The organism is Roseateles oligotrophus (genome assembly GCF_025717515.1).
GTDB classification, from domain to species: domain Bacteria; phylum Pseudomonadota; class Gammaproteobacteria; order Burkholderiales; family Burkholderiaceae_C; genus Paucibacter_A; species Paucibacter_A oligotrophus.
This window is the reverse complement of the sequence record NZ_JAJIRN010000011.1, coordinates 171,256-228,462: the sequence shown is the minus strand read 5'-3', so window position 1 is coordinate 228,462 and position 57,207 is coordinate 171,256. Positions and strand designations below refer to the sequence as shown.

The 57,207-nt window shown below is 62.6% G+C and carries 49 protein-coding genes (2 of these 49 cut by a window edge); 24 read left to right on the top strand and 25 right to left on the bottom strand.

Annotated features, from left to right (window positions below; genetic code table 11):
- The 3 genes from carB to LNV07_RS23115 all read right to left on the bottom strand — a co-directional run.
- A protein-coding gene (carB, locus tag LNV07_RS23125; RefSeq protein WP_263573559.1) for a carbamoyl-phosphate synthase large subunit crosses the window boundary here: on the bottom strand, window positions 1-2,973 show its 5' portion. The gene continues 294 nt to the left of window position 1, outside the view; 2,973 of the gene's 3,267 nt are visible here — the first part of the coding sequence; it begins with the start codon at window positions 2,971-2,973; its stop codon lies beyond the left edge, outside the window.
- Window positions 2,974-3,006: 33 nt separating this feature from the next.
- Complete coding sequence (gene carA, locus LNV07_RS23120; protein ID WP_263573558.1) at window positions 3,007-4,167, bottom strand: glutamine-hydrolyzing carbamoyl-phosphate synthase small subunit; 1,161 nt, start codon at window positions 4,165-4,167, stop codon at window positions 3,007-3,009.
- Window positions 4,168-4,409: 242 nt separating this feature from the next.
- The gene (locus LNV07_RS23115) at window positions 4,410-4,814 is read right to left on the bottom strand and encodes a GlcG/HbpS family heme-binding protein (protein ID WP_263573557.1); all 405 of its coding nucleotides are present in this window, start codon (window positions 4,812-4,814) and stop codon (window positions 4,410-4,412) included.
- 179 nt (window positions 4,815-4,993) lie between these two features.
- On the opposite strand from LNV07_RS23115, the gene LNV07_RS23110 reads away from it, so the two are divergent.
- Window positions 4,994-5,689, top strand: coding sequence for a Bax inhibitor-1/YccA family protein (locus LNV07_RS23110; RefSeq protein ID WP_263573556.1), 696 nt, complete (start codon window positions 4,994-4,996; stop codon window positions 5,687-5,689).
- A gap of 130 nt (window positions 5,690-5,819) precedes the next feature.
- Here LNV07_RS23110 and rlmD read toward each other — a convergent pair whose 3' ends face one another.
- From rlmD to LNV07_RS23060, 10 genes are all read right to left on the bottom strand, one after another.
- Window positions 5,820-7,187: a 23S rRNA (uracil(1939)-C(5))-methyltransferase RlmD gene (gene rlmD, locus LNV07_RS23105; RefSeq protein WP_263573555.1), complete on the bottom strand. Its 1,368-nt coding sequence runs from the start codon at window positions 7,185-7,187 to the stop codon at window positions 5,820-5,822.
- A 58-nt stretch (window positions 7,188-7,245) separates the two neighbouring features.
- A complete protein-coding gene (locus tag LNV07_RS23100; RefSeq protein WP_397545594.1) occupies window positions 7,246-8,250 on the bottom strand; it encodes a sigma-70 family RNA polymerase sigma factor in 1,005 nt (334 codons plus the stop codon).
- A gap of 29 nt (window positions 8,251-8,279) precedes the next feature.
- The gene (locus LNV07_RS23095) at window positions 8,280-9,179 is read right to left on the bottom strand and encodes a peptidoglycan DD-metalloendopeptidase family protein (RefSeq protein ID WP_397545593.1); all 900 of its coding nucleotides are present in this window, start codon (window positions 9,177-9,179) and stop codon (window positions 8,280-8,282) included.
- A gap of 93 nt (window positions 9,180-9,272) precedes the next feature.
- A complete protein-coding gene (locus tag LNV07_RS23090) occupies window positions 9,273-10,106 on the bottom strand; it encodes a protein-L-isoaspartate(D-aspartate) O-methyltransferase (protein WP_263573553.1) in 834 nt (277 codons plus the stop codon).
- Window positions 10,103-10,852 (bottom strand): 5'/3'-nucleotidase SurE, encoded by a 750-nt coding sequence (surE, locus tag LNV07_RS23085; protein ID WP_263573552.1) that lies wholly within the window; start codon window positions 10,850-10,852, stop codon window positions 10,103-10,105. Before surE ends, LNV07_RS23090 begins: the two co-directional genes overlap by 4 nt.
- 73 nt (window positions 10,853-10,925) lie before the next feature.
- Entirely contained in the window at window positions 10,926-11,813 is an 888-nt protein-coding gene (bla, locus tag LNV07_RS23080) for a class A beta-lactamase (protein ID WP_263573551.1), read from the bottom strand.
- Window positions 11,814-11,818: 5 nt separating this feature from the next.
- Entirely contained in the window at window positions 11,819-14,146 is a 2,328-nt protein-coding gene (gene parC, locus LNV07_RS23075) for a DNA topoisomerase IV subunit A (protein WP_263573550.1), read from the bottom strand.
- Window positions 14,143-14,829: a lytic transglycosylase domain-containing protein gene (locus tag LNV07_RS23070; RefSeq protein WP_263573549.1), complete on the bottom strand. Its 687-nt coding sequence runs from the start codon at window positions 14,827-14,829 to the stop codon at window positions 14,143-14,145. Before LNV07_RS23070 ends, parC begins: the two co-directional genes overlap by 4 nt.
- The gene (locus LNV07_RS23065; RefSeq protein ID WP_263573548.1) at window positions 14,829-15,362 is read right to left on the bottom strand and encodes a GNAT family N-acetyltransferase; all 534 of its coding nucleotides are present in this window, start codon (window positions 15,360-15,362) and stop codon (window positions 14,829-14,831) included. Before LNV07_RS23065 ends, LNV07_RS23070 begins: the two co-directional genes overlap by 1 nt.
- A 1-nt stretch (window position 15,363) precedes the next feature.
- Complete coding sequence (locus tag LNV07_RS23060) at window positions 15,364-17,367, bottom strand: DNA topoisomerase IV subunit B (RefSeq protein WP_263573547.1); 2,004 nt, start codon at window positions 17,365-17,367, stop codon at window positions 15,364-15,366.
- Window positions 17,368-17,441: 74 nt separating this feature from the next.
- On the opposite strand from LNV07_RS23060, the gene LNV07_RS23055 reads away from it, so the two are divergent.
- The 6 genes from LNV07_RS23055 (at window position 17,442) to LNV07_RS23030 (ending at window position 23,846) form a co-directional block, all read left to right on the top strand.
- Window positions 17,442-18,737 carry an amidohydrolase family protein gene (locus LNV07_RS23055; RefSeq protein WP_263573546.1) on the top strand — a complete coding sequence of 432 codons (1,296 nt, stop codon included), beginning with the start codon at window positions 17,442-17,444 and terminating at the stop codon, window positions 18,735-18,737.
- A gap of 37 nt (window positions 18,738-18,774) precedes the next feature.
- Window positions 18,775-20,007: an MFS transporter gene (locus LNV07_RS23050; RefSeq protein ID WP_263573545.1), complete on the top strand. Its 1,233-nt coding sequence runs from the start codon at window positions 18,775-18,777 to the stop codon at window positions 20,005-20,007.
- A 121-nt stretch (window positions 20,008-20,128) separates the two neighbouring features.
- Window positions 20,129-20,695, top strand: coding sequence for a class I SAM-dependent methyltransferase (locus LNV07_RS23045; protein WP_263573544.1), 567 nt, complete (start codon window positions 20,129-20,131; stop codon window positions 20,693-20,695).
- A 55-nt stretch (window positions 20,696-20,750) separates the two neighbouring features.
- A complete protein-coding gene (dapA, locus tag LNV07_RS23040) occupies window positions 20,751-21,632 on the top strand; it encodes a 4-hydroxy-tetrahydrodipicolinate synthase (protein ID WP_263573543.1) in 882 nt (293 codons plus the stop codon).
- A 123-nt stretch (window positions 21,633-21,755) separates the two neighbouring features.
- Entirely contained in the window at window positions 21,756-22,973 is a 1,218-nt protein-coding gene (bamC, locus tag LNV07_RS23035) for an outer membrane protein assembly factor BamC (protein ID WP_263573542.1), read from the top strand.
- Window positions 22,974-23,057: 84 nt separating this feature from the next.
- Window positions 23,058-23,846, top strand: a complete 789-nt coding sequence (locus tag LNV07_RS23030; RefSeq protein ID WP_263573541.1) for an MBL fold metallo-hydrolase — start codon at window positions 23,058-23,060, stop codon at window positions 23,844-23,846.
- A gap of 77 nt (window positions 23,847-23,923) precedes the next feature.
- Here LNV07_RS23030 and LNV07_RS23025 read toward each other — a convergent pair whose 3' ends face one another.
- The 3 genes from LNV07_RS23025 to LNV07_RS23015 form a co-directional block, all read right to left on the bottom strand.
- Window positions 23,924-24,172, bottom strand: coding sequence for a hypothetical protein (locus tag LNV07_RS23025; protein ID WP_263573540.1), 249 nt, complete (start codon window positions 24,170-24,172; stop codon window positions 23,924-23,926).
- Between the two features lie 177 nt (window positions 24,173-24,349).
- Window positions 24,350-24,865 carry a hypothetical protein gene (locus LNV07_RS23020; RefSeq protein ID WP_263573539.1) on the bottom strand — a complete coding sequence of 172 codons (516 nt, stop codon included), beginning with the start codon at window positions 24,863-24,865 and terminating at the stop codon, window positions 24,350-24,352.
- Entirely contained in the window at window positions 24,865-26,001 is a 1,137-nt protein-coding gene (locus tag LNV07_RS23015; protein ID WP_263573538.1) for a JmjC domain-containing protein, read from the bottom strand. Before LNV07_RS23015 ends, LNV07_RS23020 begins: the two co-directional genes overlap by 1 nt.
- Before the next feature lie 194 nt (window positions 26,002-26,195).
- Here LNV07_RS23015 and LNV07_RS23010 point away from each other — a divergent pair, with 194 nt between their 5' ends.
- From LNV07_RS23010 to LNV07_RS22965, 10 genes are all read left to right on the top strand, one after another.
- The gene (locus LNV07_RS23010; RefSeq protein ID WP_263573537.1) at window positions 26,196-27,470 is read left to right on the top strand and encodes an efflux RND transporter periplasmic adaptor subunit; all 1,275 of its coding nucleotides are present in this window, start codon (window positions 26,196-26,198) and stop codon (window positions 27,468-27,470) included.
- Window positions 27,471-27,506: 36 nt separating this feature from the next.
- Window positions 27,507-28,274 (top strand): ABC transporter ATP-binding protein, encoded by a 768-nt coding sequence (locus LNV07_RS23005; protein ID WP_263573536.1) that lies wholly within the window; start codon window positions 27,507-27,509, stop codon window positions 28,272-28,274.
- The gene (locus tag LNV07_RS23000) at window positions 28,274-30,733 is read left to right on the top strand and encodes an ABC transporter permease (RefSeq protein WP_263573535.1); all 2,460 of its coding nucleotides are present in this window, start codon (window positions 28,274-28,276) and stop codon (window positions 30,731-30,733) included. The genes LNV07_RS23005 and LNV07_RS23000 overlap by 1 nt, the downstream gene beginning before the upstream one ends.
- 64 nt (window positions 30,734-30,797) lie before the next feature.
- Window positions 30,798-32,183: a sigma-54-dependent transcriptional regulator gene (locus LNV07_RS22995; RefSeq protein ID WP_263573534.1), complete on the top strand. Its 1,386-nt coding sequence runs from the start codon at window positions 30,798-30,800 to the stop codon at window positions 32,181-32,183.
- Window positions 32,180-33,538, top strand: coding sequence for a sensor histidine kinase (locus tag LNV07_RS22990; protein ID WP_263573533.1), 1,359 nt, complete (start codon window positions 32,180-32,182; stop codon window positions 33,536-33,538). The genes LNV07_RS22995 and LNV07_RS22990 overlap by 4 nt, the downstream gene beginning before the upstream one ends.
- Window positions 33,539-33,630: 92 nt before the next feature.
- Window positions 33,631-34,962, top strand: a complete 1,332-nt coding sequence (locus LNV07_RS22985) for a glycosyltransferase (protein WP_263573532.1) — start codon at window positions 33,631-33,633, stop codon at window positions 34,960-34,962.
- A complete protein-coding gene (locus LNV07_RS22980; protein WP_263573531.1) occupies window positions 34,959-35,615 on the top strand; it encodes a TetR/AcrR family transcriptional regulator in 657 nt (218 codons plus the stop codon). The genes LNV07_RS22985 and LNV07_RS22980 overlap by 4 nt, the downstream gene beginning before the upstream one ends.
- Complete coding sequence (locus LNV07_RS22975) at window positions 35,612-36,511, top strand: alpha/beta fold hydrolase (RefSeq protein ID WP_263573530.1); 900 nt, start codon at window positions 35,612-35,614, stop codon at window positions 36,509-36,511. The genes LNV07_RS22980 and LNV07_RS22975 overlap by 4 nt, the downstream gene beginning before the upstream one ends.
- A gap of 52 nt (window positions 36,512-36,563) precedes the next feature.
- Window positions 36,564-37,082: an FKBP-type peptidyl-prolyl cis-trans isomerase gene (locus LNV07_RS22970; protein ID WP_263573529.1), complete on the top strand. Its 519-nt coding sequence runs from the start codon at window positions 36,564-36,566 to the stop codon at window positions 37,080-37,082.
- An 18-nt stretch (window positions 37,083-37,100) separates the two neighbouring features.
- The gene (locus tag LNV07_RS22965; RefSeq protein ID WP_263573528.1) at window positions 37,101-39,347 is read left to right on the top strand and encodes a sensor domain-containing protein; all 2,247 of its coding nucleotides are present in this window, start codon (window positions 37,101-37,103) and stop codon (window positions 39,345-39,347) included.
- Window positions 39,348-39,435: 88 nt separating this feature from the next.
- Here LNV07_RS22965 and LNV07_RS22960 read toward each other — a convergent pair whose 3' ends face one another.
- Window positions 39,436-41,067: a S8 family serine peptidase gene (locus LNV07_RS22960; RefSeq protein ID WP_263573527.1), complete on the bottom strand. Its 1,632-nt coding sequence runs from the start codon at window positions 41,065-41,067 to the stop codon at window positions 39,436-39,438.
- A 514-nt stretch (window positions 41,068-41,581) separates the two neighbouring features.
- Here LNV07_RS22960 and LNV07_RS25595 point away from each other — a divergent pair.
- The gene (locus LNV07_RS25595) at window positions 41,582-41,764 is read left to right on the top strand and encodes a nickel-binding protein (protein WP_397545595.1); all 183 of its coding nucleotides are present in this window, start codon (window positions 41,582-41,584) and stop codon (window positions 41,762-41,764) included.
- A gap of 308 nt (window positions 41,765-42,072) precedes the next feature.
- Here the strand turns inward: LNV07_RS25595 and torT are convergent, their stop codons facing one another.
- The 3 genes from torT to coaBC all read right to left on the bottom strand — a co-directional run bounded on the left by torT (window position 42,073) and on the right by coaBC (window position 45,177).
- Window positions 42,073-43,149: a TMAO reductase system periplasmic protein TorT gene (torT, locus tag LNV07_RS22955; RefSeq protein ID WP_263573526.1), complete on the bottom strand. Its 1,077-nt coding sequence runs from the start codon at window positions 43,147-43,149 to the stop codon at window positions 42,073-42,075.
- A gap of 349 nt (window positions 43,150-43,498) precedes the next feature.
- On the bottom strand, window positions 43,499-43,951 hold the full coding sequence (dut, locus tag LNV07_RS22950; protein WP_263573525.1) for a dUTP diphosphatase: 453 nt from the start codon (window positions 43,949-43,951) through the stop codon (window positions 43,499-43,501).
- Entirely contained in the window at window positions 43,948-45,177 is a 1,230-nt protein-coding gene (gene coaBC / locus LNV07_RS22945) for a bifunctional phosphopantothenoylcysteine decarboxylase/phosphopantothenate--cysteine ligase CoaBC (RefSeq protein ID WP_263573524.1), read from the bottom strand. Before coaBC ends, dut begins: the two co-directional genes overlap by 4 nt.
- Before the next feature lie 217 nt (window positions 45,178-45,394).
- Here coaBC and LNV07_RS22940 point away from each other — a divergent pair, with 217 nt between their 5' ends.
- Window positions 45,395-46,654, top strand: coding sequence for a bactofilin family protein (locus LNV07_RS22940; protein WP_263573523.1), 1,260 nt, complete (start codon window positions 45,395-45,397; stop codon window positions 46,652-46,654).
- An 89-nt stretch (window positions 46,655-46,743) separates the two neighbouring features.
- A complete protein-coding gene (locus LNV07_RS22935) occupies window positions 46,744-47,439 on the top strand; it encodes a lipid-binding SYLF domain-containing protein (protein WP_263573522.1) in 696 nt (231 codons plus the stop codon).
- A 49-nt stretch (window positions 47,440-47,488) separates the two neighbouring features.
- Here LNV07_RS22935 and ftsH read toward each other — a convergent pair whose 3' ends face one another.
- Window positions 47,489-49,465 carry an ATP-dependent zinc metalloprotease FtsH gene (gene ftsH, locus LNV07_RS22930; protein ID WP_263573521.1) on the bottom strand — a complete coding sequence of 659 codons (1,977 nt, stop codon included), beginning with the start codon at window positions 49,463-49,465 and terminating at the stop codon, window positions 47,489-47,491.
- Between the two features lie 393 nt (window positions 49,466-49,858).
- Here ftsH and LNV07_RS22925 point away from each other — a divergent pair, with 393 nt between their 5' ends.
- From LNV07_RS22925 to LNV07_RS22910, 4 genes are read left to right on the top strand one after another with little or no spacing between them, the layout of a single operon-like run.
- Window positions 49,859-50,206: a hypothetical protein gene (locus LNV07_RS22925; protein WP_263573520.1), complete on the top strand. Its 348-nt coding sequence runs from the start codon at window positions 49,859-49,861 to the stop codon at window positions 50,204-50,206.
- Entirely contained in the window at window positions 50,175-51,350 is a 1,176-nt protein-coding gene (locus tag LNV07_RS22920; RefSeq protein ID WP_263573519.1) for a hypothetical protein, read from the top strand. Before LNV07_RS22925 ends, LNV07_RS22920 begins: the two co-directional genes overlap by 32 nt.
- A gap of 17 nt (window positions 51,351-51,367) precedes the next feature.
- The gene (locus tag LNV07_RS22915; RefSeq protein ID WP_263573518.1) at window positions 51,368-53,296 is read left to right on the top strand and encodes a dockerin type I repeat-containing protein; all 1,929 of its coding nucleotides are present in this window, start codon (window positions 51,368-51,370) and stop codon (window positions 53,294-53,296) included.
- 35 nt (window positions 53,297-53,331) lie between these two features.
- Complete coding sequence (locus tag LNV07_RS22910; protein ID WP_263573517.1) at window positions 53,332-53,892, top strand: cohesin domain-containing protein; 561 nt, start codon at window positions 53,332-53,334, stop codon at window positions 53,890-53,892.
- A gap of 52 nt (window positions 53,893-53,944) precedes the next feature.
- On the opposite strand, the gene trmB is transcribed toward LNV07_RS22910, so the two are convergent.
- The 4 genes in view from trmB to LNV07_RS22890 are tightly spaced (at most 54 nt apart) and all read right to left on the bottom strand, a layout consistent with a single transcriptional unit that may run on beyond the window.
- Window positions 53,945-54,673 carry a tRNA (guanosine(46)-N7)-methyltransferase TrmB gene (trmB, locus tag LNV07_RS22905; RefSeq protein ID WP_263573516.1) on the bottom strand — a complete coding sequence of 243 codons (729 nt, stop codon included), beginning with the start codon at window positions 54,671-54,673 and terminating at the stop codon, window positions 53,945-53,947.
- Window positions 54,674-54,727: 54 nt separating this feature from the next.
- Window positions 54,728-56,047, bottom strand: coding sequence for a thymidine phosphorylase (gene deoA / locus LNV07_RS22900; protein WP_263573515.1), 1,320 nt, complete (start codon window positions 56,045-56,047; stop codon window positions 54,728-54,730).
- A gap of 10 nt (window positions 56,048-56,057) precedes the next feature.
- On the bottom strand, window positions 56,058-56,828 hold the full coding sequence (gene deoC, locus LNV07_RS22895; protein WP_263573514.1) for a deoxyribose-phosphate aldolase: 771 nt from the start codon (window positions 56,826-56,828) through the stop codon (window positions 56,058-56,060).
- Window positions 56,825-57,207, bottom strand: the 3' end of a protein-coding gene (locus LNV07_RS22890) for a purine-nucleoside phosphorylase (protein WP_263573513.1). Its footprint extends 472 nt past the window's final position; 383 of the gene's 855 nt are visible here — the last part of the coding sequence; its start codon lies beyond the right edge, outside the window — the gene reads right to left on this strand; it ends in the stop codon at window positions 56,825-56,827. Before LNV07_RS22890 ends, deoC begins: the two co-directional genes overlap by 4 nt.

Sequence of the window (57,207 nt, the reverse complement as noted above, 5' to 3'; positions counted from 1 at the left end):
CGTGCCCTTGGTCGCCACCACACCGAAGCCCAAGGCATGCAGGTCGCGAGCAACGACCAAGGCGCGCGCCTTGTCGCCGTTTTTCACCGTGATCAAGACATTGCCCTGGCGCGGCAGGCGCGAACCCGCACCCAACTGACTCTTCAGCATCGCTTCACCGAAGGTGCGCGCCGCACCCATCACCTCGCCGGTCGAGCGCATCTCTGGGCTCAGAATCGGGTCAACGCCGGGGAACTTATTGAAGGGGAAAACCGCCTCCTTGACGCTGAAGTAAGGCGGTATGACCTCGGCGGGCACGCGACCATTGCGATCCTTTTGATCCTTCAGCTTTTGCCCAGCCATGCAACGAGCCGCAATCTTGGCCAATTGCTGACCGGTCGCCTTGGAAACAAAAGGCACCGTGCGCGAGGCGCGCGGGTTAACTTCCAGCACATAGACCGTGGCACCGTCCAGGCCGCCGGTTACGTCGCCTTGAATGGCAAATTGCACATTCATCAGGCCCACCACCTTGAGGCCGCGCGCCATGGCCGCGGTTTGCTTGCGCAACTCGTCTTGCAAGGCCTTGGACAAGGTGTAAGGCGGCAACGAACAAGCCGAGTCACCGGAGTGAATACCGGCCGCCTCAACATGCTCCATGATGCCGCCAATCATCACGTCGACGCCGTCACTGATGCAGTCGACATCGACCTCGACGGCGTCTTGCAGGAAGCGATCCAGCAAGACCGGCGATTTGTCGGACACCCGCACCGCTTCGCGCATATAGCGCTCCAGGTCCTTGTCGCCATGGACGATTTCCATCGCGCGGCCGCCCAAGACATAGCTTGGACGCACGACCAGCGGGTAGCCGATCTCGTTCGCCAGCGCCACGGCCTGCTCTTCGGTGCGCGCGGTGCGGTTCGGCGGCTGCTTCAGACCCAGCTCATGCAGCAGTTTCTGGAAGCGCTCGCGGTCCTCGGCGATGTCGATGCTCTCGGGCGTGGTGCCGATGATGGGCACGCCATTGGCCTCAAGATCAAGCGCCAACTTCAGCGGTGTTTGACCACCGTACTGGACGATCACGCCGACCGGATTTTCTTTCGCCACGATCTCCAGCACGTCTTCAAGCGTCACCGGCTCGAAGTACAAACGATCCGAGGTGTCGTAGTCGGTCGACACGGTCTCGGGATTGCAGTTGACCATGATGGTCTCGTAGCCATCCTCGCGCAGCGCCATCGCCGCATGCACGCAGCAATAGTCGAACTCGATGCCCTGGCCAATGCGGTTGGGCCCGCCGCCCAAGACCATGATCTTCTTCTTGTTGGTCGGCTCGGCTTCGCATTCTTCCTCATAGGTCGAATACAGATAGGCTGTTTCGGTGCCGAACTCGGCCGCGCAGGTATCCACCCGCTTGTAGACCGGGCGCACGCCTTGAGCATGACGAGCGCGGCGCACATCATGCTGATTGCTGGCCAGCAGCTTGCCCAGGCGCTTGTCCGAGAAGCCCTTCTTCTTCAGCAGGCGCAACTCGTCGGTGCTCAGAGACTCCAAGGCACGGCCAGCCAAGGACAACTCGATCTTCACGAGTTGCTCGATCTGCGCCAGGAACCAAGGGTCGATCGCCGTCTCTTCGAACACCTCCTGCATGCTCATGCCGATGCGAAAGGCATCCGCCACATAAAGCACACGTTCAGGACCGGGCTCACCGATTTCCTGGATGATTTCTTCCCGATCATTGGATCGCTCGGTCAGACCGTCAATGCCGGTTTCCAAGCCGCGCAAGGCCTTCTGGAAACTTTCCTGGAAGGTCCGGCCCATCGCCATCACCTCGCCGACCGACTTCATCTGCGTCGTCAAACGCGAATCGGCCATCGGGAATTTCTCAAACGCGAAACGCGGAATCTTGGTGACCACGTAATCGATGCTGGGCTCAAACGCCGCCGGTGTGGCGCCCCCGGTGATGTCGTTGCGCAACTCGTCCAGCGTGTAGCCGACCGCCAGCTTGGCGGCGATCTTGGCGATCGGGAAACCGGTCGCCTTGGACGCCAGCGCGGATGAACGCGACACGCGCGGATTCATCTCGATCACCGTCATGCGGCCGTTCTCGGGGTTGATCGAGAACTGCACATTCGAGCCGCCGGTGTCGACACCGATCTCGCGCAGGATCGCGATCGAGGCATTGCGCAGCAGTTGGTATTCTTTGTCGGTCAGGGTCTGGGCAGGGGCCACCGTGATCGAGTCGCCGGTGTGCACGCCCATTGGGTCCAGGTTCTCGATCGAGCAGACGATGATGCAGTTGTCCTTGCTGTCACGCACGACCTCCATCTCGTACTCCTTCCAGCCGATCAAGGATTCCTCGATCAGCAACTCGCTGGTCGGCGACAGATCCAGGCCGCGCTTGCAGATTTCCTCGAATTCTTCCGGGTTGTAGGCAATCCCGCCGCCGCTGCCGCCGAGCGTGAAGCTGGGGCGAATCACCATCGGGAAGCCATTGCTGCCGACCTCGGCCGCGATGCGCTTTTGTACCTGCAGCGCCTCTTCCATGCTGTGCGCAATGCCGGAGCGGGCCGAGTCCAGGCCGATCTTTGTCATCGCGTCCTTGAACTTCAGGCGGTCTTCGGCCTTTTCGATCGCCTTCTCGTTGGCGCCGATCATCTCGACCTTGTACTTCTCCAGCACGCCATGCTTGTGCAGGTCGAGCGCGCAGTTCAAGGCGGTCTGGCCACCCATCGTCGGCAGCACCGCGTCGGGCCGCTCTTTGGCGATGATCTTCTCGACCACCTGCCAGGTGATAGGCTCGATATAGGTGACGTCGGCCGTGTCCGGGTCGGTCATGATGGTGGCCGGGTTGCTATTCACCAGGATGACCTTGTAGCCCTCCTCGCGCAGCGCCTTGCAAGCCTGGGCACCCGAATAGTCGAATTCGCAGGCCTGACCGATGATGATGGGGCCGGCCCCGATGATCAAAATGCTTTTGATGTCTGTACGTTTTGGCATGTCTTTACTCCGTCCGCTTCTACTGTTGTGCGCTCAGGACTTGGCCATCAGGCCAATGAAACGGTCAAACAGGTAGGCGATGTCGTGTGGGCCTGGGCTGGCTTCAGGGTGACCCTGGAAGCAGAAGGCCGGCTTGTCGGTGCGGGCCAGGCCTTGCAGCGTGCCGTCGAACAGGCTGATGTGGGTGGCGCGCAAATTGGCCGGCAGGCTGTCGGCATCGACCGCAAAGCCATGGTTCTGGCTGGTGATGCTGACGCGACCGCTGTCCAGGTCCTTGACCGGATGATTGGCACCGTGATGGCCGAACTTCATCTTGAAGGTCTTGGCGCCAGAGGCCAGCGCCATGATCTGGTGGCCCAGGCAAATGCCGAAGGTCGGAATGCCTGCGTCGATCAACTGTGCCGCCGCCTTGATCGCGTAATCGCAGGGCTGCGGATCACCTGGGCCATTCGACAAAAATACGCCGTCCGGCTCCAGATCAAACACCGCAGATGCGGGCGTTTGCGCCGGCACCACAGTGATCTTGCAGCCGCGCGAAGCCAGCATGCGCAAGATATTGCTCTTCACGCCAAAGTCATAGGCGACCACGTGAAAGCGCGGATGGGTCTGCTGGCCGTAGCCCTTGCCCAGCGTCCACTCGGTCTCGGTCCAGCTGTGCTTGGCCTCGGTGCTGACCACCTTGGCCAGATCCAGGCCGTTGATGCTGGGCGCGCCTTGCGCCAGCGCAATTGCTTGTGCAATCAATTCATCCGTGATGGCTTGGCCCGCGGCCAAGGCCATGATGCAACCGCTTTGTGCGCCGGTGGTGCGCAGCACACGGGTAAGACGGCGGGTGTCAATGTCGGCAATCGCCACCGTGCCTTCGTCTTGCAGGTATTGCACCAGCGTGCGGGTCTTGCGGAAGTTGGAATCAAGAATCGGCGGTTCCTTGATGATCAGGCCAGCGGCATGGATCTTCTGCGCCTCGACGTCCTCATCATTGACGCCGTAATTACCGATGTGCGGATACGTGAGTGTCACGATCTGGCGGCAATAGCTCGGGTCGGTGAGGATCTCTTGATAGCCGGTCATCGCGGTGTTGAACACCACTTCGCCGACCGTGTGGCCGGTTGCACCGATCGAGGAGCCTTTGAAGACCGTACCGTCTGCCAGGGCGAGGATCGCTTTGGGGGATGAGAGCAATTCGGGCAGCACGGGGGGACTCCGGTTTGTGCGCGCGCCCTGCTCTACTCTTTTTCTAGACCTGGACAGTCAAAGAGCCGGAATCCGGTAATGGGAAACTGGTGGAGTTTCGCGGGGCGTGCGTGTGGTTGCGATTTTTGTTGCGGGTAAACCTGCTGAGTATACCCGAGCAGGGTATTCACCAATGCCTAGCACGCACAATTGACATGCTGATGTAACTTCCAATCGGGCGCGGACGCACCCGCGCCACAGACTCAGCCCAAAGCAGCAATACCGGCGCGTGCGATCTGCGCATCCTCGCTGGACTTGACCCCGCTGACACCCACCGCGCCGACGCAGAAGCCTTCCACCATGATGGGCAAGCCGCCCTCAAGCAAGCCACTCAGGCCCGGCGCACTCAGAAAAGAGACCCGCCCCTGGTTGATGATGTCCTCATAGACCTTGGACTCACGCCGCCCCAGCGCCGCCGTGTTCGCCTTGGCGGGGGCGATTTGCGCGGAAATTGCCGCCGCACCATCGAGACGCTGCAGCCACAGCAGGTGGCCACCATCGTCGACGATCGCGATCGATACCGCCCATTGATTTGCCAAAGCCTCGGCTTCCGCTGCAGCCGCAATGCGCTTCACCTCATCAAGGCCCAAGAATGGTTTTTGCTTCATGTTGTTGAATTCCAAGCTAAAGCCCACACTGTAATAGGCGAAGTCAATGGGCTACTGCCCCAAGCGGCGGCCTAGATGCCAAGCCCGACGCATGTTTTTCAAACTCAAGCTACAGTGTTGGCTGGGAAGTACGCATCGGGCCTAGAGCCCGCAGCATTTTTTGTCCGGAGGATTTATCTATGAACGAAACCCTGCAAAACCAATATGGCGGCGCCTTGAACGGTGGCTTGTCCGTCGATCGTCAACGCGTATTGCGCAACACCTACTGGCTCTTGGCCTTGTCGATGGTGCCGACCGTACTAGGCGCCTGGGTCGGTGTCACCACCGGCATCATGGCGACGATGGGCATGGGCATGAGCATGATTGTCTTCATGGTCGGTGCCTTCGGCCTGATGTATGCCGTCGAGAAGACCAAGAACTCCAGCACCGGCGTTTATGTGCTGCTGGCCTTCACCTTCTTCATGGGTCTGATGCTGTCGCGCATGCTGGCCCAGATTCTGGGCTTCCGCAACGGCAGCAGCCTGATCATGATGGCTTTCGGCGGCACGGGTGCCATCTTCTTCGCAATGGCCTCACTGGCCACGGTGATCAAGCGCGATCTATCCTCGATGGGCAAGTTCTTGTATGTCGGCGCCATCATCTTGCTGGTGGTCGGCTTGGCCAATATCTTCATCCAGTCTTCGGCGCTGATGCTGACGATACTTGCGCTGTCGATGGCGGTGTTCTCGGCCTTCATGCTGTATGACATCAAGCGCGTGATCGATGGCGGCGAGACCAACTACATCTCGGCGACGCTGGCGATCTATCTGGACATCTACAACGTATTCCAGAGCCTCTTGTCCTTGCTCGGCATCTTCGGCGGCGAACGCGACTGATCCATCAAGCCGCAATAGAAAACGGGGTCCTCGGACCCCGTTTCTTTTGCCTGACTGCTGCTGGCCATCAATCGCGTTCGAAGACCGCGTTGCTTTAGTTCCAGCGTCACATCGCTAACGCGATATGAGCCTACTCTGAAGCATCACGCTCGAAGACCGCGATGCTTTCCACATGGGAGGTGTGCGGGAACATATTGACCGCGCTAGCCGCCGTGCAGCGGTAACCGGCCTGATTGACCAAGATACCGGCGTCACGAGCCAAGGTCGCTGGGTTGCAACTGACGTAGACGATGCGCTTGGGCGCTTGCCAGCCCGGTGCCAAGCTGGGGTCGAGCTTGATATCGGCTAGAGCCTGCGATAAAGCATGAGCGCCATCCCGCGGCGGGTCCACCAACCATTTGTCGGCCGAACCATCGGCAGCCAACAGCGCCGGCGTCATCTCGAACAGATTACGCGCAACGAACGATGTATTGGCGTCCAGGCCATTCAACTTAGCGTTCTCGCGCGAACGCTGCACCAGCGCCTCGCTGCCTTCAATGCCCAAGACCTCGCGCGCCTTGGTCGCCAACGGCAAGGTGAAATTGCCCAAGCCGCAGAACCAGTCGATCACGCGCTCATTACGCTGCACATCCAGCAGGCGCAGCGCCCGCCCAACCAGCACCGTATTGATATGCGGATTGACCTGGGTGAAGTCCGTCGGCTTGAACGGCATCACCACCCCGAACTCGGGCAAGCTGTAAGACAGCGCCGGGCCGCCTGCATCCAACAAGGCCACCGTGTCCGGCCCCTTGGGCTGCAACCACCATTGCACGCCCAAATGCTGCGCGGCGAACTCGCGCAGCTTGGTCTTGTCGGACTCCGGCAAAGGGTTCAAATTGCGCAAGACCAGGGCGATCACTTCGTCGCCCATCGCCAACTCGATCTGCGGCAGATGGTCGCGCTGATCCATGCTGGCAATCATCTCGCGCAGCGGAATCAAGAGATCGCTGACCCGTTGCGGCACCACCTTGCAGACCTGCATATCGGCCACGTAGCGGCTCTTGCGCTCGTGAAAGCCGATCAAGACCATGCTCTTCTTGATCACATAACGGACCGAGAAGCGCGCCCGGTAGCGATAGCCCCAAGTCGGCCCTTCGATCGGGCGCAAGACCATCTCGGGCTTGACCTTGCCGAGGTGCCAGAGGTTGTCCTCCATCACCCGCTGCTTGACGGCGACTTGCGCGCCGGCGTGCAAATGCTGCATCTTGCAGCCGCCGCAGGAGCCCGCGTGTAGGCCCGCATGTGGGCAACCGGGCGTCACGCGTTGCGAGCTTTCGCGCCGCATCGCCACCATCGTGCCCTGCTCCCAGCTGCTTTTCTTGCGGCCGACGGTGACTTGCACCTCTTCACCGGGCAAAGCACCCTCGATGAAAACCACTTTGCCTTCTTCGTTATGGGCAACGCCCTGGGCATCCAGGTCCATTGATTCGACCTTGAGCCATTCTGATACTTGAGTCATGCGCGGGATTATCCCAGCCCGAATGCACAAGTTCAGGCTCAGCAGCAAATTTCAGGCGCTAAAAAACCGAATCCCGGTCGATGCCATGGCGCAGCATGTCGCGTTTGAGTTTGGCCAAGGCCTCGATTTGAATCTGCCGAATTCGCTCACGCGTCAAATGCAGGCGAATCGCCAGCACATCCAAGGTCTCGGGCTCGCGGTCGGCCAAGCCGAAGCGGCCGGCCAAGACCTCACGCTCACGCTCGTTCAAGGCAGCCAGACCAGCGCCAAGCAAAGCATCCATCTCATGGCTAAGCCGCAAACCGAGCGGATCCACCGCCTGCTCGTCGGCAACCAGATCCATCACCGTATCACCGCCTTCAACACCGCGTTCGGCCGGCGAGTCCAGCGAGCTGGGCAATTCCGCAAAGGCCAGCAACTCGGCCACTTCGGACATTGGGCGGCCCACCGCAGCGGCGATATCCTCGGCCTTGACCTTGCCGTTGCCACCGTTTTGCGCCTGCAAGGCCTCCAAGGCACGGCGGGCCTTCAGCACATGATTGAGTTCACGCACGATGTGCACCGGCAGGCGCACAAGCCTGGCCTGATGCATCAGGGCGCTTTCGACGCTTTGGCGTATCCACCAACTCGCGTAGGTCGAAAAACGGAAGCCACGCTCCGGGTCAAATTTGCCGATCGCGTGCATCAAACCAAGATTACCCTCCTCGATCAGGTCGCTCATCGGCAAACCGCGACCCAGGTAGTTTTTGGCAACACTGACGACCAAGCGCAGGTTGTGCTCGATCATCGACTGGCGGGCCTCGAAACAACCCTCTCGCGCCCGCACTGCGGTGTCGTACTCCTCCTGCGGCGTCAGCAGCGGTGTGCGACGAATATCGCGCAGATAGGCTTGCAGCGCATTGCCAAGCTCGACATCGCCGCTCGCCATCAGCGCGGCGGCAATACCCGGCACGCCGACGGCATCCGGCACCTCGTCATCACCGAGCCTGGGGCCGAGTTCGGTCTCGGCACTTTGCTGGCCATTGCCGCGAGCAGAAGAATGATTTGGCGCAGGATGTTTCATGGCATCAATTTCGCTGCGCCGGTAAGGCTCTAGCGACCAGGGAGCAACTTGGCGGGATCGATCGGCTTGCCTTGCTTGCGCACCTCAAAGTGCAGCTTGACTTGATCGGCATCACTTGAGCCCATCTCGGCAATCTTCTGGCCCTTGCGCACCGCTTGATCCTCTTTGACCAGCAGAGTCTGGTTATGCGCGTAGGCCGTCAGATAAGTCGAGTTGTGCTTGATGATGACCAGATTGCCGTAACCGCGCAAGCCCGAACCCGCATAAACCACGCGCCCATCGGCGGCTGCCATCACGGCATCGCCGGCCTTGCCGTAAAAGGCCAAGCCCTTGTTACGCAACTCATCAAAACCGACATTGACCTGGCCTGCTGCCGGCCAACCCCAGGCCGGATCTTCATCACTGTCGCGCGCCGCTGCGACGGCCGGCGCCTGCGCCTGAGCCGAAGACGCTGCGGCCGCAGCGCTTGAAGCCGCAGCGGCAGCAGATGAAGGTTTAGCATCCAGCGGCCGGCTTTCGACCTTTGCAGCCGTCACCGATTTGGTCGTGACCGCGGCGGCATCGATGCCGGGAGGCAGCACCCGCAAGACCTGACCCACTTCAATTCGATTCGGATTCTCAAGCGTGTTCCACTTGACCAGATCACGCGTGCTTTGACCGTTATCCATGCCGATTCGAATCAAGTTATCACCCGGCCTGACGGTGTAATAACCCGGTTTGCCTGCGTTTTCAGCCCCCGGAAGCGGCTTGACTTCGGGCGTCGCCGCGGGCACCGGTATCGGCGCGACGGCCGCGCCTGGCTTGGCGCTGCCGCCCTTGATGTCCCGCGCTTCGACAGGTGCTTTGTTGGGCGTTGAACTACAGCCGACCAAGACGGCCAAGCCTGCAACGAGCAGAGTATTCAAGAAGCGAAAAGTGTTCTTTTGCATGCGGCGCTATGACTTACTTTGACGGGCTGAAATCAAACCTCATGAAGAAGGCTTGATGCACAAAAACATACGCCCTCTAAAGCTATCGGGCGCTTACATCACACCTGATTTTAGAGGCACGAACAGCACCGCCTCGAACTCGCTGCGAACAAAGCGGCTAACGCCAGCTTCCAGCAGGTGGTCAACCACCACCAAGACCTGCCCGCGCCCCCCCGGCACCGCCATCGGGGCGACCAAGCGTCCACCAGGCGCCAGTTGATCCAGCCAAGCCTGGGGCAGGTCTTCGCCGCCGGCCGCAGCGATGATGCTGTCGAACGGCGCGCCCCCCGGAAAGCCGAGACGGCCATCACCATAAATCAGTCGAATATTGCTGCGCGCCGCGGCAGCCAAGTTCAGGCGAGCCTTGTCATGCAGGGGTTTGAGCCGCTCGATCGAAACCACTTGCTTGGCCAGCAAGGCCAGCACGGCGGCTTGATAGCCGCAACCGGTTCCAATCTCCAGAACCCGCCCCAAGCCTGCCTGCTGAGCCACCGACGCCCCGCCGAACAACATGGCAATCATCCGCCCCACCACCGAAGGCTTGGAGATGGTCTGGCCATGGCCGATCGGCAAGCTGGTGTCCTCGTAGGCCTGAATAGCCAGCGCGCTGTCGACAAACTCATGCCGAAAAACCCCCGCCAGCGCCTGCAGCACCCGCTCGTCAGACAGCCCGTCTTGCTGTAGGCGGCGCACCATGCGCTGACGCACCATGGCCGAATCCAACCCCAGGCCGCTGGGTGCCGACTTGCGCGCCGCGTCCTGCGCGGCTTCGCGCAGATGGCGCTGCGGCATCAACACATCGCGCGCAGACGCAGAAGGCCCGGAGCTCGCGACTGCCTTGCCCAGCGGCAAGGGGAAGCGCGATGGACGCGTCGGTGCGTCGCTCACAGCGGCAAGCCCAAGCGATTGGCCCAAACGGGCAAGCCCGCATGGTGCGTCAAATCAACTTGCAACGGTGTCACCGAGACCGAGCCATTGGCCGTCGCGTAGAAGTCCGTGCCCTCGCCGGCCTCCCGCGCATCGCCGGCTGGGCCTATCCAGTAAATCGTTTCACCGCGCGGATTGAGCTGCCGGATCACCGCCTCGCTGGCATGCCGGCGGCCCAAACGCGTGATGCACCGAGGCAGGCTGATGGCATCGGCATGGTTGGGAATATTGACGTTCAGCAAAAAGGCTTCGTTCAAGCCGCCCGCAATCACCTGCTCGACCAAGCTCCTTGCCATCGCAGCGGCGGCATCCAATTGGCCCCAGCCCTTGTCGACCTGCGAAAAAGCGATCGACGGAATGCCGAACAGATAACCCTCGGTTGCCGCAGCGACGGTGCCGGAATACAGCGTGTCGTCGCCCATATTGGCGCCGTTATTGATGCCGGACAGCACCAGGTCGGGCTTGTAGCCGAGCAGGCCGGTCAGCGCCACGTGCACGCAATCCGATGGCGTGCCGTTGACGTAACGAAAACCGTTCGTGGCGGTGTAAACCGACAGCGGCCGGCCCAGGGTCAGCGAATTGGAAGTGCCGCTGGCGTTTTGTTCCGGGGCGATCACATCGATTTGGCCCAAGCCCTCACAAGCCTTGACCAAGGCGAGCAGGCCCGGTGCGAGGTATCCATCATCATTGGCTATCAGTATGCGCATGGGCCACATTGTAGGCAAGCCGCCGTCCAACGCTCCCCTGGCGAACCCGCCCTTTTGTCCGAATTTGCCTTTGCTAGGCGCCGGCAAGTGCCTGGAAATGATTCAAAACCAAGGTCGCCAATTCGGCATGCACCGCATTCAAAGCCGCCAAAGGCTGACTGGAACCCGTCATAAAAACCGCCATCAGGATCGGCGACTGCTTGGGAGGAAAAAAGATCGCCACATCATTGACGGCACCATCAGCCCCGCTGCCGGATTTATCACCCGCCGGCCAGTCCTGCGGCGCTCCGGCACGCAGACGCTGCAGACCCGTTTCCGAGGCATTCATCCAGACCAGCAACTGCTGGCGCAACTCGCCCGAAAAAAAGTCGCTGCACAACAAGCGCTCCATCAAACCCACATAACTGGCCGCCGTACTGGTATCGCGCGGATCACCGGGCAGATTGCTATTGAGCGCCGGTTCGATACGGTCCAAGCGGGTCACCGTATCCCCCAACTCACGCAGGAATCGGGTCAAGCCCGCCGGGCCGCCAACCAGGGGCAAGAGCAGATTGGCAGCAGGGTTGTCGCTGAGCTCGAGCATTGCCGCGCACAACTCGCCGACGCTGAGCGAGGCGGACACCGATCCGCTCTTCAGCAATTCGCCCGTCACCGGTGCATGGGGTACCAAGTCGCGCGGGCCAAAGCGCACGCGCTGATTCAAGTCCAGGCGGCCGCTATCGACCTTGGCCAAGACGGCCGCCGCCAGCAGCAGCTTGAAGGTCGAACACATCGCAAAGCGCTCGTCGGCCTGAAAGCCGAACTGCGCGCGGCTGCCGGTATGCAAGGCGAACACGCCCAGCCGCCCACCAACTTGCTCTTGCAATGCCGCGCAGCGGGCTTGCAGTCGGTCTTCGGGCTGAGCCGCCAAGCTCGGCAAAGGCAAACCGGCCAGCAGGATCAAACGACGCTGAATTTTCATCATCATCAAGGCGTCAGAACGCGCAGAACCTTCTGGAAGGCCTCGACCTGCTTGCCCTTGCGCGCCCGCTTGCCGGCGTAAGCAGCCAGTCCCACACCCTTCAACAACTCTTCCTTGGGCTTGGCGCCACGGCCGGTACCCAAGACCTGCAGCGCCTGCGTGAAGGCGGCGACGCTGAGCAAGGCGTCCTTGGCCTCCAGGTCAATCAGCGTCAGGCCGCGGCCACCCTTGGGCTGGTGTTTCAACTCATCCAGCGCATAGGTCAAGAGCCGGCCATTCAAGGTCAAGCAAGCCAATTGAACGCCCAGCACCTCGCCAGTGGGCACAGGCGCCGGTGGCAAGATCTTCTCCTCACCTTCCAGGCTCAGGAAGGTCTTACCGGCCTTTTGCCGGCCGACCAGATCGCCGACCTTGGCGATCAGGCCGAAGCCGCCGGTGCCGGCCAGCACCAGGCGAGTCTCGGCATTGGCGGCGAAGTAATGCGCGATCTGGCTGCCCGCTTCCAGCTCGATCAAAGAGGTGATGGGTTGGCCGTCACCGCGCCCACCCGGCAGCAAGGAGATGGGCACTGAGTAGACCCGGCCATTGCTGCCAAAGACGATCAGCGGATCAATGCTGCGGCATTGGAAGGTGCCGTAGAGCTGGTCGCCGGACTTGAAGGCCAGCGCGGCCGCCTCGATATCATGGCCCTTGAGCGCCCGCACCCAGCCCTTGGCGCTGACCACCACGGTGACCGCCTCGTCGACGATACGCACCTCGGAGGTGGCCTTCTTTTCCTCTTGGATCAGCGTGCGGCGCTCGTCGCCAAACTGCTTGGCATCGGCCTCGATCTCGCGGATGACGGTGCGCTTGAGGCTACCGGGGTTGCCCAGGATGTCCTCGAGCTTGCTTTGCTCTTCGCGCAAGCCTTTGAGCTCCTGCTCGATCTTGATCGCCTCCAGCCGCGCCAACTGGCGCAAGCGGATTTCAAGGATGTCCTCGGCCTGGCGGTCGCTCAAGTTGAAGCGAGCAATCAACGCCGGCTTGGGCTCATCGGCATTGCGGATGATGCGAATTACCTCGTCGATATTCAAGAGCACCAGCTGGCGCCCTTCCAGCACATGAATGCGGTCTAACACCTTAGCCAAACGGTGCTGGGTGCGGCGCTGCACCGTTTGCTGGCGATAGCCCAGCCATTCGCTGAGGATCTGGCGCACGCTTTTGAGCGTCGGGCGACCATCGGCGCCAATCATGGTCAGATTGATCGAGGCCGAGGTCTCCAGACTGGTGTGCGCCAGCAAGGTCGAGATCAAATCCTGCTGCTCAACCGTGCGGCTCTTGGGCTCGAACACCAGACGCACGGCGGCGTCCTTGCTCGACTCGTCGCGCACGCAGTCCAAGACCGCCAACAAGCTGGCCTTGAGCTGCAACTGATCGGCGCTCAAGGCCTTCTTGCCGGTCTTGATCTTGGGGTTGGACAACTCCTCAATCTCTTCCAAGACCTTCTGGCTGCTGCAGCCATGCGGCAATTCGGTCACGACCAATTGCCACTGCCCGCGCGCCAGATCCTCGATCTTCCAGCGAGCGCGCAGCTTCATGCTGCCGCGCCCGGTCTGATAGGCCGCACGGATATCGTCGGCCGAGCTGATCAACTGGCCGCCCCCCGGGTAGTCAGGGCCGGGCAGGATGGTGAACAAGGCCTCGTCGCTGAGCTTGTCGTCACGCAGCAGCGCCACCGCAGCGGCCGCCACCTCGCGCAGATTGTGGCTGGGCACCTCGGTGGCCATGCCCACGGCAATGCCGCTGGCCCCGTTCAAGAGCACAAAAGGCAGGCGCGCCGGCAACTGGCGCGGCTCCTGGGTCGAGCCGTCGTAATTGGCCTGGAAGTCGACCGTGCCTTCGTCGATCTCATCCAGCAGCAGGCGGGCAATCGGCGCCAACCTTGCCTCGGTGTATCGCATCGCCGCAGCGCCGTCGCCGTCGCGGCTACCGAAATTGCCTTGACCGTCGATCAGCGGATAGCGCTGCGAAAAGTCTTGCGCCATGCGCACCAGCGCGTCGTAGACCGACTGGTCGCCGTGCGGGTGAAAGCGGCCCAGCACGTCGCCGACCACGCGCGCGCCCTTGACCGGCTTGGCCCCCGCCGTGCCGGTGAAGGCCAGACCCATGCGCTCCATCGAATACAGAATGCGCCGCTGCACCGGCTTTTGGCCGTCGCACACATCGGGCAAAGCGCGCCCCTTGACGACGCTCAGCGCGTACTCGAGGTAGGCGCGCTCGGCGTAATGGCCCAGGGTCAGCGCGTCGGGGTCATCCTGCGGCGGGGGTGCGTCGAAAATCGAAGTTTGGGTCATGGTTTGTCAGAGTGAATCGTCAGGTGTTGAGCTGAGGCGTGCATGCTGTTTTGCAGCAAGGTCCAGTAAAGCTCCAGCACCAAATGAACATGGGCTTGGGTTTCGTCAATCGGCGGCACCAGCCCGCCGGCGCGGCGCACTGCGCCCTCGCCGGCGTTCCAGGCCGCCAGTGCCGCGTCGATGCGGCCAAAGCGTTTGATCAGGTCGGCCAGCATGCGAGCGCCGGTCAATACATTGGTTCGAGGGTCCAGCAGGCGCTTTTCAGCCGGCTGCAGGCGCTCCAGCAGCGTGGCATAACGAGCGGCCGCGTCCGGCGTGATCTGCATCAGGCCGATAGCGCCACGCGGCGATACCGCACTGATCTTGTAGCCGGACTCCACCGCAATCACCGCCTTCAGCAGAGCCATATCGACCCCGGATTTGGCCGCCGCCTCGCGTAAATAGGGCTGCACCGCTTTGACCTCGGGTGCGATCTCCAGCCAGGTCAACAGATGCCGGCTCCCGTCTTGCTTGCCCGGCACGCGGCCCTTGCTTGAGTCCGGCGCGCCCAGCACCAAGTTATAGGCTCCACTGAGCTGCCGATCGGCCAGATGCGCGGTGCCGGCACCGTCAACATAAGCCCATAGCTCAGCGTGAGCCGGCCCACAGATCGCCGCCAGCAGGCAGACCAGCCCACGCCACATCAGCCTTGCTCCTCACCGAGCGCGACGCGGGCCTGGTACTCGCGATCCAGCATGGACATCACGATCAGGCTGTCATAGCCGTCTGCGCCTTCGATATTGACCCGCACGCTCTCGCGCAAGCGGCCCTCCTCAACAAAGCCTTCGCTGGCATAGAGTTTCAGCGCGCGGGTATTGAGCGCCTTCACATCCAGCCAGAAGCGATGCGCGTGCAACTGCGTGAAAGCCAGCTTCTTGAGCAGGCGCGCGCAGGCACGACCGAGACCCTGGCCCTTGGGCGCCAGCACGATGCGTTTCAACTCGACCGAACCATGCGGATTGCGGCAGCCCTGAAGGATCACAAAGCCGGCGCGCGTGGACTCCGGCCCGACCTCGATGATGAAGTGGCGAAAGTCCGGAAAGCGCACCGCCCCCTCATGCTGCGTGCGCTCCCAGGGTGTGATGAAGGGCCGGTTGGCGGCGTCCTGCTCGACCGAGACGACGAACTCCAGATCCGACAACATGGTCGGGCGCAGGCTGACCCGCGGCGTCGTCATCTTAGATGTCCACTTCGACCGAGTCGCCGTGGATCTCCATCAACTCGCGCCGGGACGAAGCCTCGCCCTTGCCCATCAACTTGTTGATCGAGGTTTCCGTTTCGGTGAGATTCAGCTGGCCCAGCGCGATCACGCTCAGCCGCCGGGTTTCGGGGTTCAGCGTCGTGTCCCACAGCTGCGTGGCGCTCATCTCGCCCAGGCCTTTGAAGCGGCTGATGCTCCAGGAACCTTCGCGCGCGCCTTCCTTGCGCAGCTTGTCCAGCGTGGCGGTCAACTCGCCCTCATCCAGCGCGTAGATCTTGGCGGCCGGCTTCTTGCCGCGCGCCAGCGCATCGACCCGGTAGAGCGGCGGGCGGGCGACAAAAATATGACCGGTCTCGACCAGCTTGGGGAAATGGCGGAAGAACAGCGTCAGCAGCAAGACCTGGATATGCGAGCCGTCCACGTCCGCATCCGACAGGATGCAGACCTTGCCGTAACGCAGGCCGCTCAGATCCGGCGAGTCGTTCTTGCCATGCGGATCGACGCCCAGCGCCACCGAGATATCGTGGATTTCGTTATTGGCAAACAGCCGGTCGCGCTCGACCTCCCAGGTGTTCAAGACCTTGCCGCGCAAGGGCAAAATGGCCTGCGTCTCCTTGTTGCGGCCCATCTTGGCGCTGCCGCCGGCCGAGTCGCCCTCGACCAGAAAAATCTCGTTGTGCAAGAGGTCGCGGCTCTCGCAGTCGGTCAGCTTGCCCGGCAGCACGGCCACACCCGAGCCCTTGCGCTTCTCGACCTTCTGCGAAGCGCGCTGGCGGGTTTGCGCCTGTTTGATGACCAGTTCGGCCAGCTTCTTGCCGAACTCCACATGCTGGTTCAGCCACAGCTCCAGCCCCGGCTTCACATAGGTGGAGACCAGGCGCAGCGCGTCACGGCTGTTCAGGCGTTCCTTGGTCTGCCCCTGGAACTGCGGGTCCAAGACTTTGGCCGACAGCACGAAAGACGCCCGCGAAAACACGTCGTCCGGCATCAGCTTGACGCCCTTGGGCAAGAGGCTGTGCATCTCGATAAAGCCCTTGACCGCGCCGAACAGGCCGTCCTTGAGGCCGGATTCATGCGTGCCCCCGGCAACGGTGGGAATCAGATTGACATAGCTTTCGCGCATCGCCGCGCCTTCTTCGGTGAAGGCCACGCACCAGGCGGCGCCCTCCCCCTCGGCGAAATTTTCGGTCTCGGCCCGGCCGGCGTATTGCTCGCCCTCGTACAGCGGGATCAGCGGCTCGGCATTGAGCGTCTGCATCAGATAGTCGCGCAGTCCGCCCTGATAGGACCAGGTCTGCACCTCGCCGGTTTTTTCGTTCGTCAGCGTGACGATCACGCCCGGCATCAAGACCGCCTTGCTGCGCAGCAGGTGGATCAGCTCGTTCTTGGGCAGCTCGGCGCTTTCGAAATACTTGGCATCGGGCCAGACGCGCACCGTCGTGCCCTGCTTGCGCTCACCGCGCTCGGCCTTGCGCGCCGCCACCGGCTCGACCACATCGCCGTTCTCGAAGGCCAGCGTCGCCACCTCGCCACCGCGCCAGACCGTCACCTCCAGGCGCTTGGCCAAGGCATTGGTGACGCTGACGCCGACGCCGTGCAGGCCGCCCGAAAAGCTGTAAGCGCCACCCGAACCCTTGTCGAACTTGCCGCCGGCATGCAGCCGCGTGAAGACGATTTCGACCACCGGCACGCCCTCTTCGGGGTGCAGGCCGAAGGGGATGCCGCGGCCATCGTCGGCAATCGACACCGAGCCGTCGCTGTGCTGGATCAGGTCAATGCGCTTGCCGAAACCGGCCAACGCTTCGTCGGCCGCGTTGTCAATGACCTCCTGGATCGTGTGCAGCGGGTTGTCGGTGCGGGTGTACATGCCCGGCCGCTGTTTGACGGGCTCCAGGCCCTTGAGCACGCGGATCGAGCCCTCGCCATAGTTGCCCAGAGCGGGTGAGTTGCCGGAAGAAGTTGATGCTTTGCTGGTCGCCATGGCCGAGATTCTAGGCGGCGGCCTGCAGCCAACTGCGCAAATGCCGCCAAGTTCCCGGCTAGCATGTCAGCCCTATGCGCCTCAGATTTCAATTTTTCCACCTGTTTGTCTGCTGGGCCTTGTGCTGGCTTAGCCCCGCCAAGGCCGAGCCCGACAGCCCGGCACTCACGGCCGGGCCGCCGCTGAGCATGGAGCTCAAAAATGCCCAGTGGTTTGACGGCAAGGGCTTCGTCAAACGCGGCACGCTTTATGTCAAAGACGGAAAATTCAGCAAGGAAAAAATCAAGAAGCCGCAGCGCAGCCTGGACTTGTCCGGGCAGTTCTTGATTCCGCCCTTGGCCGAAGCGCACAACCACAATTTGCAAAATGGCTGGGGCTACGCGCGCTATGCGAACAGCTATTTGCGCGACGGCGTGTTCTATGCCGCCATGCATTGCGGTGAGCCCCAAGGCGTGGCCCTGGCGCGCGGCCTGGCGAATCAGCCGGCCGCGCCGGACCTCTTGTTCGTCAGCGCCTGCATCACGTCCTCGGACGGCCAGCCACTGGCGCAATTGCTGGGCGCTGAGTCGGGCAGCGGGCCCAAGCCCAAGCTGGAAGATGTGGCGGACAAGCTGGTGCTGATCATGGACTCGCCCGAGCAGGTGGCGCAGAAATGGCCGCTGATGGGGCCGCGCAAGACCGACCTGCTGAAGCTGATGCTGAGCCGCAGCGAGAGCCCCGAGCTGCATGGCGACGCCAAGCAGCAGGGCCGCTTGGGCCTCAAGCCCGAGGTGGTGCCGGCCATCGTCAAACGCGCCCATCAGGACGGGCTGCGCGTGATAGCCCATGTGGAGACGGCCGGCGATTTTGCGCTGGCCCTGCAGTCCGGCGTCGACTGGATTGACCATCTGCCGGGCTATTTTTTCCACGAGGGTCTGGGCGCCGAGGCTTACCGCATCAGCCCCGAAATCGCCGCCGAGGCCGCCAAAAAGCGCGTGGCCGTGATCACCGCCACGGCGGCAGCGACGCTGTTCCGCTCGCCACCCGAGGCTCAAGCCGCCTTGCGCCGCCTGCAAATCGAGAACCTGCTGACGCTCAAAAGCGCCGGCGTCAAGCTGCTGATCGGCTCCGATGTCTTCAACGGCGGCGTGCTGAACGAGTTACGACATCTGGACGGCTTGGGCGTGCTGGACCGCGCCACTCTGCTGCGCCTGGCCACCATCGCGACGCCGCAAACGCTGTACCCGAAACGCCGCCTGGGCTGTTTCGAGCCCGGCTGCGAGGCCAGCTTTTTGTTGCTGGCCGCCAATCCGCTGAATGAGCTGGAGACCTTGGGGAAGATCCAATTGCGCGTCAAACAGGGCCGGATCTTGGGCCTGCAATCTCCGTGACAGACAAGCCCGGCCCCATTTGGCTACATTGCTCGACATGACTTCAGCCTCCGCCCCCACCACAAGCAGCGCACCGCGCCTGTCGATGCCGCAAGTGCTGCTATGCGGCGCCCTGATCGTCACCTTGTCGATGGGCATACGCCATGGCTTTGGCCTGTTTTTGCAGCCCATCACCATGGACCGCGGCTGGACGCGCGAGACCTTTGCCTTTGCGCTGGCGATTCAAAACATCGCCTGGGGCCTGGCGGGGCCCTTCACCGGCATGCTGGCGGACCGCTTCGGGCCGTTTCGGGTGCTGATGGCGGGTGGACTGCTGTACGCGCTGGGTCTGGTCTTGATGGCCTTGTCGACCTCGGGCCTGGCCTTCACCGGCAGCGCCGGGTTGCTGATCGGCATTGCCCAGTCGGGCACCACATTCGCGGTGATTTACGGCGTGATCGCCCGCAATGTCGACCCCGCCAAACGCAGCTGGGCGATGGGGGTGGCGGCGGCCGCCGGCTCTTTTGGCCAGTTCTTGATGGTGCCGGTGTCGAACTGGCTGATAGGCTCAAACGGCTGGCAAGACGCGCTCTTCATCCTTGCTTGCATGTCGCTGATCACCATTCCGCTCGCCTTTGGCCTACGTGAGCCCAAGACAGCAGCAGCCAGCCCTCATGCTCATTCGCAAAGCATTTTGCAGGCCTTGCGCGAGGCCTTTGGCTACCGAAGCTTCCAGCTGCTGATGGCCGGCTATTTCGTCTGCGGCTTCCAAGTCGTCTTCATTGGCGTGCACATGCCCAGTTACCTGAAGGACCAAGGCCTCAGCCCACAGGTCGCCACCTATGCCTTGGCCTTGATCGGCCTGTTCAATGTGTTCGGCACCTATGCGGCCGGCTCGCTTGGCCAGCGCTTCCCCAAGCGCTACATCCTGTCTTGCATCTACGGGCTGCGCTCGGTCGCCATCGTCGCTTTCCTGACCGCGCCGCTGACGCCAACCAGCGTCTACCTGTTCTCGGCCGTGATGGGTCTGCTCTGGTTGTCGACCATCCCGCCCACCAATGCGGTGCTGGCGCAGATATTCGGCATTCAGCATATGGCTATGCTGAGCGGCTTTGTCTTCCTGAGCCACCAGATCGGCAGCTTTCTGGGCGTCTGGCTGGGCGGGCGTTTATACGACCAGACCGGCAGTTACGATATCGTCTGGTGGCTGGCCGTGGGCTTGGGCGTGATGGCCGCCTTGGTCAACCTGCCGGTGCGCGAGGGGCCTATCCATAGGCCGCTGCCGGCATGAAGCGCAGCGCGCTTTGGCTGCTCCGGCTTGCCGCCTTGGCCGCGCTGGCGGCGGTATTCCTCGGCTACTTTCAAGCGGACTTGATGATCCGGCTTTCCGAACAAATCTGGGCTTGTTTTTGATGACCTCAACTTCTTCTTCCCCCTCCTCTTCCCCCTCCAAATGGCTGCTGCGCTGGCCGCAAGCGATGCGCGCGGGCGGCACCGCCCTTGATCTGGCCTGCGGCAGCGGCCGCCATGTTCGCCATCTCGCCGCCCTTGGCATGCAGGTCACCGGCGTCGACATCGACGCCGCCGCGACCGCCGGCTTGGAAGCCGAAGCCGAAATCATCACCGCCGACATCGAGTCCGGCCCCTGGCCGCTGGCGGGCCGGCAGTTCGATCTCGTGCTCGTCACCAACTACCTCTGGCGGCCGCTGATCCCCTTGATCACCGCCGCGGTGGCGCCGGGCGGCTGGCTGATTTATGAGACCTTTGCCCAAGGCCAGCAAAGCATAGGCCGGCCGGCCAGGCCGGAGTTCCTGCTGCAGCCGGGCGAGTTGCTGGAGGCCTGCAAAGGGCTCAGCGTGGTGGCCTTTGAAGACGGCTTCGAGGTGATGGCGGTCAACCCGCGCTTTGTGCAGCGCGTTGCTGCCGTGCGCGATCTGCATGACGGGGTTTTTCAGCGTTACGCGCTGGATCAGGCCTGAGCAAGCCGGGGCACCGCTGGCGCTGAGTAGAATTGTCGGATAACTAGGAATTGCAATGAACGGATTAGTTGGCAGCATCGTCGCACTCGTGACTCCGATGCAGGAAGATGGCAGCGTTGATTACGCCACACTGCGCAATTTGATCGACTGGCATATCGCCGAAGGCACGAGTTGCGTTTGCGTGGTGGGCACCACCGGCGAGTCGCCGACGGTCGACGTGGAAGAACACTGCGAAGTCATCCGGGTGGCCGTCGAGCATGCGGCCGGCCGCCTGCCCATCATGGCCGGCACCGGCGCCAATTCGACCGCCGAGGCGATCAATCTGAGCCGCTTCGCCAAAAAGGTGGGCGCCAACTGCACGCTGTCGGTCGTGCCCTATTACAACAAGCCCTCGCAAGAAGGCATTTACCAGCATTACAAGGCGATTGCCGAGGCCGTGGACATCCCGATGATGCTCTACAACGTGCCCGGCCGAACCGTTGCCGATATGCAGCCCGAGACGACTTTGCGCTGCGCCAGCCTACCCGGTGTGTTCGGCATCAAAGAGGCGACCGGCAATATCGAGCGCGCGGCTCAGTTGATCAAGCAGGCGCCCAGGGGCTTCTCGATTTATTCCGGCGACGACGGCACCGCCATCGCCTTGATGCTTTTGGGTGGCCATGGCAATGTCAGCGTGACGGCCAATGTGGCACCGCGCCTGATGAGCGAGCTGTGCCGCGCCGCGCTGGCCGGCAAAGCCGCCGAAGCGACCCGCATCCATTTCCAGTTGCTGAGCCTGCACAAGCAATTGTTCTGCGAACCCAGCCCCGCGCCGACCAAATGGGCAATGGCGAAATTGGGCCTTTGCAAGAACGCGCTGCGCCTGCCCATCACCACCTTGACGTCCGACGGTCAGGTCAAAGTGGAGAGTGCCATGCAAGAGGCTGGTTTGCTCTGATCGCGATTGCCACCACAGTCTGGTCTAATCGCCCCATTCGTTTTTTGAAGCACGGGCCGGCTTGAACCGGCCCCAGCGGCCCCAGCGGCTCAAGCCGCCCTGATTCCCTCGGAGATGTCTAGCGTGACTCGTTCCTCATTTGTTTCCTCCACGGCCACTCCGGTGCGCCTGGCTTGCCGCTTGGCCGTCGTATCTTTGCTGGGATCATTGGCTGCTTGCAGCACTCTGGACAACACCTTCTCGTCCGAGAAAGTGGACTACCGCAGCGGTGCGCGCCAAACCACCGGCCTGGATATTCCGCCCGACTTGAAGCAGTTGGCGCGCGACAACCGCAACCAGCCGCAAGGCGAAAGCGTCAGCGCGGCGACCTTCCAGCAAAAGGGCAAAGAGCAAAAGGTGGCTGCAGCCGGCATGCCGAGCAATTTGGTCGCCTTGAATGCGGTGGCCGATATGCGTATCGAGCGCAGCGGCGCTCAGCGTTGGCTGATCAGCAGCCTGACGCCCGAGCAGTTGTGGCCGCAGGTGCGCGAATTCTGGCAGGAGCGCGGCTTCGAGGTCCTCAAGGACTCGGCCGAAGTCGGCGTGATGGAAACCAACTGGAACGAAAATCGCGCCAAGTTGCCGCAAGACATCATCCGCTCGACCATCGGCAAGGTCTTCGACGGTTTCTACTCGACCGGCGAGAAGGACATGTTCCGCACCCGCCTTGAGCGCGGCCCGAATGGCACCGAGGTTTTCATCTCCCATAAAGGCATGCAAGAGGTCTACACCGGCGCCCAAAAGGACAACACCGCATGGCAGCCCCGCCCAAATGATCCGGAGTTGGAGGCCGAGATGCTGTCGCGCCTGATGCTCAAGTTGGGCGCCAAGGATGAGCAAGCCAAGGCCGCGTTGGCAGCGGCCAAGTCAGCAGGCCCGACCGTTGCCGGCGGCACGTCATCGCCCGCAGCGGCGGCTACAGCAGGCGCCACCAAGACAGCCGTGTCGCGCAGCTTGGCCGATGTACCCGATACCTTGCAAGTCAATGAAGGCTTCGAGCGCGCCTGGCGCCGGGTCGGTCAGTCACTTGATCGCCATGGCTTCACGATCGAAGACCGCGACCGCAAGCAAGGCTTGTTCTTCTTGCGCTATGCCGACCCAAGCCAGGCCGGCAAAGAAGAGCCGAATTTCTTCCAGAAGTTATTCTCCTCAGACTCGGCCCAAGTGGCGACGCGCTACCGCGTTTCGGTCAAGTCCGAAGGCGAGCGCAGCGTTGTAACAGTGCTGGATGACAAGGGGCAGCAGCAAACCAACGAGAATGCCAAGCGCATCCTCAACTTGCTAATGGACGATTTGCGCTGACCCCGGCGCCGCCCATTGCTTGACCTAACGCCGCAACCGCAAGGTCTGCGGCGTTTTTAGTTCCTCACGCACAAGAGATTTGCGATGCGCTTTTGCAGCCTGGGCAGTGGAAGCGGCGGCAACGCCAGCTTGGTCGAGGCCAGCCAGGGCATCACCCAGACCCGGCTATTGGTCGATTGCGGCTTCAGCCTGCGCGAGCTGACCCGCCGCCTGCAGCGCGTCGGCAGCAGCCCGACCGAGTTGGACGCGATCTTCATCACCCATGAGCATGGCGACCATAGCGGCTGTGCACTCAATCTGGCCCAACGCTATCGCATCCCCTTGTGGACAAGCCGCGGCACTTGGCGAGCCATCGCGCCCCTGGTGGCCGCCAACTTTGACCCGACCCTGCTGCACCTGATCAAGGATGGGGAATCCGCCGATCTGGGTGACATACAGATCGATGCCTTTGCCGTACCCCACGACGCCAACGAACCGCTGCATCTGCGCTGCAGCGATGGCGCGCAGACCCTGGGCTTGATCACCGATCTGGGTCACCCCTCGGCCTCGGTGGCACAGGCGCTGCAGGGCTGCAGGGCGTTGCTGCTGGAGTGCAATCATGACGAAGCAATGCTGCGCGCTTCGAGTTACCCCGCCGGCCTGAAGCGCCGCATCCTCGGCAGCCACGGGCATCTGTCCAATGAGGCAGCCGGCGAACTGCTCGGGCAATGCCTGCACCCAAAGCTCAAGCATGTCATCGCCGCCCATCTGAGCGAAAGCAATAACTCGCCCGAGTTAGCGGCTGCAGCCTTGGCCAAAACGCTGGGCCGCCGCGCCGATGAAATTCCGGTCGCAAGCCAAACCGAGGGCAGCCCTTGGTTTGATCTCGACTGAAAAAGTCGAAAAGCACAGACGTAAAAAAACCGCCTGGTTCGCACCGGGCGGTTTTTGCAGTGATCGGGGTGAACCGATTACTTCTTGACGGCGTCAGCAGCCATGCCAGCAGCAGCCGAAGCAGCGTCAGCAACGCCAGCGGCGGCAGCCGAAGCGCCAGCATCAACAGCGGCAACAGCAGCCGAGGCAGTTGCGTCAGCAGCGACTGCGACAGCCGAAGCGGCCTCAGCAACGGCAGGAGCCACAACAGCGGCTTCTTCTTTTTTGCCGCAAGCGGTCAGAGCAACAGCAGCCAGCACAGCAGCCAACAGGATCGACTTGTTCATACTTATCCTCAAAATTCGTTAAACGAAATTGCAATTACCGGTAATTTTTTGAAGCCCAACAACTCAAGCGTTACCTCTCGGCGGCTGTTGTTGTAAAACTTCGGCATGACAAGGCGAGGAAACCTCGAGCGCGTCCTTCGCCTAGCCCCGAAGTATAGCGTGCCGGATTGAAATGCCTCAGAGGCCCAATGTCGTAACAGCAAACGATTCGCTGGAACGTTGCGCTAATGCGTCAAACCACTGGCTTTTTTGTTGAGCATCGCCCGCATCGAGCGAAATCTCGCCTCGCCAAATTTTTTTATCAAACAAGCTAACGCTGAGATTCCGTTCCGCAGCACGCGCCACAAAAATGGACTGCGCCCCGCCGCTGGTTCCTGCCGCAGCCAAGGCTTCGGGCGTATAGGCCCAAGCCTGCATGCAATGGCCCCAATTGCCGCGCCAGCGCACAAAGCGCGGATGATGCTGACGCAAATCCTCATATTGCGCCGCCAACAAATGCAGACGCCGATAGGGTTTGGCCCATGCCGTCAAAGCCGCCAGCACATCGGCATCCGACCAGGGCCAATCGGCCAGACTCTCGTCAAAGCAATACAAGTCGCGTGACTCCGCTGCACAGGCCTGCGTCAAAGCCTGCTGCAGCGCGACTACATAGGCCGCCCTGCCCTCAAACTTGCTCGCCTGCAGCGCGTCCATCAGCCCTGCTCCACCTCTTGCTGCACCTCTTGCTGCACCCAGCCGTCTTCAACCCACTGCGCCAGCAAGTCGCGTGCGCCTTCGGACAACTGAGAAACCTGCTTGCGTGTCAGCACCTTGCTGTCGGCCAACGCACGCATCAGCGTCGCATCGCGCCCGGCCGCACGGAAGGACTCGCCGTTGATGAAGACATGAAACTTGTCATACATCATGCGGCTTCGCCTATCCAGGCTAACGCCCTGATCCGGCGCAAACTCCGCGCCCGCCTCGAACCAGACACGCGGCTTGGGCTCGGTCAGCGCTTCGCCCAGCGCGCGCTCCAAGGCGCGCGGTTCGCGCAGCGCGCGCTCGGCGGCGTCGCGGGCAAATTCGATCAATTGCTCGGGCACCAGGCCCGGCGTCGCGGTCGCCTGCTGCTTGGGGTCGGCATACATCTTGTTGACGTAACCCTGATCCTCATCGTCCATCAAACGGCTGAGCAGGTCCTTGGCCAACTCGGCCCGCCAGGGCGTGCGAAAGCCGACCGAGCAAGTCATGCATTCACCCACCGCCACGCCGTCATGCGCCCAACCCGGCGGCAGATACAGCATGTCGCCGGCGTCGAGCACGAACTCCTCCTCGTACTCGAAGTTCTTGATGATCTTCAGCGGCACGTCATCGCGCAGTTCCGCGCCCGGTTGACGGCCAATGCGCCAGCGGCGCTGGCCCTGCACCTGAATCAAGAACACATCGTAGGAATCGAAATGCGGGCCGACCCCGCCGCCATCGGTGGCGTAGGAAATCATCAAGTCATCAAGCCGCGCCTCGGGCACGAAACGGAACTGATTCAACAAGTCGGCCGCGGCCGGCAGATGCTGCTCCAGACCTTGAATCAGCAGGGTCCAGCCCGGCTTGGAGAACGGCGGCAACTTGGCGACCGGGCCCGGATAGAGCGCCCAGCGGCCATCGAAGGAGCTGGCTAGGCGGGACTCGACATCCTCGCTGGCGGCCATACGGGCGAGCTCGGCTCGAGTCGCCGGCGGCTTGATGCCGGGCAAGGCTTGGCGGACCAGCAGCGGCTTCTTCTGCCAGTAACGGCGCATGAATTGTTCGGGGGAGAGGCCGGCCAGCAGCGGCAATGGTGCTTGAATGTTCATGGTCGACATTGTGCTTGCTGGCGCAGGCGAACGCGTCCTGCTGGCGTCCCAGTAACGGGAAAAACGACAGCATGCTCGTCCCAATTCCGAAACAGCTTGCGCCAACTCAAGTCCGCGCCGCCGGCCTTGAGGCTTATGAATCAAACACTTGGCATGCGAATGACAGTTGGCACGGGTCCTGCAATAGATAGACCATGGACATCCGCCGCGCCCCCTACCGATTCGCCTTTTTACGCCGACCCATCATCAAATGGGGAGGCCTCGCCGCCATCGCTCTGGCGCTGTCGGGCGGTGCGCTGAGCCTGGGGCTGAACGCGCGGCCGGCCTCGATGAGCGTCGGCGCCAAAACCGTCAGCCTGGCCACCGTCGAACGCGGCGCCTTGGATTTGGATCTGCGTGCCAGCGGCATCTTGCTGCCCAGCGAAGTCCGCTGGATCGCCGCGCTGAGCGAAGGGCGGGTCGAGCGCATTGCCGTGCAGGCCGGGGCCGAATTGACCGAGGGTCAGGTCTTGCTGGTCTTGAGCAATCCGCAGTTGCAACAGCGTGCCGAGGAGAGCCGCTGGACCTTGGAGCAGGCGCAGGCCGAGGCGCGCGCGCTGCGCCTAAGCCTTGAAAGCCAGCAAATGACTGCCCAAGCCGCCATTCAACGGGCCGAGCTGGCGCTGCAAAGCGCGCAACTGCAGTGGGCGGCCGACCAGGAGTTGCTGAAGGACGGCATGGTGTCCAAGCTGGCCTATCAGCGCAGCGAATTCAACCTCAAACAAAGCACGCAAGGCCTGAACCTTGAACGCCAACTCTTGCAGCAGGCCCAAGCTAACCAGCAAGCGCAGCTGAGCGCCAGGCAAGCGACGCTCGCCAAATTGAGCAAGAGCCTGCAGCGTGACCAAGATGCCGTGGCCGCCCTGACGGTGCGCGCACCGATGAGCGGCATCCTGCAGGAGCTGAACCTGCAGCCCGGGCAAAGCGTGGCCACCGGCGCCAATCTGGCCAAGATGGCCAGGGCCGACGCGCTCTACGCCGAATTGCAGGTGCAAGAGGCGATGGCCCGCGATATCGCCATCGGCCAAGCGGTGCGGCTTGATCTGCGCACCGGCGGCAGTGACGGCCAGATTGCCGGCCTCGTCTCGCGCATTGCGCCCAAGGTCAGCAAGGGCTCGGTCCAGGTCGACATCAGCCTGCAAGGCGCGCTGCCGCGCGGTGCCAAACCCGACCTGAGCGTGGACGGCGTGATTGCCATCTCGCGCCTGACCGACGCCTTGCAAGTGCAGCGGCCGGTGTTCAGTCAAGCGCAGTCGACGGCCAGCGTGTTCCGCGTTGGCGCCGATGGCGTGGCCGAACGCGTGCCGGTGCAGTTCGGCGCGGCCTCGGTCGGCCGGATCGCCGTTCTTTCGGGCTTGAGCCAAGGTGACCGCATCGTCGTTTCGGACACCAGCGCCTGGAGTCAGGCCGCCCGCGTCAGCATCCGCTGAACTCAAGTTCAAATAGTTAACCCAGGAGACCCCTATATGAATTCCTCCCTCCCTCTGATCAAGCTGCAAGGCATCCAAAAAAGTTTTCTCACCGATGAGTTGGAGACCCGCGCGCTGGACGGCGTTGATCTGCAAATCCACAGTGGCGAGTTCCTCGCCGTCAGCGGCCCGTCCGGCTGCGGCAAGTCCAGCCTGTTGGCCATCCTGGGCCTGCTCGACAGCCCCAGCGCCGGTAGCTATGCCTTGGCCGGGCAGTCCGTAGAAGCGCTGGACAATCGCGCCCGTGCGTTGCTGCGCAACCGCCAGATCGGCTTTGTCTTTCAGGCCTTCAATCTGATCAGCGACCTGACGGTGGAAGATAACGTCGCACTCCCCCTGAGCTACCGCAGCGAGATGAGCCGCGCCGAGCGCCGCGCGCGCGTGGCCGAGGTGCTGGCGCAGGTCGACATGGGCCACCGCGCCCGCCATTACCCGGCCCAGCTGTCCGGCGGCCAGCAGCAGCGCGTGGCCATCGCCCGGGCCTTGGTCGGCAAACCCAGCCTGATCCTGGCGGACGAGCCGACCGGCAATCTCGATTCGCGCAACGCCGACCTGGTGATGCAGTTGCTTGCCGATGTGCATGCCGGCGGCGCCACGCTGTGCATGGTCACGCATGACCCGCGTTACGCGGCGGCCGCGCAGCGCACGATCTCGCTGTTTGATGGCCGGGTGGTGGCCGATATGCCGACCTTGGGGCCGACCCTGACGCCGATGCCAACGCCTGCGCAGCCCCTGGCCGCACGCCAAACTGCGGAGCAGCTGTGATGTGGGACGACCTGAGCCAGACCCTGAACTCTTTGCGCCGCGCGCCCGGCTTTGCGCTACTGACCCTGTTGACGCTGAGTTGCGGCCTCGGTTTTGCCATCTATAGCGCGGCCATCTACTTCAGCTTCACCGCCGGCAACATCCCCTTCCCCGCGCCCGAAAGGCTGGTCGCCGTTGAAGCCACCAGTCACGATGAGCGCACGCAGGGCAAGAGCGTTCACTATCTCGATTTTCTTGAATACGCCCGCGCCACCCCCAGCCTGGAAGGCCTGCAGGTGCTGGACACCGCCACCGTCACGCTCGGCGGCACGCAGCAATACCCGCAGAATTTCCAGGCCGCCTATGTGCCGGCGGCCATCTGGCCCTGGCTGGGCGATGCGGCCAAGCCCGAGGCCGGGCGCCTTTTGCAAGCCAGCGACGAGCTGCCCGGCGCGCCGCCGGTGGTCGTCATCGGTGCGGATATCTGGCAGAACTTTTTGGCCGGCAGCAAGCAGGTCATCGGCAGCCATATCAGCATCAATGGCATCAGCACCGAAATCGTCGGCGTCGTGCCGGCCGCGCTGCGCTTCCCGCTCACGCAACAGCTCTGGCTGCCCTTCAATATGCCCGGCGCCGGCATGGTCCGCGCGCAGGCTATGGAGATGGGCACAGCCAAACATGTGATGGTGCTGGGGCGACTCAAGGCCGGTGCGAGCCGCTCCCAGGCTCAGCAGGAGCTGGATCTGACGGCCCAGCGTTTGGCCACCAGCTTCCCCAAAAGCAATGCCAAGGTCGGCGCCGTGGCGCTGCCCTATGCCAAGTGGAGCATGCCGGACACCGATGCGATCTACCTCGGCCTGGCCGGCGCGGCGGTGCTGCTGCTGAGCCTAGTCTGCATCAATACCGCTAACTTGCTGCTTGCGCGTGCCAATGAGCGGCGCCAAGAGTTGGCGGTGCGGGCCGCGCTGGGCGCGCCGCGCGGCCGCCTGATTCAGCAAATGCTCGCCGAGTCCTTGATCCTGAGCCTGGCCGCCGCGCTGATCGGCCTGTTCTTCAGCGCCTGGGCCCTGGAGGCGACACAGCAAGCGGTCTTCGAGACCTCGGACGGGCGCATGCCCTTCTGGATTCGCATCCAGATGAGCGGCGCGGCGGCCGCCTTTGGTCTGGGCCTGACCTTTGTCACCGCGCTGGCCACCGGCTTGCTGCCGGCCTGGCGCGCCTCGGCTGTTGACACTGCGGCAGTGCTGCGCGATGGCCGCGGTGCCGGCGGTCTTGCGGCCGGGCGTTTCAGCCGCGTGTTGGTGTTCTTGCAAATCATGTTGTCGAGCCTGCTGCTGCTGGTCTCGGCCGCGCAGACCTATTCGGTCCATCAGCGCCTGAACGCCGGCACCGGCGCACGCACCGAGGGCGTGTTGACGGCCATGCTGCGGCCACGCCAGGCCGCCTACAGCAAAGACGAGCAGGCCCGTGCCCAACTCTGGGCCCGGGTGGAAGCCAGCTTGCGCGACAGCACGGCCGGCGACTCCGGCGTCGCGCTGGCTTTGAGCACCAGCCTGCCCGGTGGCGGCATGACGTCGACCGAAGAAGTCTTGCCCGAAGGCATGGCCATACAAGACGACAGGTATCCGGAAGCCGGCACCTATAGCGTCAATGCCGGCTTCTTCAAGGCGCTTGAGGTGCCCTTGCTGGCCGGGCGTGAATTCGGCAGCCATGACCGCGCGGACAGTCTGCATGTGGCCGTCATCAACCGCAACTTCGCCGAGCAATATTGGCCGGGTCTGGATCCGCAAGCCGTCTTGGGCAAGCGCTTTGCATTGAGCCCAAAGAAGGGCCAAACGCAGCGCGACTGGTACACCGTGGTCGGCGTCAGCGGCCAGCTGGTGCAAGGCACGGGCAATGACAAAGGCATGCGCAGCCACAACATCTATCTGCCGATCAACCAGTCGGTCCCCGATCAACTGGGCATCGCCATGGTCGGCTGGGCCGATACGGCGGCCAACCGCGAGCTGCTGGCCAAGGCCATCGCCCGCGCAGACCCCGCGCTGGCGCTGGAGCATGTCTACAGCGCCGAGGAGCGGCAAAAGATTGCCTACGGCGGCTCCGAGGTGATGGCGGCGCTGTGCTTGATCCTGGGCTTGATGACGCTGGCCTTAGGCGTTAGCGGCATCTACGGCGTGACCAGCCGGGCGGTGGCGCAGCGCACGCAGGAGATCGGGGTGCGCCGCGCGGTCGGCGCCAGCGACGCGCAGGTCTTGCGGCTATTGCTGCGCCAGGGGCTCTGGGCGCTGGCGCTCGGCATGCCGCTGGGCCTGCTCTTGGGCTGGCTGGCCGTCACGCAGATGGATGAGGTCGGGCCCACCTTGCTGCTCGGCATGCTGGGCGTCGGGCTCGTGATCAGCGCGGTGGTCATGCTGGCGACCTGGCTGCCGGCGCGGCGCGCGATCGCGATGCCGCCGAATATGGCCTTGCATTGCGAGTAAAGCCGGGAGGCGCGGGCCTGGGCGAGAATGCGCCGCAAGCCCGCCCGACCATCAGCCCTTCCCCATGACCGCTCAGCTCCCTGCCCTGCCCATCCTGGTGGCCGATGACGATGCCGCCGTGCGCAGCACCTTGAGGATTTTTCTCAACAGCGAGGGGCTGGACTGCGAACTGGCGGCTTCGCCGGCCGAGGCCTTGGCGGCGTTGGCGCGGCGCGAGTTTGGCGTCTTGTTGGCCGACATGAATTACAGCCGCGACACCACCTCAGGCGCGGAAGGCCTGAGCCTGATCAATCAAGCCAGCGCCGCCGACCCGCAACTCCCCATCGTCGCCATGACCGCCTGGGGCTCGGTGGCGCTGGCGGTCGAGGCGATGCGGGGCGGCGCCAGCGATTTCATCGAAAAACCCTGGGACAACCAGCGCCTGGCCAGCATCTTGCGCAATCTATTGGCGCTGCGGCAAACGCGCCAGGTCAATCAGCGGCTGGCGGCCAGGAATCAATTGCTGAGCGCCGAGGGCCAAAACTCGCGGCCCTGGATCGCAGCTTCGCCGGCGATGCAGGCCTTGATGGCGCAGGTGGAACGGCTCAAGGATGCCGACGTCACGCTGCTGATCACCGGCGAAAACGGCAGCGGCAAAAGCCAGCTCGCGCAGGCCATCCACCGCGCCTCAGCGCGCGCCCGAGCACCCTTCATCAGCGTCAATATGGGCGCCATCCCCGACACCTTGTTCGAGAGCGAGATGTTCGGCCACGAGAAAGGCGCCTTCACCGACGCCCGCCAGACCCGCATCGGCCGCTTCGAGTTGGCCGACGGCGGCACCCTCTTCCTCGACGAGGTCGGCAACATCCCTTTGAATCAGCAGGCCAAGCTCTTGCAGGTGTTGGAGGGCGGGCAGTTCGAGCGACTCGGCTCGGCCAAGGCGCGCCGGGCCGATGTGCGCTTGATCGCTGCCAGCAATGCCGATCTGGCGCAGATGGTCGAGCTTGGCAGTTTCAGGCGCGACCTGCTTTACCGGCTGAACAGCGTGCAGCTGCATCTGCCGCCGCTGCGCGAGCGCGGCGCCGACATCGTGAGCCTGGCCGAGCATTACCTGGCCAGCCATGCGCAGCGTTACCAGCGCCCGACCAAGACGCTCAGCCCTGCCGCCCGCGCAGCGCTGCTGCAGCACCGATGGCCGGGCAATGTGCGCGAACTGGCGCATTGCATGGAACGCGTCAGCCTGCTGGCGCAACAAGAGCTGCTGGAACCCGCCGATCTGGGTTTGAACGGCGGCACAACACCGCTTGCCACGGCGGCCTTCGATGCGGGCGAGTTGACGCTGGAGGAGGCCGAGGTGATCTTGATACGCACGGCGCTCAAGCGTGCCGGCGGCAATGCGCCACAGGCCGCGCAAGCGCTGGGCCTGAGCCGCTCGGCCTTTTATCGCCGGCTCGAAAAGTACCGCTTGTGAAGTCCCCCGCCGTATCGCCTTCCATAGCGCCCACGCAAGCCGGCTTTGCCAAGCAGCAGTGGCTCTGGGCGCTGGCCGGCGGCGCGCCGGCCTGGGGCCTGGCGAGCTTCTTTATCTGGCAGCAAAGCTGGCTGATCTACCCCAAGATCCTGCTGTGGCTGCTGTGCAGCGGCGCTTGGTTGGGGGCCGCTTGGGGCCTGGCGAGGCGGGCCGAGTTCCAGCAACAAACCATAGGCAATGTGGTCGAGGGCATCGCCTCGGGCGACTACAGCCAACGCCTGCGCCGAGCCAGTGCAAATGATCAGTTAGGCGAGCAGATCAATGCCCTGGTCGACACGCTGCATCGCCAACGCCTGCGCGCCGAAGAGGCACACAATCTGGTCGAGAGCGTCTTGCAAAGTATCGATGTGGCGATCTTTGCTTTTGATGAGCAGGCCTATTTGCGCCTGGCCAACCCGGCCGCCTTGGCGCTGCTGCACGACAGTCAACAGGTGCTGGGACGCAGCGCCGCTGAGCTAGGCCTGGCGGCGCTGCTGACGGCCGACACCGCCGTCCTGAGCGAGCATGTGTTTGCCGGCGCGGCCGGCCTGTGGCGCCTGCGCCGCCTGCCCTATTCGGTCGATGGCCGCGAGCAAACCCTGCTCTTCGTCACCGACCTCAAGCAGGTGCTGCGCAGCGAGGAGCTGCAAGCTTGGCGGCGCCTGCTGCGGGTCTTGAGCCATGAGGTCAATAACTCGCTGCTGCCGATCTCCAGCCTCAGTGCCACGCTGCACAGCAATCTGGCCAGAGGCGGCACGGCCGACCTGGAAGAAGGCCTGGCCATCATCCACGAGCGCGCGAAACATCTGGCCGAGTTCGTGCGCCGTTACGCCAGGCTCGCACGCCTGCCCGAGCCGCAAAAGCAGCTGTTCGATCTGGCCGCCTTGTTGCGGCGTTTGCCGGCCATGCTGCCCGAGGCCGCGCTCAGCCTGACGCTCTCGGGCGACTCGCATCAGGCGATGCCGAGCGACTTCAAACTGCCCTTCTTCGGCGACCCGGTGCAGATCGAACAGCTCTTGATCAATCTGCTCAAGAACGGCGTCGAAGCGGGCGGTGCGCCGCTGGAGCTGCGCTGCCAGGCCCAGCCCTTGCAACTGACGGTGCTGGACTGCGGCCCGGGCATCGCCAATCCGGCCAATCTTTTTGTGCCCTTCTACACCACCAAAGCCGAGGGGGCCGGCATCGGCCTGGTGCTTTCCAGGCAGATTGCCGAGGCCCATCAAGGCAGTTTGAGCCTGGAGCCGCGCCGGGATGGAGCGGGCCAAGGCTGCGCCGCGATCTTGCGTTTCAGTGCCATCGGCCTGGGCGAACACTGAAGCCGAAACCGGCCCCCTTGTTTATCCAAAACAGCGATTTTGAGTGGCAACTTTGCTGGGCATGCGGGGCAGCGCGTACTAAGCTCTTGGGCATGAAAAATTTGCCCCATTCCGAAGCGCCCCACTACCTGATCATCACGGTCGGCACGACCGGCGACATTCACCCGATGATGAGTCTGGCCAAAGGCTTGCAAGCGCTTGGGCGACAGGTCACTTTCATCACGCACAGCTTCCACACCCCGCTGCTGCGCCAGGCCGGCATTCCCTGCATGGGCCTGGGCTCGGACGATGAATACCTGCGCATGCTGAGCAACCCCGATATCTGGGATGCCAAAAAGTCCTTCGGCGCGCTCTTGGCCAGCGGCTACCGCGAGGGGCTGGCGCAGTTGTTGGAACTGCTCCGCTCACTGCCTCAGCAAACGCCCAAGCTCGTGATCAGCCATCCCTTTATGGTGCCGGGCGCGGCCATGGCCCGCGAGCTAGGTCTCGTCGATTCGGTCGTGGCGGCCTATCTCGCGCCGTCCAATCTGAAGACTTGCTTTGACCCCCTGACCATAGGCCCGACCTCGGTGCCGACTTGGGTGCCGATGGCTTGGCGCCGCGCACTTTGGCGCTATGTGGAGAAGGGCTGGATTGACCCGGTGGCGCTCGCGCAGGTCAATGGGCTCCGCCAGCCGCTGGGGCTGGCGCCGGTGCGCTCCTTTCTGGGCCATATCGCCGCAGCGCCCGATTTGTCGCTGACGCTGTTTCCGTCCTGGTTTGCGCCGCGGCAGCCGGATTGGCCGCAAGCGCTGATCGAAGGGGATTTCCAGCTCTTCGAGGCCGGCCCGGCAGACAAGCTCGGTGACGAGCTATCGGCCTGGCTTGATGCCGGTGAGCGGCCGCTGGTATTCACGCCCGGCACCGGCAATCTGCATGCCGAAAAATTCTTCGCCTGCGCGCTGTCGGCCACCCAAAAACTGGGCGCGCGCGCCATCTTTTTGAGCAAGGAGCGGGCGCAAATTCCGGCGCATCTGCCCGAATCGGTGCTGTGGCAAGCCTATGTGCCGCTGGCCACCTTGTTGCCGCGCGCTCGCGCGCTGATCCATCATGGCGGCATTGGCACCACGGCCGAGGCGCTGCGCTGCGGCACGCCACAATTGCTGACCCCCTTCGCCTGGGACCAATTCGACAATGCCGCCCGTGTGGCCGCGCTGGGCGTCGGCCGGGGCATACCGGCCAATCGCCTGACGGCGGGCAAGCTGCTGCGCGCTCTTGCTGCGCTGGCCGGCTCTGCCACGGTGCCAATATGCTGCGCGCAAGTGGCGGCGCGCTTCGACCGCCGCCCGGATGCCGGCGCGCTGTGCCGCCAAGTCGAACAGCGCCTCTTGAGCATCCAGCCAGAACAATCTGCCGCTTCCACCGCAACCTTTGCATGCAAATGAGCGACTCCGGAAAAAACTCCGACAGCGCCAACAACACGCTCAGCGTGCCCGAACGCCTGCTGCTGGCGGCCAAGCAGTTCTTCCTGTCCGACGAATACCACCAGGTCAGCACCCGCCGCATTGCCGAGGCGGCGCAGGTCAATACCGCAATGATCCGTTACTACTTCGGCAACAAGGAGGGGCTGTACGAAGAGATGATTCGGGCCGCGCTGACCCCGATACTCGACGCACTCGACAGCGACGCCTTGACCACCCGCCAGGGCTATATCGACTACCTGCGCACCTACTACCGCACCATGTCGGCCACGCCGGAGTTGCCCAAGCTGATGTTCAAGGTGGTGGCGCTCAGCCAGGGGCCAGGCCGGCGCTTCGTGCAGCAACTGCTGGAGCGCGGGCAAAAGCGCGGGGCGCGGCGGCTGGACGAAATGCAGCAAAGCGGTCAGCTGCAAGCCGGGCTTGACCCGGACCTGCTGCGCCTGGCCTTCACCAGCCTGGCCATGATGCCCATGCTCTTGAAAGAAAACTTCGAGGCGCAGATGGAGCGACCCATGGACGAAGCCTTTCTGGATCGCCTGGCCGACTTCAATGGCCAGATGTTTGCGCAGGCCTTGGCCTCGGCGGCCGCGCAAGGGCGCGAGGAGCAAGCGCCATGAAGGCCTGGTTGTTTCGGCGGGCGATGGCCAGCGAGCGCAAACGCGCGGGCCTGGCAGTGCAGCGTCGCCAGCTGTCGTTCGGCTCCCTGGCCTATCTGGACAGCGGCGCGGCGGCGGAGTCCGGCAAGCGGCGCGAAGTGCTGCTCTTGCTGCATGGTGCTTGCGCGGACCACAGCAGTTGGCTGCGCTTTGCCCGCGCCTTGGGCCCGCAGCGGCGCTTGTTGGTGCCCGATCTGCCGGGCCATGGCGAGAGTGTTTCGTCACTGGACATAGCGGACATGGCGGACATGGATCTGGGCATTGCCGCGCAGGCCGAGCGCTTGATCGAATGGCTGGGCACCCTGGGCGTCAGCCGCTTGCATCTGGTGGGCAACTCGATGGGCGGCGCGCTGGCGCTGCGCCTGGCACAGCAGCGGCCGCAATGGGTCCAATCGCTGATCCTGATCGACGCCGCCGGCGCCGAGAGCCGCCCCAGCGAGCTGCGTGCCCATGTCGAGCGAGGCCACAAGCATCCGATGATCGAGGTCGACAGCCTGGCCGACTACCGCGCCATGCTGGACTGGGGCATGGCCAAAAAGCCCTGGCTGCCCCGTTTCATCATGCAAATATTGCTGGACCAGAAACGCCAGCGCCGCAGCATCGAACGCCGAATCCTGGCGGACCTGGCCCGCGATCAGGATCAGCGCGCCGGCCTCGCCGGCATCCGCGCCCCGACGCTGATTCTGTGGGGCGGGCTGGACCGGGTGCTGCATGTCGCCGACGCTGACTTGCTGGCTGCGGCCATCCCGGGCAGCCGCAAGCATGTCTTTGCCGAGCTCGGCCATGTGCCCATGGTTGAGGCCCCCGACTTGGTCGCCGCCCATTGCCGTGAGTTCCTGCGAGAGCTCTCGAGCTGAGCGATGGACAGCCCAGGCGATGCAGAGCGCGACCCTGTGAAACAATATCGCCATGAAAATTTCCGCCCCCTGCATCGTCTCCCTGCGCTGGAGACTCGAAGACGCCCAAGGTCAATTGATTGACGAGTTGGAGGATCCGCTGGAGTTCTTCTACGGCGGTGACGACTTGTTCGCCAAGGTCGAAGAAGAACTGGCCGGCCAGGAAGCGGGCTTTGAGGCCAGCATTGCGCTGGAACCCGAGCACGCATTTGGCGACTATGACTCCGCCCTGGTCTGCTTCGAAGCGCGCGAATTGTTCCCCGACGGCGTCGAAGCCGGCATGCAGATCGAAGGTCTGCCCGAGGGTGCCGTCACCGAAGGCATGCCGCAGGCCATCTACACCGTCACCGATGTCTACCCCGAGCATGTGGTGCTGGACGGCAACCACCCGCTGGCCGGCGTGGGCCTGCGCATGCATTTGAAGGTACTCGACGTGCGCGAGGCCAGCGAGGAAGAGATCGAAGCCGGCAGCCTCGGCGAGGCGGTGTTTCAGGTGGGCCATGGAGCGCCGCCTGACGCGCAGTTGCATTGACCGCCGCTTGAAGACCGCATGACTGAGCCGAAAACCTTCTCGGTCTCGAGCGTCTATCAGCAGCTTGAGCAGGCGCTGCGCGAGCGCGAGGTTATTCTTGAAACCGCCGGTGTTGGCATTGTTTTTGTCAAGCAGCGGCGCATTTTTAGATGTAACCAGCGTTACGCCGAAATCTTCGGCCAGGCCAGTGCCTTGGCCATGCAGGGTTTCAGCAGCATCGAGCTTTATCCGGACGAGCCAGCGTTCAAGCAATTGGGCGCCGAGGCCTACCCGGTGCTGGCCAGCGGTCAGCGGTTCAAAACCGAGCGGCTGATGAAGCGTCGCGATGGCGAGTTGTTCTGGTGCAGCCTGACCGGGCGCTTGATCAACCCGGCAAATGCGGCCGAAGGCTCAATCTGGATCGTTGACGACATCAGCGAGCAAAAAATTGCCGAGGCCGAATTATTGTCCGTGACCTCGGGCCAACGTTTGATCCTTGACCATGCGATGGTCGGCATCGTGTTCCTGCGCGAGCGTCAAGTGACGCAGTGCAACCGCAGTTTCGAGGAACTGCTGGGCTACGCACCGGGCGAACTGGACGGCAGCAGCTCGCGCCAATGGTATTTGAGCGATGAGGCCTGGGAGTCCGCCGGGCTGCAATGTTATGCGCCGTTCAAGGCCGGCAAGGCCTTCCAGGGTGAGCTCTTGCTGCGCAAGAAGGATGGCTCGCCGATTTTTTGCGAGGTGCGCTCCAAGGCGATTGATCAGAACAATCTGGCGCTTGGCTCGATCTGGATCACGATGGACATCAGCGCGCGCAAGAACGCCGAAGCCGCGCTGGTGCAGGCCAAGCAGCAGCTTGAACAAATGGTCGAGCAGCGCACCCAGCAGCTCAAGACCTCGGTGCAGGCACTTGAACAAAAAGTGAAGGAGCAGCAGGCTTCAGAGGCGCGAATTCAACAACTCGCCCACTTTGACGCGCTGACCGGCCTGCCCAACCGGGTATTGCTGAATGACCGCAGCAACCAGGCAATCGACATCGCCAAGCGCAATGGCGACACCTTGGCCCTGCTCTTCCTCGATCTGGATCATTTCAAGAACGTCAATGATTCGCTCGGCCACCGCTTTGGTGACGAGTTACTCAAGGAGCTCGCGCGTCGGCTCAAATCAGCCGTGAGGGAGCAAGACACGGTCTCGCGCCTGGGCGGCGACGAGTTCATCCTGGTACTTCCCGGCACCAATGCCGACGGTGCCGCGCATGTCGCCAACAAGGTAATGGAGTTGGCCGCGCAGTCGTTTCAAATCGAGCAACACGAGATCACGGTGACACCATCGGTGGGCGTAGCGCTGTACCCGTTTGATGGCCTGGACTTCGACGCGCTGTGTCGATGCGCCGACATTGCCATGTACCGGGCCAAGCAGGATGGGCGCAACACCTACCGTTTTTTCACCGCCGAGATGCAGGCCGAGTCGGATCGCACCTTGCTGCTGGAGAACGCCTTGCGGCGGGCGCTGGAGCGCGATCAACTGACGCTGCACTACCAACCGCAGATTTGCATGAGCAGTGGCCGCGTGATCGGCGCCGAGGCTCTGCTGCGTTGGTGGCACCCCGACTTGGGCTGTGTCAGCCCGGCCGAGTTCATTCCAGTCGCCGAAGCCAGCGGCTTGATTTTGCAGATTGGCGAATGGGTGATGCGCACGGCTTGCCGGCAACTCAAGGCCTGGATGCTTGACGGTATTGGCGGCATGGGCGAAATCACCATGGCGGTCAATCTGTCCTCGGTGCAGTTCCGCCATGCGGATCTGCCGGCCCTGGTCAGCCGGATTCTGGAGGAAAGCCAATTGGCGCCGGCACTGCTCGAACTGGAGTTGACCGAAGGCGTTGCGATGAATGACCCGCATGGCGCCATCGCGGTGATGAACGATCTGCATGACCGCGGCATCCGGATGTCGATCGATGACTTCGGCACCGGCTACTCGTCGCTCAGTTATTTGAAAAAGTTCCGCGTCTACAAGCTCAAGATCGACCAGCAATTCGTGCGCGACCTCAGCGATGACCCGGAGGACCGGGCCATCGTCAGCGCCATCATCAGCATGGCCAAGAGCCTAGGGCTGCAGACGATTGCCGAGGGTGTGGAGTCACAGGGGCAATTGGATTTTCTGCGTGAACAGGGGTGCAATGAGGTACAGGGTTACTTCTTCGCCAAACCGATGCCGGCCGAAGGCTTCAGCCGTTTTGTGCTGGAGCGGGACGAGCCGACGAAACAATTCATGCAGAGCATTTGACTCCCGGTCCTCGCGCCAGCAGGTTCAAAGCGAGGGGTAGTCAGACCATGGCAAGCTGCGGGCCAGAGCGATCTGGCCCGCAACAGACTCAGTTCCCGCAGCCGGTCGCGGCGAGGCGATCGTAGGCGGCCTTGGCCTGGACCAGGCCAAAACCGAACTCAGGATCTTTGCCAGGACGGCCAAGCTCCATCGCGCTGGCATTCAGCACTTGGCGGATCTGCTTGGCGCTGCACTTGGGGAAATGGCTCCACACCAGCGCCGCAACGCCGGACACATGGGGTGTGGCCATCGAGGTGCCGTTGAAGTAGGCATAGAGCGCCGGATCAGGTACCACGCCCACTGTGGCGCTTTGGCCGAGCATCCCCTTCAGCGTGGCACCGATGGCGGAGCTGGTGCCGATCGACGGAATGCTCGTCGCTGCACCACCCAAAGTGCCGAACAGCATGCCGCGCCCAAGGCTGTTGTAGACGACGGCGGCCACGCCACCACTGTTCTGGCAACGCAGGACTTTTTCTGCAAAGCTGACGACGCCGCGCTCGATCAGACAGACCTTGCCTGCGGCACCAGCGTCATCGGCTGTGCCGACACCGAAGTTGTAGAGCGCCGCCGTCGCGGTGAGCCTCGGTGAGCCGGTCATCCCCGCCGCGGCATAAGGCGTGCCGGCCACAGACAGTTGGCCCATCGACTCGATATTGGGCGGAATCGTCGACAGCGTCGCAACCCCCGGCGCGGCGATTTCGACGTCGTTATTGACCTGCGAGAAGCCGGCCCGCACCATGTTCGCGTCAAGCGCCGCGACGGACATCACCTCTTCGTAACCGGCCGGGTAAGACGTGGTGGTGTCGCCCGCATTGCCGGCGGCGGCAATGGTCAGCACACCCTCGTTCAGCAAGCTGCGGAACACCCGGCGCTCGGCCTGTGTGGGGTCGCCGCCGCCGAGGGACATGCTGATGATGTTGGCGCCTGCATCGGCGCAGCGTGAAACGGCCTCCATCACCGTCGACGACGTGGCCGATCCGGTCGCATCAAAGACCTTGGCAATGTGCAGCTTGAGGTGGCCGCCCGGATTGACGCCGACCACGCCGCCGCCATTGCCGCCAATCGCGGCGATCGTGCCCGCGACATGGCTGCCATGCGAATTCTCGTCGGAGTCCCATGTGCCGGACACAGGCTCGGTCAGGTTGATACCCGTCACATTGGCGTTGTTGCCGGCCAGATCTGGGTGAGTTCGGTCGAAGCCCGAATCGACAATGCAGAGCTTGCGGTTGCCGGTGTAGGCGTCATGAACCTTATTGGCCTGCACCATCGGGATGCCATAAGGCAGCACTTCACCCGGCAAGCTTCCCGTATCGACGGCGGCCGCAAGCGGCTGGGCCGTCGCATCCATGGTGCGGGTTTGAACCCCAAGCAAGTGGCGCTCTGCATCCGCTTCGACGAAATCGACATTCGTGCTGGCCTGCAGCTCAGCCAGGCGAGCCGCCGGCATACGCACGGCGAAGGCGCTGGCCCGGCCGAGTTCGCGCACGATCTTGCCTCCCGCGTTCTCGACTTCGCGGCGCACCGCAGCAGCCATGCCGGCCTTGTAGGCCACGATCACCGCTTGCGAGCCTTCGGCGACGCTTGTCTTCGCCGCGGCAGGGGCCGCGGAAGCCGACGCCGACAGGGCCATCACCGCGAGTGCTAGCGCGCTGTGAAGAAGGGAATGCTTGTTCATGTTCATGACTTGTCTCCTGGAAAGACTATTGGAGATCCGACTGTAGCCAGCGATCAATAGCCGCTCTATAGGCGCAATCCCATCCCCTCATTCAAGGGGAGTAGTTCCCCCAGGCCGAGTCGATCTGAACGGCTTGGCCCGTTACCGCTCGCAGGGCGTCATGCTGCTTTTCGAGGCATCTGAGCGGTCGGTTTTTGCCGTACTGCAGCCGCGAGCGTGATGGCCTTTTTCAACAGAACCTGCCCGGAGCTAACTTCCGCTACCCAAAATTTTCAGGTGCGCATGTAAGGAAAGAGGGAGGACAGACATCTGACCCAAGGCCACTAAACGCACCCGGCCCCATTTTTACCTTTTAGCTTACGGCGCAATGCCTTGCTGCCGATGATCCATTGCGTTTCAACCACTTAGGAGAATACTGATGACTCAGCTAAAGCGCATCTTGATTGAGCGTGACATTCCGGGAGTCGGCGGCATGTCGATCATCGAACTGTGTGGCGCCGCGCGGGCGTCGAACTAGGCTATCGCGAAGATCGGCACGGCGATCCAGTGGTTGCACAGCTATGTCGCAGGCGACCGCACCTGCTGCATCTACCTCGCAGACAGCGAGGCAACTATCCACCAGCACGCGGAACTCAGCGGGATACCGGTGGCGAAGATCACTGCAGTCTCGCAAATTATTGACCCGCCGACGGCGAACAGCTGACCGTCGGTCCGCCCCGTTGGAGCGCCGACAGCCCTCGGGCGGTCAATCGGCGATCGGCAGAATTCCCGCAAACGGGCCAATCTGCGGTTGCCGCACGCACTGGCCGGCCACAGCGGCCCGCACCAGCCACACAGACTCGGCAAAAGCCAATGATTCTTCGGTAGACAGGAACTGGTGGGCTTGCATCCCGCACTCTTCAGCGCAGAGCCTTGTTCTCGAAATGTGTGCCGCTCAAGCCCTTGGTACCGACGGCGGCTTGAAGGACTGCGCCTGGGCGCTCGATGCCAGACCGCCGCGCCCGCTGCTCTTTAAGGCTGGGGATCGGCGCTGCGCTCGACGGGGCCCTCAGCGGGGCGAGGCTTCAAGGCCCTGAGCGGCTGTTGCACTTTCCACTGACCCGGAGGCGCCAGCAAGTCCGGTATGGGCGCCTGCTCCAAGGTCTTGCGGGTCAGCAGCATGGCCGGTGACTCCAGGCTGCGCGCAAAGACGCTTTTTTCCAGAGCTCGCACAGCCAGATCGAGAGCCAGCCTCGCATGGCGCAGCGGCTGGTCCGTGGCCGCTGCGGCGATGCTACCGTCGCGTATGTAATGCAGCACTTCGTGCGAGACGCCGAGCGCCAGAATGGTCGGCCTCGGCCCTTGCCGACGCTCGAACAAGCGGACGGCAAAGGCCGCTGCTGCCGCATTTCCAATGATGAAATCCGGCACGCCAAAGCGCTCGATGTAGTCGCGCACAAGGGTGGCCTGCATCCGTGCGTCCGGAGGGCCATAGCCGCCAAATCTCAGGCTGAAACGGCCGGCCAACAGCTCTCGCAGCCGCGCTTCGGCATCGTTGACATTGGCGGCGTCTGCCGGCCCGGGAAACCAGGCTACTACCGGCAGACCTTCATGCCCCTGCTTAGCGGTAGTCATGCTGGAAACCAATAGATCAGCTAGGTTGGCGAAATTCACCGTGGCATTGGCCGTAGTCGAAGCGCTCAGTGAGTTGATCATCTCGACCACCGGCTGAGCCTGCTTATTGGCCCGCTTGATCTCCTCGTTCAGCCCTTCGGCATTGACCGCAGCAACGATGAAGGCCTGGCTGCCCAGGGCCTCACAGTTGCGCCATTGCTGGCGCTGCTGATCGAGATCGGCATAGCTATTCGCGAAGTAGATGCCCAGCTCAACACCCAACAGCCGGGCTTGTTCCGATAGCGCCCAAGAGACTCCCCACCAGTAGTTGTCTCGCGCACTTGGCAGCAAGGCACAGATACGCCAAGCGGTCCTTGCGCTTGTCAGCAAACGATAGTCTTGCAGCTTGCCTTCAACCAGAATCTGCGTGTCGCTAGTCGCCAAAACCTGCACCGGCACCGGCATGTGAACCCTGCTGGGGGCCGTAGCCGCCATACCTAAATCCGCGAGTGCCGCGAACACGAGGCCCACGCAGACCGGCAGGTGTTGCCACCGCAGGGAAGCCAGGACTGCAGGTCTAGTCATTGCCCCTCGCAATCCAGGTCCACGTGGTCGTTCTCAAAAGGATGAGCTTGAATATCGCACGACTTCGCTTGGATGACTCCATAAACGATTAAATCACTTCTGGCGTGTAAAGCAGACAATCAGCCTACCCGAAACCAGCCGTTCACGAGCGCCGACTGATGGCTAGGAACGTGAATACGTCGAGGCAAGGTGAATACCCGCTCCAGGAACATTGCCATCACCCAAAACTCAGCTTGATTCCGCAAAAAACTGCGGGTGCTCAAACCTTGCCGGTTGAGCCGAAACCGGCTTCACCCCGATGCGAGGCGTCGGCAAAATCGTCAACGATGCGGAACGCCGCCTGCACCACCGGCACCAACACCAGCTGCGCGATGCGTTCCATCGGCGCAATCACAAAAGCCGTCTGGCCCCGGTTCCAGCAACTGACCATCAACTGGCCTTGGTAATCGGAGTCGATCAGGCCGACCAGATTGCCCAGCACGATGCCGTGCTTATGGCCCAGGCCCGAGCGCGGCAGGATGATGGCGGCCAGGCCGGGGTCGCCAATATGAATGGCCAGGCCGGTCGGGATCAGCATGGTTTGGCCGGGCTCCAGCGTGATGGCCGCGTCCAGGCAGGCGCGTAAATCAAGGCCGGCACTGCCCGGCGTCGCATAGGCGGGGAGTTGCTCGGCCATCCGGGCATCGAGCACTTTCAAATCAACGGTGGTCATCTTTGCTTCTTCTTTTCGAATCGCTCGGCGATCTCGCGAACCAGTTCGCGCGCCAAACTGAGTTTGTCGTTATGAGGGATTTCGCGCTCGCCTCCAGCATCGATCAGCAGCAGCGCATTGTGGTCAAGGCCAAAGGTGGCCGGGCCGATATTGCCGACGATCAGCGGCACGCCCTTGCGCACCAACTTGGCACGGCCATGTTTGAGCAGATCCTCGCTTTCGGCCGCAAAGCCGACGCAAAAAGGCTTGTCGGCCAGCTTGGCCACGGCGGCAAGAATGTCCGGGTTCTCGGTCATCGCCAAGCTCGGCGGGGCCCCACTGCCGTCCTTCTTGATCTTGTGTGGCTGCGCGCTGGCGGGCCGCCAATCGGCGACCGCCGCGGTGGCGACAAAAATCTCATGCTGCGCCGCCAAGGGCAGCACCTCGTCAAACATCTGCTGCGCGCTTTGCACATCAATGCGCTTGACGCCGCGCGGCGTGGCCAGATGCACCGGGCCGGCCACCAGCGTGACCGCCGCGCCGGCGTCCCGCGCCGCGCGAGCGAGCGCAAAACCCATCTTGCCGCTGGAGTGATTCGTTATCCCGCGGACCGGGTCGATAGGCTCGAAGGTCGGGCCGGCGGTGATCAAGACACGCCGACCGGCCAATAATTTGGGCTGGAAGAAAGCGATCACCTCGTCCAGCAACTCGGCCGCCTCCAGCATGCGGCCATCGCCCACCTCGCCGCAGGCCTGCTCGCCGCTGCCGGGTCCGAACACGAAGGCGCCGTCGAGCCTAAGCTGAGCCACATTGCGCTGCGTCGCCGGATGCGCCCACATCTCGCGGTTCATCGCCGGCGCCACCGCCAAGGGACAGCGCTCGATGGGCCGCGCCAGCGCCGTCAGGCTGAGCAAATCATCGGCCCGGCCCTGCACAAGCTTGGCGATGAGGTCCGCGCTGGCCGGCGCCACCAGCATCAGATCGGCCTCGCGGCTCAGATTGATATGGGCCATATTGTTGGGCTCGCGGGCATCCCATTGACTGCTCGCCACCGGCCGATTGGACAGCGCCTGCATAGTCACCGCGGTGATGAACTGTTCGGCGGCCTCGCTCATCACGACTTGCACGCTGGCGCCGGCCTTGATGAGCAAGCGCGTCAATTCGGCCGTCTTGTAGCAGGCGATGCCGCCGGACAGACCCAGCAAGACATGCTTGCCGGCGAGTGGTTGAGTTTGTGTTTCAGGCATGGCCGGCACTCTAGCAGGCAATGCCACAAAGATCAGTCACATTGCGGTCGGTCAATCGAGCCCGTGCCGTCTCGCCTAGATTGAGTTCAGTCGGGAAAGAAGCCTTCTTCCTGCCCTGAAGCATGGAGTCCCCCTCATGAAGCATGGTCTATCGATGCCCAGCGTTGTTCGATTTGCTTTATTGGCTTTGCTCATTCCACTGGGCCTTGAAGCGGCTATGGCAGCCGAAACTGCCCGCGCAGCGGCCGCTAGCGCGAATACCGAGGCGGCTCCGGCGCCTAGAGTCAAGACCATTGCCGAGCCTTCCCGCAATGTCTATATGAGCGGCAGCAGCGTGCATCCAGGCAGCCCCGTGGAGGGCGACTTTCTTGCGCTCGGCGGCCGGATCGTGCTTGACCAGGAGATCAAGGGTGATGTGATGGCAATGGGCGGCTCGATCGACGTGCGTGCGCCGGTGGGTGACGACGTGCGCTTGCTGGCCGGCGATGTCCGCATCGAAACCAGCATCGGCGGTGAGTTGAACGTCAGTGCCGGCAATATTCAGCTGACGAAGGCGGCCCATGTGCGGCAGCTCGCAAAGTTAAACGGCGGCAAGGTGTTGATTGAGGGCCGAATCGATGGCCCGCTGCGGGTGAATGCACAAGAAATCATCCTGAACGCCGAGGTTAACGGCGATACGAGTTTGAACGCCAAAACAATCGAGCTGGGGCCGCTGGCCAAGTTGGCGGGCTCACTCGACTACTCGGCTCCGCAGGAATTGAGCCGCGCCGCCGGAGCCACGATTGCCGGCGCGGTGACGCGGGAGCAGGCTGGAGACGGGCAACGCAATGGGCGCGACCGCCGTCTCGACAAGCGTAGCGGGGATGCGGATTGGGAGCGCAACGGAGAACACAACTGGGAGCGCCATATGGATTGGCGCGGCCCGTCATGGATGGCTCATATCTTCGCCTTTCTGGCCTTGCTGGCCTGCGCAGCGGTCTTGCTGCTGGTCTTTCCCGGCTTCTCTTCGCGGGCCGCGGCGGCAGTCGGTGATTCGGCCGGCTTGGCATTGGCGATCGGGTTTGGCAGCTTGGTGGGCCTGCCGATATTGGCGCTGCTGCTCTGCATCACCATTCTTGGCATTCCCCTGGGACTGACCCTGCTTGCGCTCTACCCGGTCGTCTTGCTGACGGGTTACTTGGTCGGTGTGCTGTTCCTGGCATGGCGCGCCAAGCAACAGCTGTTTCCAGCGCTGAGTGACAGACCCGAGCAAGCCTTTGCGATGTCGATTGCCTTGTTTTCTGCGGCGCTGCTGCTGGTGATGCTGGTCAGCCATCTACCTTTTGTCGGTGGCTTGGCGCTGTTCATCATCACCGTGCTCGGTGCCGGCGCCTGCGTGCTTGAGCTCTATCGCAGCCGCCAAAGCGGACCTCCAGCCCCCAAGCAAGAGTCGGGTAGAGAGCGCGAATACAGCGACATCGCGCATTCGACCGGCTGAATCAGCAAGAAAGCATGCCGTCATTCAACGCTCGGCTAGATATGCGAAATCTTTTCTTTTCTCGCAACTTTTTATAGGAGTAGTCGGTCATGAACATCGCCATTCGCAAACATGTTTTCCCGCTCGCCGTTGCGGCAATTGCCGTCGGTTTCTTCATCGGCAGCCCCTCGGCTCAGGCAGCGGACAAGGCCGAAGCCGAGAGCTTGGTCGCCAAGTCGGCGGCCACGATCAAAGCCTTGGCCAATGACCCAGACTTCGCGTCAATGAAGTCCGAGCTGGCCAAGGCACATGCGGTATTGATCTTCCCGCAGGTGTTGAAGGCCGGCTTCTTTCTGGGCGGAGCCGGCGGCAATGGCGTTTTAATGGCGCGCGATGGCAATACCGGCGCATGGGTGGGACCGGCGTTTTACACCATGGGAGCCGCCAGCCTAGGCTTGCAAGCCGGCGCCTCATCGGCCGAAATGGTGATGCTGGTAAATTCACAAAAGGCGCTGGACTCGCTCTATACCAACAAGGTCAAGCTGGGTGCCGACGTGACTGCCGCTCTGGGTTCCAAAGCAGTGGGAAAGAACCTCTCGCTGAACGCCGACTTTGTTGTCTATTCGAAGGCCAAAGGGGCGTTTGCCGGCATCGCCGTTGATGGCGCGGTGCTCGATGTGCGCCGGACCATCAACGCCGCCTACTACGAGCAAGCAGCAACGCCGATCGACATCCTGGTCAAGCGCATCGCCAGCAATGCCGATGCGAACGGCTTGCAGGCCGCACTGCAGGACGCGGCGAAGTAGTCCCCGCTCTTTTTTGCGCATGCGTGGCCGACGCCATCAACAGCTCGACTCAAGGACTGGGCCTACCCGCGACGATTGACCCGGACGGAGCCGACTGCGGTACGGGTTCTGATGTCGCTGACGGTGTTGCTGACGGTGTTGCTGACGGCTTGGCTGGTGCTTTGGCTTGAGCTTCGTGAGGGCAAGACGGTCGCAATGCGGCCGTCAACTCAAGCAGCTCTGTTTCTCCCAGGGTTTCCTTTTCGAGCAAGAGTCTGGCGCCGCGCTCCAGCAGTTGGCGCTGCTGGGTCAGCAATTGCGTGGCCCGTTCAAACCCTGCCATCACCAGGCCTCGCACCGCCGCGTCGATGCGGCCCTGCGTCTCGGGTGCGAGTTTGGCGCTGCCGGCCAGCCATTCGGGCGGCGGCAGGCCCGGTGTGGTCGGGCGCGGCAACTCGTAGGCCACATAACCCAAGCCTTCGTCCATGCCGTAGCGCGTGACCATATCGCGGGCGATGTCGGTAGCGCGTGCCAGATCATCGGCGGCGCCGGTGCTGAGCTCATTGAACTGCAGCTTTTCGGCCGCCCGGCCGGCCAGCAACACGCTGATCTTGTGTTCCAACTCGAGTCGCGTCATCAGGTAGCGATCTTCGGTCGGGCGCTGAATGGTGTAGCCCAACGCGCCAATGCCGCGCGGAATGATGGACACCTTGTGCACGCTATCCATGCCGGGCAGCGCCAATGCGACCAGCGCATGACCCATCTCGTGGAATGCCACCGCCTCTCGCTCCTGGGGATTGAGCAGCCGGTTCTTCTTCTCGAGCCCCGCCACGATGCGCTCGACCGCCGCCGTGAAGTCGGCCAACTCCACCTGCGCCGCCTGCCGCCGGGTTGCCAGCAAGGCCGCCTCGTTGACGAGATTGGCCAAGTCTGCACCGCTGAATCCGGGCGTTAATGCTGCCACTTGTTCGAGCGCCAAGGCCGGCGCCAGCTTGATCTTGCGCACATGCACCCGAAGAATCTGCAGGCGGCCGACCCGGTCGGGCTTGTCGATCAGCACCTGCCGATCGAAGCGCCCGGCGCGCAGCAGCGCCGGATCGAGAATCTCCGGCCGGTTGGTGGCCGACAGAATGATGAGCCCGACCGAGGGATCAAAGCCGTCCATCTCAACCAGCAACTGGTTCAAGGTCTGCTCCTTCTCGTCATGCCCACCGAGCCCGGGGAAAGCACCACGCGCCCGGCCCAGCGCGTCCAGTTCATCAATGAAGATGATGGCCGGCGCCCGCGCCCGCGCCTGCTCGAATAGATCGCGCACACGCGCAGCACCCACGCCGACAAACATCTCGACGAATTCGCTGCCCGAGATTGAAAAGAACGCCACCTTGGCCTCGCCGGCTACTGCCCGCGCCAGCAGGGTCTTGCCGGTGCCTGGCGGGCCGACAAGCAACACGCCCTTGGGGATGTGCGCACCGAGCCGACCATAGTCTTGCGGATGCTTGAGGAAGTCGACGATCTCTTCCAACTCATGCTTGGCTTCGTCGACGCCGGCCACGTCGGCAAAACTCACGCCGGTGGCGGTTTCAACATAGACCTTGGCGCGGCTCTTGCCGATCGACATAAAACCGCCAAGGCCGCCCATGCCCCCCGCGCCGCCGGACTGTTCGGCCAGGCGCCGGGTGACGAAATACCAGATGCCGAAGAACACCAGCGTGGGCGCCACCCAAGACAGCAAGTCGCGCCAGAACGTGTTCTCGACCACCCGCTTGTAGGGCACTTTATAGCGCTCCAGGCGCGCCGCCAAATCGGGTTCGACCCGGATCGCCACCAAGCTCGTCTTGTTGCCTTCGGGCGACTTCAGGCGACCACTGATGCCGTGGTCGGACACGGTGACCTCATCGATTCGACCGTCGGCCAATGCCCGCTCAAACTCGCTGTAAGGCACAGACTCAAACTGGCCGGTACTGCGCCAGAGTTCCTGCAACAAGGTCAATGCCAGCAGCGCCAACAGCCAATAGCCCAGATTCCAGCGCCGTTTGTCATTTTCCATGCCGTCGCCCCAGACCCGCCCTGCGACAAAGGAAGCAGCCGGCTCACACCAAGATGAATCAAATCAAGCCTTGATTGCCCGTCAAGCCTTGCTGGCAATTTAGCCAACAGTGGAGAGGCCGCTTTGAGCGCGCGCAATCAAAGACCGACCGAACCAGAAAATTGCCTTTGCGCCACTGCAAGCTCGCGACATCCACTCCTGTCAAACCGGTAATGCCCACCACCCCTCTACCCCCGTAAACAAGGGGGTTCTGCGCCGATCAATTGACGGTTCGCAACGACAAGGGCATGGGCCTACCGACACTGAATTGCAATTCCTCGAAAGCACGCATTGATTGCAACTTGCTTTGTGCGGGCTCAAACGAATCACCCTTAACCGACGAAGGAGAGCGCGATGAAGCAAGCAAGTTCTTTGAAATCCCTCTGGTTGCCCCGCTTGCTGCTTGTTGCAAGCCTTGCATTCAGCCTCCCGGCCTTGGCCGCCGATCCATGGGTCGGTGTGCCATCGGCCGCTAACGGTCAAAAAGTGCAGCTCAAGGCCGGTTCATTGCAAGCATGGCAACCAGTCACTTTGCTGATTTCCGACCCTCAGGGGCGGCAATCACAGCAGACTGCGGTGGCCAATGCAAAGGGTGATCTGACGCTCGATGTCCAACTTGCCGCTGCCGGTGCGCATAAGTTGGAACTGCTGGACGCGAACGGCAAGCGCATTGGCGGCGGCACTTGTCTGGTGTCCCGATAAGCAGGAGTTGATGATGAAACTTTATCGAACACCGCACCGCTTCATATTCATATTCATATTCATACTTTTGCAGCAGCTCGCGAGTGGAGTTGCATGGTCCGCCGACAGCATTGCCCCCAAGCAAAAACTCTTGTTCGTCACACTTCAAGGCGGCGGCGCGCAGATCGCCAGCATTGACGCCGATGGCAGCCATGAACTAGTACTGACCACCGGGCCGGGCGAAAACACGCAGGCCGCGTGGTCACCCGATGGACAACGCATCGTCTTCACCTCAAGCCGGGGCGGGGCGGCACCGCAAATCTATTTGATGAATGCCGATGGATCGCAGCAGACCCGTTTGACCGAACATGCCTTGCCTAACGATTCAGCCACATGGTCTCCCGATGGTCAGCGTATAGCCTTTCGCTCTTACCGCGATCGCAAAGCGGCGCTGTACAGCATGGCCGTTGATGGCACACAGTTGCGCCAACTCACCACGGCCGAAAGCGACAAGGGCAACATCCATTGGTCCCCCGACGGGCGGCAGATCGCCTATGAGGTCTACGGCGACAAAGGTAGTGTCGAGTTTCATGTGATGAAGGCCGACGGCGCGGACGACCGCGACGTTTCAAGCGCTCTCAACAAATACAAGAAGACCCAACTGAGTTGGTCTCCGGACAGCAGCAAGCTGATGTTCGTATCAATAGATGCCTATCACGAGACGCATATTCATGTTGTCAGCCCGGATGGCAGTCGGGCGGTTCAGATCACCCAGTTGCCGTTTATCAATACGCAGCCGGTGTGGTCTCCGGATGGCAGGCGCATCGCCTTTGTATCGAACCGCACTGGGGGCAGCATCGGCCGTTCCGCAGGTGACATCTTTTTGATGAACGCCGATGGCAGCGGCGTGGTCAATCTGACGCGCCACCCCGCCAACGACGACGAACCGAAATGGTCGGTGGATGGGCGAACCTTGTTCTTTCTGAGCATGCGCAATGGCCCTCCTCAACTGCACGCAATTGACCTGGAGGGTGGGCCGGCTAGGCGCCTGACGACTCATACCGGGCAGGACCTGATGTACGACGTGGCGCCGGTCGAATCTGTGCCCGGCAAGTCCCGACTGGCGGCGGTGAACCAGCCACATCAAGCTTCCATCTCGAACTGACACCTTTGGAGATCATGATGAAAAATGACATTTCCCCATCTTGGACCATGCCTTCGAATACCCACCGGTCGCTTGGTCAAGCACCGAGCGAAGGCGGCAGATCCAGCGCCCCGCGCATCGCAATACTGTCGATGGCTTTGGCCTGTGGCGCCGCAACGGCTGGATCGGTCACTTACACTTTAGATAGCCAGTTCGATTTGGGTGTCCTGCAGAACGTCAATCACAACGCGCCCAACAACAACCAGTTGCAGCTAAATGTGATTGGCGGCGGATTCCCGATTCTGTGGGTTGCCAATGCCGGCGAACGCACCTTGTCCAAGTTCGACACCACTCAGCAAGCAGCATCACCGGGCCGTGAAGTCGCCCGCTACTACACATGGTTCAGCAATGAGGCGCCGACCAATTACGCGTGGTCGGGGCCGGCCCCCTCACGAACCGCCGTGGATATAGACGGCAATGCCTACATCCTGAATCGACATTTCGATGGTCGATCGGCTGTATTGATCAAAATACTGGCCAACGGCTTCATCGACAGAAATGGCAACGGGGTGGTCGACTCTTCGTTTGATGCCAACAACGACGGAGTGATCCAGGCCGCAGAGATGAAAGGCATGCTGGACACCAATAACAACGGCGTGATTGACTGTCCGGCCAGTGCACCCTTTACTGCTTGTGAAATTCAGGATGAACGGATTGCCTGGGCCAAGCGGGTGCCTGATGGCGTCGCCGCTCCACTACGTTCGGGTCAATTGGGCAGGTCTTTGTGCATGGGGACCGATGGGAATCTCTGGGTTGGCTTGTACTCAGACGGAACCTATTACAAAGTCAGCGGAGTAGATGGTCACACCATTTCCGGCCCCATCAGCGTGCCCAATGTATCGCCGTACGGTTGCCTGATCGACAAGGACGGCACCTTGTGGAGTGCCAGTTTGGGTAGTTATATGGGCAAAGTCACCAATACCCAGAGCAACAGCGGGCCTTACCTAGCGAGTTCGTTCTACCACGGTGCATACGGCAGCAACTATGGCATCGCTTTGGGCAAAGACGCGGGTGATGGGCATACGCTGGTCTATCTTGGCGGCACCGGCTACAGCTACCTGCGTTTTGATTCGAACACCAATTCATTCAGTGTGCCGGCCGCAATGTTTACGTCTAGCCTGGGGGTCAATGTTGACGGCAGCGGCAATATATTGGTCAGCAAATCGAGTGGTGGCATCAGCAAATTCAGCCCGACTGGCGCGCTAATCTATGACAGACCGGCGCAAGCGGGCACCGCCAGCGACAGCCGGGGCATCATGCCCGATGCCAACAACGACATCTGGCAGATCCATTTGGGCGCCAGCAAAATCTCGAAGTTCAAGGGAGAGACCGAAGGCGCGGTGCTCGGAGGAACCGCGCTGGGCACCTTGCCTACCGGCAATTCCCCGTACACCTACTCAGACGCCAGCGGCTTTGCGTCGGCGAATATCACGGTCCAAACCGGCACTTGGAATGTTACTCAAGATGGGGGCGCGAGCGGCACGCTCTGGGGTACCGTGGGCTGGAATGCCGTCGTGCCGGCAGGTGCAAGCGTGACGGTCAAGGTGCGAATTGCCGATACTCAGGCCGCGCTACAAGGGCAGTCATTTTTTGATGTCAGCAACGGCACGCCATTCAACACAAACGGCAGATACATCGAAACCCAAGTGCGCCTGACAGCCAGTCCGCAGGGTCTGACACCGATCGTTCAAGACGTCACGATTGCGAGCGCCGACGTGGCGAACAAATGTGACGTCAACGGCGACGGCAGTATCGATAGCATGGACATCAACGCCATCATGGCCGGCCGTGGTCAGACGGTGCCTCCCGGCAACGCCGCGCTGGACATTGATGGCAACGGCGTCATCAACGTCAACGACGCCCGTGCCTGCACCCTGAAATGCAGTAAACCAAAATGCGCGCCTTGATTCCAGTCCATTCAATTGCTAAGAGGTAGAACATCATGAGACTCACAAAATTGTCAATTCTGGCCGCCCTGTCCGGCTCGCTGAGCATGCTTGCGGCACCGGCATCCGCCGCAGCCATGCTGTTTTCGGGCGGTGGCGCATTTACTGCGGGCCAAAACGTCAGTGTGGATGTATTCGTCAGCAATTTGGGCCCCCAAATCGTTTCGGCCTATGACCTGGATGTCAAATACGACGGCGCAATGCTGAGCTTCTTTGATGTCTTTTTTGACGTGAACCTTGGCTTGCCAAGCGAAGTGATTGAAGTTGAAGATGGTGCAGTTTCCGGCTTGCTCGACTTCGCGGCGGTGTCCTTGTTGACCGACAGCGAACTCGACAATCTGCAGGGTGATTCGGTTCGCTTGGCAACTGTGCAGTTCACCGCGCTCACCGATGGCAACACCGACTCGCTGGAGTTCGTCAACTGGGGTCCATTCAATGACGTCAAGGGCCGCAACAACGAAATCATCATCGGCCAGGTTCCGGAGCCTGCCAGTTTCGGGCTGGTGGCGCTGGCCTTGTTTGGCTTGACGCTGACCAGCAAGAGTCGCGCCAAATAGAAGCTCAAGCGATGCGGTCTTTCGGCCGCATCGCATCTGCTCAAAATACCGGTTAGCGCCTGCGGAATACCACGTCCCAGACGCCATGGCCGAGCTTGATGCCTCGATTCTCGAACTTGGTCAGCGGACGGTAGGCCGGCGTCTGGGCAAAAGCTTCGGCCGTGTTCTCGAGCAGCGGCTCGGCCCCCAAAACTTCCAGCATTTGCTGCGCATAAGGTTCCCAGTCCGTGGCGCAGTGCAGATAGCCACCCGGGCGGATGTGCTTGACCAACTGCGCAACAAACGGCGCCTGGATCAGGCGGCGCTTGTTGTGGCGCACCTTGTGCCAGGGGTCGGGAAAGAAGATGTGCACGCCATCAAGCGAGTCGGGCGCGATCATCTGCTCCAGCACATCGACCGCGTCATGCTGGAAGATGCGGATATTGTTCAAGCCCCGCTCATCGATGTGCTTGAGCAGCGCGCCGACGCCGGGCGCATGGACCTCGCAACCGATGAAGTCGGTATCAGCGAGCGTCTGCGCAATCTTGGCGGTGGCGTCACCCATGCCGAAACCGATCTCGAACACCACAGGCGCCTTGCGGCCAAACACCTCGGCCGGATTCAGCCGCTCGGCCTTGAAGGGCAACACAAACTTCGGACCCAACTCGGCCAGCGCCTTGACCTGGCCCGAGCCCATGCGCCCGGCGCGCACGACAAAACTCTTGATCGGGCGCCGCTGTACAGGGTCTTGCTCCTGCTCTTGCTTGTGTTCTGGAGAGGGATCGGGTGTGGTGTCAGACATGCGGATTTGAAGCGAAATAGGGCCGGGCTTGAAAGCCTCGGCAGGGCCGGAAGTCTAGCCGACTCGGGCAAGAATTGCTGATTTGGCCGACCAGGCCGAGCCGGCTTCGCTCAAGTGGCAGACCTGTTGCAGCTGCGCCACCACGCGCTGTGCCGCCGCTGCATCCGCCGCATGCACAAAGGCCAAAGGCTCGCCGGCGCGAACCTCATCGCCCAAAGCACGCATCGCGCTCAGGCCAACGCGGAAGTCGATGCTGTCGCTGGCCTTGCGGCGCCCGCCCCCCAGCTCGACGATGGCAATGCCGATGTCGCGGGTCTGCATCGCCGTCAAACGTCCGCTTTGCAGCGCCGGTGCCGGCACGATGACGGGCGCAGCGGCCAGATAGGCGTTCGGGCGCTCCAGCAGATCGACCGGGCCACCCAGGCCGGCCACCATGCGGGCAAAACGCTCGGCGGCGGCGCCGCTATCGAGCGCCTGCTGCAATTTGGCCAGCGCCTCGGCCTGACTTTGCGCCAAGCCGCCCAGCAACAGCATCTCGGCACCCAGGGCCAGCGTCACCTCGTGCAAACGCGCATCGCGCGCGCCCTCGCCCTTCAGATAGCGAATCGCTTCCTGCATCTCCAAGGCATTGCCGACCTCGCGGCCCAAGACCTGATTCATATCGGTGATCAAGGCGCGCGTCGGCAAGCCCGCGCCATTCGCCACCTCGACGATGCTGGCCGCCAATTGCTGCGCCATCTCGGGCGTGTCGGCAAAGGCACCGTTGCCGCATTTGACGTCCATCGCCAAGCCTTGCAGGCCGGCGGCGAGCTTTTTGGACAGGATGCTGGCAGTGATCAGGGGCACGCTTTCGACCGTCGCCGTGACATCACGGGTGGCGTAAAAACGCCCATCGGCCGGCGCCAGATCGCCGGTCTGGCCGATCACCGCGCAGCCGACCTCGCGCACGACCCGGTTCAACAACTCGGGGCTCGGCGTGCAGCTATAGCCGGGGATGGCGTCAAACTTGTCGCGCGTGCCGCCGGTATGGCCGAGGCCCCGCCCGGAGATCATCGGCACATAGCCGCCGCAGGCCGCCACCAGCGGCGCCAGCATCAGTGAAACCTTGTCACCGACGCCGCCGCTGGAGTGTTTATCCAAGACCGGGCCCGGCATATCGGGCCAGCTCATCACGCGGCCGGAGCGCATCATCGCCTGGGTCAGCGCCACGCATTCGGCTCTATCCATGCCGCGCAAGAAGACCGCCATGCCCAAGGCTGCGACCTGCCCTTCGCTCCAACTGCCGTCGACCAGGCCGCGCACAAAATGCTGGATCTGGGCGTCGGAAAGCGCCCCGCCGTCGCGCTTGGCGCGGATGACTTCTTGCGCAAGCATGGTCAGCCCGTCAGTAAGCGCCGGCCGCGGCCGCCACCGGCGAGCCGGACAAAACCGCCTCGATGTCGCCGAGCAAGGCGCTGGCGCCAAAGCGCAGGCGCTGCGGGCCGATGGCGGCGGCACCCAGATGAGTTTCGACCAATTGCAGATAGACCTGCGCATCGGCCACCGTGCGGATGCCGCCCGAGGCCTTGAAGCCGGCCGAGCCGAAGCCGCTCACGGCAATCTCGTGCAGGATCAGCGTGGCCGCTTTCGGCGTCGCCGATAGCTTGGTCTTGCCGGTGCTGGTCTTGACGAAATCGGCGCCGGCCATCAAAGCCAGGCGCGCGCCCTGTGCGATCAAATCAGTCGTCAGCAACTCGCCGCTTTCGATGATGACCTTGAGCGTCAAGGGCCGCGTGGCATGCCGCACCTCGGCCAAAAACTCCGCGCATTCAACGCTCTGGCCCTGCATCAGCGCCCGGTAAGGCAAGACCACATCGACCTCGTCACCGCCGGCCGTGGCGATCTCTTGCACATCGGCCAAGGTGCGCGCCAGATCCAGATCACCGGCGGGGAAGTTGGCCACCGCCGCGACCCGAATGTTGGCGGGCAACAAGGCGCGCGCCTGGGCAACAAAGCGCGGCCAGACGCAAACGGCCGCCACCGGGCCGAACGGGGTCTGGGCGCGTGCGCACAGTGCGGCGATGTCGGCCGCCGTGTCACCGTCATTCAGGCTCGTTAGGTCCAGGCATTGCAGCGCCTGTCTTGCCGCCTTTTGCATCAAACTCTGGTCCATCATGCCGCCGCACTCTGCAAAGAAGGCAACTCGGCCAAGCCCGCCACCACGGCGCCCAGGAAGCTGGCGGCACGCTCGCCCGACAGGGCGGCTTGCTGCAAGGTCAAGGCATGGGTCAAGGCCTCGGCCGACATGCCGGCGGCCATATTCGTCATCAAGGCCAGGCCCATCACGCGCAGGCCGGCGTGGCGGGCCAGAATGGTTTCGGGCACGGTGCTCATGCCGACGGCGTCAGCGCCCCAGGCGGCAAACATGCGGATCTCGGCCGGCGTTTCAAACTGCGGGCCCAGCGCCCAGCAGTAGACGCCTTCACCCAACATCAGGTTTTGCGCCTGCGCGACCTTCTTGGCGTGGCAGCGCAATTCGGCGTCATAGGCATGGC

Bases quoted from the DNA above. Each gene is read 5' to 3' on its own strand.
- LNV07_RS23115 (WP_263573557.1), bottom strand. From the start codon at position 4,814: ATGAAGCAAAAACCATTCTTGGGCCTTGATGAGGTGAAGCGCATTGCG.
- LNV07_RS23110 (WP_263573556.1), top strand. From the start codon at position 4,994: ATGAACGAAACCCTGCAAAACCAATATGGCGGCGCCTTGAACGGTGGC.
- rlmD (WP_263573555.1), bottom strand. From the start codon at position 7,187: ATGACTCAAGTATCAGAATGGCTCAAGGTCGAATCAATGGACCTGGAT.
- LNV07_RS23100 (WP_397545594.1), bottom strand. From the start codon at position 8,250: ATGAAACATCCTGCGCCAAATCATTCTTCTGCTCGCGGCAATGGCCAG.
- LNV07_RS23095 (WP_397545593.1), bottom strand. From the start codon at position 9,179: ATGCAAAAGAACACTTTTCGCTTCTTGAATACTCTGCTCGTTGCAGGC.
- surE (WP_263573552.1), bottom strand. From the start codon at position 10,852: ATGCGCATACTGATAGCCAATGATGATGGATACCTCGCACCGGGCCTG.
- bla (WP_263573551.1), bottom strand. From the start codon at position 11,813: ATGAAAATTCAGCGTCGTTTGATCCTGCTGGCCGGTTTGCCTTTGCCG.
- parC (WP_263573550.1), bottom strand. From the start codon at position 14,146: ATGACCCAAACTTCGATTTTCGACGCACCCCCGCCGCAGGATGACCCC.
- LNV07_RS23070 (WP_263573549.1), bottom strand. From the start codon at position 14,829: ATGTGGCGTGGGCTGGTCTGCCTGCTGGCGGCGATCTGTGGGCCGGCT.
- LNV07_RS23065 (WP_263573548.1), bottom strand. From the start codon at position 15,362: ATGACGACGCCGCGGGTCAGCCTGCGCCCGACCATGTTGTCGGATCTG.
- LNV07_RS23060 (WP_263573547.1), bottom strand. From the start codon at position 17,367: ATGGCGACCAGCAAAGCATCAACTTCTTCCGGCAACTCACCCGCTCTG.
- LNV07_RS23055 (WP_263573546.1), top strand. From the start codon at position 17,442: ATGCGCCTCAGATTTCAATTTTTCCACCTGTTTGTCTGCTGGGCCTTG.
- LNV07_RS23050 (WP_263573545.1), top strand. From the start codon at position 18,775: ATGACTTCAGCCTCCGCCCCCACCACAAGCAGCGCACCGCGCCTGTCG.
- LNV07_RS23045 (WP_263573544.1), top strand. From the start codon at position 20,129: ATGACCTCAACTTCTTCTTCCCCCTCCTCTTCCCCCTCCAAATGGCTG.
- dapA (WP_263573543.1), top strand. From the start codon at position 20,751: ATGAACGGATTAGTTGGCAGCATCGTCGCACTCGTGACTCCGATGCAG.
- LNV07_RS23030 (WP_263573541.1), top strand. From the start codon at position 23,058: ATGCGCTTTTGCAGCCTGGGCAGTGGAAGCGGCGGCAACGCCAGCTTG.
- LNV07_RS23025 (WP_263573540.1), bottom strand. From the start codon at position 24,172: ATGAACAAGTCGATCCTGTTGGCTGCTGTGCTGGCTGCTGTTGCTCTG.
- LNV07_RS23020 (WP_263573539.1), bottom strand. From the start codon at position 24,865: ATGGACGCGCTGCAGGCGAGCAAGTTTGAGGGCAGGGCGGCCTATGTA.
- LNV07_RS23015 (WP_263573538.1), bottom strand. From the start codon at position 26,001: ATGAACATTCAAGCACCATTGCCGCTGCTGGCCGGCCTCTCCCCCGAA.
- LNV07_RS23010 (WP_263573537.1), top strand. From the start codon at position 26,196: ATGGACATCCGCCGCGCCCCCTACCGATTCGCCTTTTTACGCCGACCC.
- LNV07_RS23005 (WP_263573536.1), top strand. From the start codon at position 27,507: ATGAATTCCTCCCTCCCTCTGATCAAGCTGCAAGGCATCCAAAAAAGT.
- LNV07_RS23000 (WP_263573535.1), top strand. From the start codon at position 28,274: ATGTGGGACGACCTGAGCCAGACCCTGAACTCTTTGCGCCGCGCGCCC.
- LNV07_RS22995 (WP_263573534.1), top strand. From the start codon at position 30,798: ATGACCGCTCAGCTCCCTGCCCTGCCCATCCTGGTGGCCGATGACGAT.
- LNV07_RS22985 (WP_263573532.1), top strand. From the start codon at position 33,631: ATGAAAAATTTGCCCCATTCCGAAGCGCCCCACTACCTGATCATCACG.
- LNV07_RS22980 (WP_263573531.1), top strand. From the start codon at position 34,959: ATGAGCGACTCCGGAAAAAACTCCGACAGCGCCAACAACACGCTCAGC.
- LNV07_RS22975 (WP_263573530.1), top strand. From the start codon at position 35,612: ATGAAGGCCTGGTTGTTTCGGCGGGCGATGGCCAGCGAGCGCAAACGC.
- LNV07_RS22970 (WP_263573529.1), top strand. From the start codon at position 36,564: ATGAAAATTTCCGCCCCCTGCATCGTCTCCCTGCGCTGGAGACTCGAA.
- LNV07_RS22965 (WP_263573528.1), top strand. From the start codon at position 37,101: ATGACTGAGCCGAAAACCTTCTCGGTCTCGAGCGTCTATCAGCAGCTT.
- LNV07_RS22960 (WP_263573527.1), bottom strand. From the start codon at position 41,067: ATGAACATGAACAAGCATTCCCTTCTTCACAGCGCGCTAGCACTCGCG.
- torT (WP_263573526.1), bottom strand. From the start codon at position 43,149: ATGGCGGCTACGGCCCCCAGCAGGGTTCACATGCCGGTGCCGGTGCAG.
- dut (WP_263573525.1), bottom strand. From the start codon at position 43,951: ATGACCACCGTTGATTTGAAAGTGCTCGATGCCCGGATGGCCGAGCAA.
- coaBC (WP_263573524.1), bottom strand. From the start codon at position 45,177: ATGCCTGAAACACAAACTCAACCACTCGCCGGCAAGCATGTCTTGCTG.
- LNV07_RS22940 (WP_263573523.1), top strand. From the start codon at position 45,395: ATGGCAGCCGAAACTGCCCGCGCAGCGGCCGCTAGCGCGAATACCGAG.
- LNV07_RS22935 (WP_263573522.1), top strand. From the start codon at position 46,744: ATGAACATCGCCATTCGCAAACATGTTTTCCCGCTCGCCGTTGCGGCA.
- ftsH (WP_263573521.1), bottom strand. From the start codon at position 49,465: ATGGAAAATGACAAACGGCGCTGGAATCTGGGCTATTGGCTGTTGGCG.
- LNV07_RS22925 (WP_263573520.1), top strand. From the start codon at position 49,859: ATGAAGCAAGCAAGTTCTTTGAAATCCCTCTGGTTGCCCCGCTTGCTG.
- LNV07_RS22915 (WP_263573518.1), top strand. From the start codon at position 51,368: ATGAAAAATGACATTTCCCCATCTTGGACCATGCCTTCGAATACCCAC.
- LNV07_RS22910 (WP_263573517.1), top strand. From the start codon at position 53,332: ATGAGACTCACAAAATTGTCAATTCTGGCCGCCCTGTCCGGCTCGCTG.
- trmB (WP_263573516.1), bottom strand. From the start codon at position 54,673: ATGTCTGACACCACACCCGATCCCTCTCCAGAACACAAGCAAGAGCAG.
- deoA (WP_263573515.1), bottom strand. From the start codon at position 56,047: ATGCTTGCGCAAGAAGTCATCCGCGCCAAGCGCGACGGCGGGGCGCTT.
- deoC (WP_263573514.1), bottom strand. From the start codon at position 56,828: ATGATGGACCAGAGTTTGATGCAAAAGGCGGCAAGACAGGCGCTGCAA.